Source organism: Deinococcus radiotolerans (assembly GCF_014647435.1).
GTDB classification, from domain to species: domain Bacteria; phylum Deinococcota; class Deinococci; order Deinococcales; family Deinococcaceae; genus Deinococcus; species Deinococcus radiotolerans.
In genome coordinates this window covers 1-52777 of the sequence record NZ_BMPE01000019.1, presented here as the reverse complement: position 1 = coordinate 52777, position 52777 = coordinate 1, and the positions used below count along the sequence as shown (strand labels likewise).

The following is a 52777-nucleotide window of genomic DNA, read 5'->3' as shown; positions in this document are numbered from 1 at the left end:
AGGCCGGGGGGAGCCCCAGGTACTCGCCGGGTGCCAGGCGGTTCGGGCGCAGCAGCACCCACGGCAGCCACGCCCCGGCCAGCATGGGCAGCGCCGTCAGCCACAGGACCAGCCGGACGTCCCGCCGCGCCCCAGCAGCCGGGGCAGGAGCCTGCGCCCCTGCCCCGCCCTCCTGCCGCGCCGTCATGACAGGTGCTTGTTCCAGCGCGGGAAGAGGTTCATTACTTGATCAGCCCCTTGCCCTTCAGGTACTCGCGCGCCACGTCCTGCGCGGTGCGGCCCTCCAGGGCCACCTTCGCGTTCAGGCCCTGCAGGGTCGACTGAGTCAGCGTGGCAAAGGTCTTGTTCAGCAGGGCCGTGATCTGCGGGTTGGCTTTCAGCGTATCTGAGCGGATGATCGGCGCGGGCTGGTAGACCGCCTGCGCGCCCTTGGGGTCTTTCAGGGCGACCAGTTTCAGCGCGGCCAGCGTGCCGTCCGTGCCGTACGCCATGGCGGCGTTCACGCCGTTCGTGCCGTTCGCCGCGGCCTGCTGCGTCTGGGGCGGGGTGGCCCCGGCCAGGACCAGTTTCTGCTCGGCTTTCAGCTTGAAGCCGTACGCGGCCTCGAAGGCGAGCATGGTGTCAGGCCGGTTGAAGAACTCCGGGCTGCCCGCAATCTTGAACTTTCCGCCGCCATTGACGTACTTGGCGAGGTCCGCGACGCTGCTGAGCTTCGCACTCTGCGCCAGTGCCTGCGGTACCGCGATCACCCAGGTGTTGTTCACGTTCGCGGGCTTCAGCCACGTCACGCCGTTCTTGCTGTCCAGCTGCCGCGCCAGGCCGTAGATGGTCCCCGGATTGCCAGCCTGCTTGGCGCTGATCTTCGCCTGCGGGAACAGGTACACGGCATTGCCGGTGTACTCGGGGTACACGTCAATCTCGCCGGCCAGGATCGCCTTGCGGTTCACGCCGGTATCACCCAGGTTCGTCTTGTCGGTCACGTCCAGCCCGGCGTTGCGGAGCGTCAGGACGATCATCTGCCCGAGAATCTGCGCTTCGGGATCGAGTTTGCTGCCCACCACGATCGACTTGGCAGACGCGGCGCTGATCAGCAGGGTCACACCCAGCAGGGCGGCGCGCTTCAGTTGGTTTCGCATGCGGTCAACGTACCCGCCCGCCCTGGGCCCTCAGGTAGGGCAGGTCACAAAACCCACCGGGCACTCCCCGGCATGAAGATTTCTTAAAAGTCGCTCATCCGACCTTCAACGCTGCTGCGCTTCATCCAGGCCCACCCCGAACCCCTGATCAAGCAGCGCCTCGTTGTACGTGCGGAAGGCCAGCATCGTCTGCGTCCGCACGATGCCCTCCACCTTGCGCAGACCGCCCGTCACCACGTCATCCAGATCCTCATAGCGCGTGAGTTTCAGGATCGCCACGATGTCCCACTCTCCGGTCACCGAGTACACCTCACGCACGCTGGGCACCCCGGCCAGCGCCTCGGCCGTCTCCTGCACCCGCTGCCGCTCGGCCTGCACCATCACGATCGCTGTCACCATGCCCGCCATTGTGCGCCCTGCGCCCCGGCCCGCGCCAGCACAACAAAGGAAGGCCCGCGCCGCCCCCCGGAGGGAACGGCGCGGGCCATAAAGCCGGGCTTACAGCACCAGCAGGATCGGCTGTTCCAGCGTCCCGGCCACCTGCGCCAGGAACTGCGCGGCCCGCGCGGCGTCCACGTCCCCGTTCAGGGTCAGCGCGGCGCGCCCATCCTGCACGCGGCCCACGCTGAGCGTCGTCGTGTGCGGGAAGTGCAGGTCATCCAGATCCATCGCGCCGGCGTCCACGACCAGCAGGTCTGGCGTGCCCGCGAACGCGCCGGCGTCCAGCGCGTCGCGCAGGCTGCCGCTGCCCGCTGCGCGGGCGCCGTCCTGGGTGTGCATCGCCACGCCGCTGAGGCCCAGCGTGTCCGCGTGCCGCGCGGCCGCGCGCGCCACCAGCAGCGCCACCGGCAGGTCGCGTTCCAGCGCGGCCGTCACCTGATCACGCAGGTCGTGCAGGGCCGCCACGTTCGCGTCGCGGCGCAGGTAGGCGCCGAACCACACCGCGTTGCCGCTCGGTGCAGGCGTGACGGCTGCGGGCGCCTGCTCGGGCTCGGCGGCGGGTATTGCCGCCGCGGCAGGCTGTTCAGCCGGCTCCTCAGCGACCGGCTCAGCCGCAGTGACCTCTGCGGCCGCGGGTTCGGTCTGGCCGGATTCGGTTTCCGCGGCCACCACGTCGGCCGCTTCGGGCTCGCTGACTTCGGGCGCCTCGGTGGTGGGCGCCGCTTCCGGCATGACGTGCTGCGCGGCCGGTTCGCTCACCTCGGGTTCCGTGACCGGCTCCACGGCGGGCAGTTCGGTCGTCGATCCGGCGGGCGCCTCGTGCGCCTCGGCCACGGCGGCCTCCGGCTCGGCCGGCTGGCTCCACGCGGCGTCGTCCGCCTGACGGCCATCGCTCCAGGCGGGGGCGTCCTGCGGGGCAGGTTCCGGCTCGGTGGGTGCCTGTACGGGCACCGCGACTGGCTCCGTGACCTGAGGCTCGGGCGCGGCGCTGCTCACCGGTTCCGGCTGGGCAGGAGCCGTCTCGGCGGGTTTCTGGTACAGGCGCGACAGCAGGCTGCCCAGTCCGGCGGCCAGACCACCGGCCGCGGCGGGAGCAGCGGCCGGAGTCGGCTCGGCGGCCGCTACCTCTGCTGCGGGCTGCGCGGGCGTGGGGATCTCGGGGGTGGACAGGCTGGGCGCCTCCACCACTGCGGGCGAGGCCGGAGGTGCCTCGTGGGCAGCAGCCTCAGGGGCCGCCGCGGGGGTGGCGGCCGGGGTCCCCCAGTTCCAGCCGGCGGCTGGGGCGGGGGTGGGTTCGGGCGCCGCGACGGGTTCCGGCGTGGCGGTCTCGGCGACCGGGGTGACCGGTGCCGTCACCTCGGAGGTAGGGGCGCTGAAGCTCGGCGTGGCGGCCACTGGGGCCGGGGCCGCGTCGGGCTCGTCTTCCAGCTCGAACTCCATGGCGTCGTCGTCCAGGCTCGCGGTGGGTTGAGCAGGCACGCTGGGCGCCGCGGCGCGCGTCTGTTCCACGAAGGCCGTCAGGTCGGTGTCCACCCCGGCGCGGCTGAGCATGTCGGCGCTCATGCCGGCGCGGCCGAGCATGTCGGCCGTGGGGACTTCCTCGCCGTTCCAGTCAGGCGGGGGCAGATCCACGGGTGTGCTGGGCGGGTCTTCCTCACCACTCATGACGCGCGACAGGTAGTTCAGGATGTCCTGTTCCACGATCAGGCCACCTGCACCCGAACCCTGCAGTCTCTGCCAGTCAATCCCGTTCGCTTCCGCCAGAATCTTGGCGAGCGGAGCAATCCGATCCATTCAATTCCCCCTTTGTGCGCCACATTGTAAGCGACTTCCTGTTGGCGTGACGCGGTGTTCTTCCCACGGCCACCGCGGACCGTAAGCATGCGAGCTCGGCGCACATGTGGGCATGACAGCAAGCGTGCCCCGGCGCGTCTGACAGCGTTCTTTCAGGGCAGGCCACCTGCCCCGGTAAAGGGGTGCTACCCTGCGGGGCGACCCCGCGCTGAGGGCGGCCCCACCCGCCAGGCTCAGCGCCACAACAGGAGTGATATGCAGATACTTGAGGAGATGCAGTCGCGCGGCCACGAGGCCCTGACGCTGCTTCATCACGCACCCAGCGGCCTGCGGGCCGCGCTGGCCGTGCATTCCACCGTGCTGGGCCCCGCCATCGCGGGCGTGCGCCTGCGCGAGCAGGACGAGGACCTCGCCATTCGCGGCGCCCTGGCCCTGTCCGAGAGCCTGACCCTGAAGGCCGCGCTGGCCGGCCTGAACTACGGCGGCGGCGCCTGCGTCCTGATGACCCCCGAGTGCGGCATGGACGATCCCCACGCGCGCGAGGCGCTGTTCCGCGCGCTGGGCCGCCAGATCCGCCCCATGGAAGCCCGCGTGGTCCTGACCGAGGATATCGGCGTGAGCGCCGGTGACATCGCCTTCGTGGCGCAGGAGACCCGCTCCACGCTGGGCATGCACACCGACACGAGCGCCGTCACCGGCTACGGCGTGTACCGCGGCATGAAGGCCGCTGCGCGCTTCGCCCTGGGCTCCGAGAGCATGCGCGGCGTGCGCGTCGCCATCCTGGGCGTGGGCGCGGTGGGCCGCGCGCTGGCCACGCACCTGCACCGCGAGGGCGCCCGCCTGACCATCGCCGACGACCGCCCCGAACGCGCCGAGGCGCTCGCCGAGGACCTCGACGGCGTGACCGTGGTGAGCTGCGAGCAGATCCTGGACGCACCCTGCGACATCCTGGCCCCCTGCGGGTATGGGCACTCCATCCGCAGCACCGACGTACCCCGGTTGCAGTGCCGCCTGATTGCGGGCGGCGAACACCACCCCCTGACCCGCCGCGGCGAGGACGCCGTGAAGGAAGCCGGGATCGTGTATATGCCGGACTTCGCCATCAACGCCGCCGGGCTGATCGCTGCCGCCACCACCCTCGACATGAATCAGGCAGCCGAGCGCGTGTACCAGACGGTCGGGCGCATCACGGCCGCCGCGGAGCAGTACGGCAAGGCGCCCCACGTGGTCGCGCGCCGCATGGCCGAGCGCCGCATTCAACTGATCGGCAGCCTGGGCGGCGCCGGCACCTGGAGGTCCGCGTGAGTATCCCCTTCGTGATTGGCGTGGCCGGCGGCTCCGGCAGTGGCAAGACCACCGTCACCCGCCGCGTCGTGGACACCGTCGGGCAGGGCGGCGTGGCCGTCCTGAACCAGGACAACTACTACCGCAATCAGGACGACATTCCCTTCGAGGCGCGCCTCAAGACCAACTACGATCACCCGGCCGCGTTCGACTGGACGCTGCTGCGCCAGCACATCGACGCGCTGCTCTCGGGCGTGCCCATCGACATGCCCGAGTACGACTTCACGCGCCACACCCGCGCCCCGCACACGACCACCGTGCTGCCCGCCCCGGTCGTGGTGCTGGAGGGCTTCTTCGCGCTGTACGACGAAGCGCTGCGCGAGCGGATGCACCTGAAGGTCTTCGTGGACGCCGACGCGGACGTGCGCTTCATCCGCCGCCTGCTGCGCGACACGCAGGAGCGCGGCCGCACGCCCGAGAGCGTCATCGAGCAGTACCTGGAGTACGTGCGCCCCATGCACCTGAGCTTCGTGGAACCCACCAAGCGCTACGCCGACGTCATCATCCCGCACGGCGGCATGAACGAACCCGCGCTGGACATGCTCGCCGCGCGCATCCGCACCACCATCTGAGCCGGGTCCCCCACCTGCACTTTCGAATGACGCCACAGGCCCCGCCCGGCGTCATGCTCAGCTGTTCCGACCGCGCCCGCACCCGGTCAATTCCCTGCAATTAGGATGTGCCCTGTGACCCAGCCCGCTGACCCCACCCCGCCCACCGCGACCGGCATGACCGTCCCGGCCCCCACCCGGCACCCCCTGACGCCGCTGCTGCTGGGCCTGATCTTCCTGAGCGCCATTCCCGCCCTGATCCTCGCGTTCGGGCGCGTCAGCTACGAGCAGTCGCAGAAGACGGCCGCGCTCGTCATGGACTACCCGGCGGTCGTCACGCAGGCCCGCCGCTTCGGCCGCGACCCGCAGGAACTCCTCGCACACTACCAAAGCCTCGGCGTCAACGGTGTCGGCATGTACGAGGACGTCATCGGGAACCTCGCGCAGCGCGGCGAACTGTACCTGAAATCCGGCGCGGACCTGCGCGCCGAGACGGGCGACGCGGCCGTCAGTCCCCGCAACTTCTACCTGCGGTCCCTGAAACCGGGCGTGGCCGAGTCGCTCCCGGCGCGCTACACCATTCCCACCCGCACCGTGCAGGTGGACGGGCAGACCTGGACCGAGTGGCCCACCGACCCCACCTTCCTGCCGGTCGGGCCGGACGAGCAGCTGCTACAGCAGCTGAAAGCGCGCGGCCTGATGCCCGTCTACCGCCCCTACGCGGACGACGCCGTGCGCGAGCCCGGCGCGGACTGGCCCGACGTGCCCTTCGTCCTGTTCAACGGCGAGGAAGTCATCGGCGCGCGCACCCCCGAACTGCTCGCGCAGATCAACGAGCGCCTGGGCCAGCGCGTCCCCGCCCTGATCGAGGCCACCCCGCAGCGCGGCCTGGACACCCTGGTCGCCACGCACGGCGGCGCGCGCACCTTCAGCGTGAACGCCGCCTGGCAAAACCGCCTGGACCCCATCACGCTGGCCAGCAAGTACAACCTCGCCGCGCGCGAGCGCAGCATGCGCCTACTGTACGTCCGCCCCTACCCCACCATCAACGAGACCGACGACCTGCTCCGGCGCACCACCGAACTGCTCGGCAAGTCCGGTGTGAAGATCACGCAGCCCGTCATCGAACCCTTCCACGAGAACACCCTGCTGCGCACCCTGAGCCTCATCGGCCCCGTCGCCGCGCTGCTGCTGCTGGGCCTGAGCTTCCCGCTGCTGCGACTGGGCCTGATCGCCGCGGCCGCCAGCGGCCTCCTGGCGCTCGTGATGAACAAATTCAACCCCTACGCCGGCGTCGCCCTGATCGCCGCCGTGACCTTCCCCGCGCTGGGCCTCGTGCTGCGCCGCGCGCGCATGAGTGACTGGTTCATCGCCACCGGCCTGAGCCTGACCGGCGTGCTGTTCGTCTCCGCGCTGGGCGCCACGAAAGACAGCGTGCTGGGCCTCGAACCCTTCCGCGGCGTGGGCCTGACCCTGCTCCTGCCGCTGCTGCTGGTCGCCGCGAGCTTCCTGCCCCGCCAGGACCTGCGCAAGACCATCAGTGACGTGTACGGCGCCCCTATCAAGCTGGGGGACATCCTGATCATGGCCATCGCCGCGGGCGTGTTCGCCCTGGTGTTCCTGCGGCGCGGCAACACCACCGGCGCGGGCGTCAGCGACACCGAGGCCAAGATCCGCCAGGACCTGCAAGACACCCTGGTCCGCCCCCGCTTCAAGGAAATGGCCGGACACCCCCTGGGCCTCCTGGGCCTGAGTGGCGTGCTCCCCGGATACTTCGGGGCGCTGCTGATCCTGGGCGGCGTGGTCGGGCAGTCCAGCATCCTGAACACCTTCAGTCACTTCCACACGCCGCTGCTGATCAGCGCCCAGCGCTGCTTCCTGGGGCTGGGCGTCGGCCTGATCGCCGGCCTGATCATGGTGCAGCTCGTCCGGGCGGCGCTGCACCTGTGGCGCACCTACGGCCACGCCCCCACCCCCGAGGCGCGCGCGTGAAGGTCACCGTCAGCGGCTACTACGGCTTCGGCAACACCGGCGACGAGGCCATCGCGCTGGCCATCACCCGCGAGCTGCGCAAGTACGGCGCGCGCCCCCTGCTGCTCTCCAACACCCCCGAGGAGACCGCCCGCACCTACGACTGCGACAGCGAGGCCCGCATGCAGCCCGCCGCGCTGATCGGGGCGCTGCTGCGCTCACAGGTGGTGCTCTCCGGCGGCGGCGGCCTGCTGCAGGACAGGACCAGCGCCCGCAACCTCACGTACTACCTGAGTGTCATCCGCCTGGCGAAACTGCTGCGCCGCCGCGTGGTCGTGTTCAACCAGAGCATCGGCCCCCTGACGCCCGAAGGTGGCCGCCGCGTGGCCCGCTCGCTACGCGGCGTGCCCGTCATCGTCCGCGATCGCGGCAGCCTGGACACCCTGGACGCCCTGGGCATCCGCGCGGAACTGGGCGGCGACCCCGCGCTGCTCCTGGCGCCTACGCCCGGCGTGCAGCGCGACCTGCAGCGCGTGATCATCGCCCCGCGCGGCGACGTCACCGAGGCCACCGAGGCCCTGAAAGACGTCGTGCGTCAGCTGCAGGCCGAGGGCCGCCGCGTGACCACCCTGAGCTTCATGCCCGACCATGACGACGCGGCCGCCCACAGCCTCGGCGCGGACGACGTGCTCAGCACCCGCGACCCGCAGGTCGCGCTCGACGCCATCGCCGGGAGTGGCTACGTGATCGGCGTGCGCCTGCACGCCGTCATCCTGGCCGCCGCCAGCGACACGCCCTTCAGTGGCGTCGCGTACGACCCCAAGGTGCAGGGCTTCTGCGACGACGCGGGCGCCCCCGCCCACCCCATCCACCTGAACGCCCAGCGGGTCGCGGAGGAAGCCCTGAGCCGCCGCCTGCCCGACTGGACCGCCATTGAGGACATGCGCCTGCGCGCCGCGCAGAGCTTCAGCCGCGCCCTGAATCGCTGAGCGCCCCGCCCATACCGCCCCCCGCGTGTTGCGGGGGGCGGTTCTTACGCGCCCGTGGCGATCACGTTGCAGGTGCAGCGCGCCATGCTCGTCACGCGGCCCCGCTCGTCACGGATCTCGATACTCCAGACCAGCACTGTCCGGCCCCGGTACGCCAGGGTGCCCTCACCCGTCACCCAGCCGCCGGTCACGCCACGCACATGCGTGCCGCTCAGGTCCACGCCCACCGCCACCTGCCGCGCCGGGTCCAGGTTCATCCACGACCCCACGCTGGCCAGTTCCTCCGCCAGCGCCAGGTTCGCCCCGCCGTGCAGCCGCCCCGCCGGTTGCCGGTTGCCCTCCACCGGCATGCGCGCCACCACCCGCTCGCGCGACACGGCCGTGAACTCAATCCCCAGCCTCGCGCCCAGCGTGCCCGACAGGGCGTTCATGCGCGCCGCCAGCACCTCCGGGCTCAGGGTGTCCAGCTCATGCGCGGTCGGGAAGTTCAGGTCCGGGTGCAGCGTCATGCGCGCATGCTAGCGCGGCCCCACGTGCCCAGTGTGCGCGGTCAACCCTGCCGGTGCGCCAGGGTGCGCCCCACCCCCAGCCCATGCCGGTACACCAGCTCCCCACCCAGGAACCCACCCGCAACCGCCAGCCCCAGGCCCGCGCCCGACAGCAGCTTCCCCAGCCCCCGCCGACCCCGGCGCCGCGCCAGCAGCGAGCCCACGTTCAGGAAGAACGCCACCTCATTCAGCGCGCCGTGCACCAGCCCAGTCCGCCGCGCCTCGCCGCGCGTGTTCGACCAGTCCAGCCACCCGGTCCCGATGGTCCCCACCGCGCCCAGCGTCGAGAGAAGCAGCGCCGCGTCCGCCGCGCGGTCATACGCACCCGGCTCCGGGGCCGGCAGGTGATCCAGGGCCGCCGCCACCACCCACCCGCCCAGCGGCAGGTGCACCAGAATCGGATGCAGCGGGTGCCCCACCCCCTCACCATGTAGGGCGTCCAGCAGCGCGGGCGGCAGCGACCCCTCCGCCGCCTTCAACAGCCCCTGAAGGGTCTCGGCGGCCACCTCCAGCGCATCGTGATCACTGACAGCGTCCTCCAGGACGTGCGCGGGCGGGCGGTGCGACTTGAGCATGATCAACGCCTCCTGTGACGCTCACCGTCGCATCCACGCCCCCGGCCCGCGTGGGAGGCAGCTTCAGACGCATTCATCCCCGCCCAGTTCAGGACAGCGCGCAGTGATACGTGACGTTCTCCCAGCTGAACTTCAACCCGAACAGCCGCCACGTGCCCAGCAGCGCCGCGAACGTCAGCCGCCCCACCGGCTGCCCCTGCGCCACGTACCGCTGATAATGCGGCGCGATCTGCGGCAGGCTCCGCCCCACCCCCAGCACCTCGGCCCCCGCGTCATTCGTGGCCAGCTGCGTCACCTGCCACGCCATCGGCCCCGCGTCCTCCAGCGTCAACGCCGCCGCCAACGCCGGCCGGTCCGGCGCCAGGCACGCCACCCGCTGCACCACCACCGGCCGACCCTTCGCGGCGCGCACCTGCTCCACGTGCGTCAGCGCCGGGAAATCCCCCGCCACCGCCAGCGACCCCAGCCCAATCAGCGCCCACACCCGCAGGTGACCCATACCCCAGCGTACGCCCGCCCGCCCACCGTCCGCGCCACCTCCCCCTGACCGGGGGCGCGCTACCCTGACCCGCATGACCACCCCGCGCCCCCGCGTGCTCGTCGCGAACGACGACGGCATCTTCAGTCCCGGCATCAAGGCCCTCGCGCAGGCCATGAGCACCTTCGCGGACGTGATCGTCAGCGCCCCCGACGTGGAACAGAGCGCCGTCGGGCACGGCATCACCATCCGCCGCCCGCTGCGCTTCAAGCACACCGCCAGCGCCGGCTTCGGCGACATCCCCGCCTACCGCGTGGACGGCACGCCCGCCGACTGCGTGGTGCTGGGCATCCACCTGACCGGCACGCCAGACCTGATTGTCAGCGGCATCAACCTCGGCCCGAACCTCGGCGACGACCTGACGCACTCCGGCACCGTCGCCGCCGCCATCGAAGGCATGAGTTTCGGCGTGCCCGCCATCGCGTTCAGTCAGCGCGCCACGCCCGCCGGAGAGTACGACTTCACGGCGGGCGCTGCGTACGCCGCGCAACTCGCGCAGACCATCCTGGCGCGCGGCCTGCCGCCCCGCACGCTCCTGAACGTGAACTTCCCCGCATCCGCCCCCCGCGGCGTGCGCGTCACCCGCGTCGGCGAGCACCGCTGGGAGGACACCATCGTCACCCGCCAGGACCCCGAAGGCCGCGAGTACCACTGGGTCGCCGGCATGAGCACTGCCCCAGACGCGCACGATCCCGCCACCGACTACGGCGCGGTCGAGGCGGGCCTCATCAGCGTCACGCCCGTCCGCATCGACCTGACCGCCCGCGACCTCATGAACGACCTGGAAACCGCGCTGCCCACCCTGTAATCAACGCGCGGCCAGCACACCTGGCAGCCGCGCGAACGTCCGCTCATGCGCCGATCGCGCCTGCCCCGCCGCGTAGCCCAGCGTCACCGCGGGCGCGGTCACGGTCGTCACCTCGACCAGCCGCGACCCGCTCCCCGGCAGATCCAGCACCTGCCAGTGCACGCTCAGGTGCGTGCCCAGCGCCGCGCGCACCTCCGACCACACCTCCCCGTCCCCCGCTGTCAGTCGCGCCGGGTACCGCATCGGCACCCGCCACGGCCCCAGCGGCAGCGCGTCCGTCACCACCCAGTCCGTCCACGAGCGGCCCCGCGCGTCCACACCCGAACCCACCACCTCGGCCGACACCATCAGCGCATGCAGCCCCACGTGACGCCGCAGATCCACCAGGAACGCCAGCACCACCGCCCCCGACACGGGCAGATCCACACTCAGCTCAAACGAACGGGACGGCACGCCCGCAGCGTACCGCCCCCCAAGCAAGCAGGTCGTCAGGGCCGCACCACCCGCACCTGCACCGCCGGAACAGCCGTCAACACCGGGCGCTGGAGGTTCGTGGTATTCACGCGATACACGACGGCCGCCTTCACGCCCCGTGCAGTCGCCTGATCAAGTTCCACCTGGGAGTTCACCACCCGGACGTTCGGAGTGACTTCATCCGTGAAAGCGATATGCCCGTTCTGCCGGGCGCGCACCCACAGCGTCTCCGATTCATCCCCACCATTGAAGGCCTTCTGGTTCAGGCGCCGGATGTTCTGCACCACCGCGAAAATCTCACCATCTTTCCCAGGCACGGCCAGCTGCGGGACGGCCGGATCGAACAGGAACGTCGAGTCAATGGGCATCACATTCACGGGCAGGGGCAGCGAAGTGTCTGTCCGGCGCGCGTCGGCCAGACCTGCACCCAGGATGTCCACCGTGCGTACCGGAGCCTGCGCGGTACCGATGGGAATGCGGGCCGCGCCAATAGTCAATACCGGGTTGGTCAGGCCGGTCAGGGTGAACGGCTGGCCCGTCACGGACCGCACGAACCCCATCAGCACACGACTGGGCACATACGGCTGTCCATCCACCAGTTCCGTGACGTAGGAGATCTGAGGATTACCGGTCTGGCTTCCCTTGAGGACGAGCGCACTGGTCGTCGAGGTTTCGGCATACACAGGTACCTTCGCGGTTTTCATGGCGGCCAGCAGATCCTTGACGCTCAGGAGTGGGAAGAGAAACGCTCCTTTGCGGCACTGTGTGTTCAGGCCTTCTGGCCCGCCGTACTGCGCATAGAGGCGTTGCAGGCGGGCTCGTGCAGGGGGCGTCATGCTGGCCACCTCCTCTGGACTGAGTACATGACACTCCTGAAGATCCTTAGCCCGGAACGCTGACCCGACTGCCGGGATCTGCGCGACCGCCTGCACGCCCAGCAACCCGACCACACCCAGCAGGAGCGTGACACGGATAGCAGCGGGTGCGGTATGCACGCGGTTCAGGTCGCGGGCGATGACGTGGGGGCTGCCCAGGTCACGCAGCGCGGCCCGTTCAGCGTCAGCGGCATTCATGCCGCAGAGCTGGTAGCGGTAGATCTTGTCCTCAATCGCGCCGCGCAGTTCCAGCGCCGCGTCGCGTTTCTTCTGGCCCCACAGGCCGCGCGTGGCGTGGCGGATGAACTGATCGCTGGCGGTCATCGTTTCCCCCTGGGCAGCAGGCGGAGCTGGCCAGCGGGCACCTGCGCGAAGGAGAGGCGCTGCAGGTCGGTGGCGTTTACGCGGTATACCATCACGGCGTTCTCGCGCTTAGCGGTGGCGGCATTCAATTCCGCGAGACTTGTGACGGTGCGCGGGGCTGGTGAGACGCTCTCAAAGGCAATGGAGATCGCGCCGGCCTTGCGGGCCCGAACCAATAGCATCTCGCCGGCATGTCCCTTGAGGCGTTCGAAGTTCTGGATCACGGCGTACAGGTCGCCGTCCTGTCCAGGTACAGCGAGGCGCGGTGCGTCAGGGGGGAGCCGGTCTGAGTCGAGCATGTCACCGGGACGAGGCAGGTCGAAGGGGCCGCCCCGCATGATGACGCCAGCAACGAGGTTGGTCGTCAGCAGTGGCACGGCTGGCGTGCCCAGCTGGAGTTTGACCGTGCCGATCTGTAGGACGGGATTGCGCAGGCCAGTCAGGCGAAGCGGCAGATCAGTCGAGAGGCGCAGGAAGGCAATGAGGTCGCTGCCGCCGATGTACCGTTCGCCGCCGATGTCCGTTGTGGAGTAGAGCGGCCCAGGGGTGTGATCGATGTAGGCGATCAGCGGGGCCGTGAACGAAGCGGTACTGGTGTCGGTCTGATCGCCGATGTCGACGCCGCCAGCCTTGAGGGCGTCCAAGACGTCCTTGACGCGGAGTAGGGCAAACCCGCCGGACTGGGTGATGTCCTTTTGGCACGCGGCGAGATAGCCGGCCGGGCCGCCTTGTTCCGCAATGGCCTGGCGCATCCGGGCCTGATCAGTTGTGCTCATGGCCCGGATCTCGGTCTCGCTGGGCAGGATGCAACTGGTCTGGAGTGATTCCGGACTGACGGCCGTCCGGATGGAGGCAACCTGCGCGACTGCCTGCATTCCCAGCAGGCCTGCCACACCCAGCAGGAGGGTGGCCCGGATGGCGGCGGGTGCGGTATGGACGCGGTTCAGGTCGCGGGCGATGGCGTGGGGACTGCCCAGGTCGCGCAGCGCGGCCCGTTCAGCGTCAGCGGCATTCATGCCGCAGAGCTGGTGGCGGTAGATCTTGTCCTCAATGGCGCCGCGCAGTTCCAGGGCCGTGGCGCGTTTCTTCTGGCCCCACAGGCCGCGCGTGGCGCGGCGGATGAACTGGTCGCGGGTCATGCCTGCCCGCCGATGACGCCGCGGACGGCGCGGGTGAAGCGGTCGTATTTCTCGCGTTGGGCGTTCAGTTCAGTTTTGCCGGTGGGGGTGAGGGTGTAGACCTTGACGGGGCTGCCGCCGCGGGGGAGGGTCTGGAATTCGCCGTGGATGAAGCCCTGTTTTTCGAGGCGGTGGAGGGCGGGGTAGAGGGTGCCTTCGCGCATGGTGAAGTAGCCGTCGGTGCTGGCCTGGACGTCGGCGATGATCTGGCCGCCGTAGCGGGGGCCGCGTTCGAGGGTGGCGAGGAGGAGGAGGTCGAGGTGGCCTTTGAGCTGCTGGGCGTCCATGGGGCTCCTTGCGGGGTCACGGGGGTGACCTCGGCTGGCGATGCTGAGTTAATTGCATCGTAATCCGAGGTCCATCGGAATGCAAGGTGAGATGACCACGGCCTCTGCCCCTCGTCTCGCGGGCTGCTACCGGTTGGCCTGCACCTGGAACGTCCAGGCCCGCGCACCCGGCGGCACCGGCAGCGGCGGCACCTCGCCCGCCCAGCGGCTCGCCACCAGCGTCAGCTCCGGCTGCTCGGGGGAGAGGAGCAATTCCGCGCCCAGGAACCCCGGGCGTCCCGGCAGGGCGTTCAGGAAAGCGTGCAGGGCGGCGCGGGCGGCTGCGCCCTTCCCCTCGGCGTAGTGCACGTTCATCTGCGGGGCCTGTGCATCAGGTGCGCCCGGGCCTCAGTACAGGCTCAGCGGGTCGCGCGGATCCCAGCGGAGGTACGTGCCGAAGTGCAGGTGCGTGCCCGTGCTGCGGCCTGTGTTCCCGACCCGCCCCACCGGCTGACCCTGCACGACCAGTTCCCCGGCCTTCACGAGCGTGGCGCTGAGGTGCGCGTAGCGGGTGATCCAGCCGTCCGGGTGTTCCAGCACGACCGTCCAGCCCCAGCCGCGCTCGTAGTCCGCGCGGGATTCCAGCACGCGGCCCGAACGCGCGGCGCGCACCGGGGTGCCCTCGGGCGCGACGATGTCCACGCCGTAATGCATCTCGGGGTCACCGTCGAGCACGCGCTCGCCGTAATCGCTGCTGATGGCGTGGTACCCGGGCAGCGGCCACGCCCAGCGGCCCGGACGGCTCCCGGTCGCCCGGACTGTCACCGGGGTGCGCGCCGTGGCGGACGCGGTGCGCGGCGGAATGATCAGTTTCGCGCCCGCCCACACGGCCTTCCCACCCCGGTACTGGGGGTTGGCGTTCACGAGTTGCGTCAGGCTCAGCCCGAATCTCTGCGCGATCACCGTGAGGTTCTCACCGGCCTTCACGGTGTACGTACCGGTCCTGACCGGCGCGTTGGTCGCGGTCGCGCGGGCCGCCTGCGGTACGGTTAGCACCCACCCGGCCTGCACCACGTCCGCGTTCTTCAGGCGGGGATTCGCGGCGCGCAGCTGCGCCACGCTCACGCCCGCGCGCGCGGCGATACCGCTCAGGGTCTCCCCGGCCTTCACCCGGTACGATCCGGCCAGCCCGGCGCCCGTCCAGCCTGCTGCCAGCGCCGCGCCCAGCAGCGCTCCCCTCATCCACATCCGCACGCCCATTGCCGCGCAGCATACCGACCCGCTCCCGTCCGGGCCGTGAGAAAGCCCGCCCGGACCTTCCCGGTGCCCCCGCCGGGGGCCGCCGGGCCAGCCGGGCCGGGCGCGCGTTGCATCCGCCCCGCCCCGCTCCTTACCCTGTAAAGGCATGACCGAGCGCCCCGACCACCCAGACCCGCGCCCGGACTACCAGCCGCCCGCCGGGCACCGCCGCCTGCGCCTGAGCGTCGCGTGGGACGGCGCACCGTTCGCCGGGTGGCAGTCCCAGCCGGGCGTGCCGAGCGTGCAGGACACCCTGCATGACGCCTTCGCGCGGCTGGGTGCCACGGCGTTCCGCCCGGTCGCGGCTGGACGCACCGACGCGGGCGTGCACGCCGAAGCGATGCCCGCGCACGTGGACGTCCCGGACACCTTTCGCGTGCCCACCCCGAAACTGGCCCGCGCGCTGAACGCCCACCTGCCGCCCACGGTGGCCGTCCTGCAGGCTGAGGACGCCCCGGCAGGCTTCCACGCGCGCTTCTCCTGCACCGAGCGGCAGTACGTGTACCGCCTGCTGGCCCACCCGCAGCGGCACCCGCTGTGGCATGGGCGCGCACTGCACGTTCCGCACCCGCTGGACCCAGGTGGCATGAATGCCGCCGCCGCTGCGCTGACCGGCACGCACGACTTCGCGGCGTTCGCCACGCAGGAGGACCGTCAGACCGTGCGGGACCTGCGGGTGCTGCGCGTGCAGCCCGGGCCCATGATCTGGGAGGTTCACGTGCACGGCGAGAGTTTCCTGCGGCACATGGTGCGCGGCTTGGTGGGCACGCTCCTGCTGGCCGGGCAGGGCCGCCTGAGCCCCGAGCAGGCGGCCGACATCCTGCACTCGCGGCAGCGGTCGCAGGCGGGCGCGAATGTCCCCGCGCACGGCCTGTCCTTCACGGGCACGCGCTACGACCGCTTTGACGCCAGCACCACGTACCGTTCCTCCCGGTAGGGGAGACCATCTGCCCGGGCGTGCGCGTCCCACTCGGGCACCCGCTCCGGCTCGTTCGTCCATTCGCAGCGGGTCGCCCAGTCCGCGCGGCTCGGCACGCGCGCCCGCACGCTGACCCGCCACTCGCCCCGCACCTCCCAGCCCACCGCCGAGAGCCGTGCGGGCACCTGCGGCACGTCCAGGCGCGGCCCCACGTATAGAAACTCCGCACCGGGCGCCGCGAGTTCCGGCAGGCGCAGGATCACCGACGTCGGCCCGCGCCGCGACACGATCAGGTCGAAGGGGCCCAGCAGCGGCTCTGGTACCTCACCCTTCGCGTTCCACTCGTGCACGTCCGCATGCGGGGCGTTCACGCGGACCTGCGCCACCAGTTCCGGCACCGCGTCGAACGCCGCCCAGCGCGCGGCCCCGGAGCCGAAGCGCGCCGCGTCCGGCCCGTGCCCGCACCCGGCCTCCAGCACCCGCACGTCCGGCCCCAGCCGCTCGGCGAGCAGCGCGTCAAACGTCAGCTCCGGGTCCGGGCCGTCCAGCACCCGCGCCCAGGCGTGCCGGTACCCACCCAGCCCGCGGGCCAGCTGCGCGTACCACGCGCGGGAATGCGGCGCGTTCACGCGAGGTTCCCCACGGGCCGCGCCTCATCCATGCCGTCCAGCCACAGGCCCACCCAGCCGGGCACCGCGTCCGCCTCCGCCGCCCGCACCTCCAGCGGGAGGTCCCGCAGCGCGTCCGCCCAGGTCAGCGCCCGCAGGGCCCGCCCCACCCGCTGCGCGAGATCCGCCGCCCGCCGCAGGTCCGTCCCGCCCAGCCGCACGCGGAAGGGTTCCAGGTACGCGTCCGTCACGCGGGTCAGGCGCGGGTCGCCGTCCGGCAGGTTCAGGCGGTACTGCAGGCCACGCAGGCCCACCGTCAGCGTGCACAGCGGACTGGTCACGGCACTCTCGGCCCAGTCGGCCAGCCGGGCCGCGCCGCCGCGCATGAAGACGTTCCCGTCATGAAAGTCATCGTGGTGCAGCGTGTGCGGCAGCCCGAACGCGTCAAGTTCCGCCGCCAGTGCGTTCAGGCGCGGCAGCAGCGTGTGCGCGCGTTCCACGTCCTGCGCGGTCAGCGAATCCGGCTGGTCCACCAGGAGGGCTGCCCGGTCGGCCAGCAGCGTCCCGAACCGCGCCGCCAGCGTGCCGGGGCGGCGGTCCGGCACGCCCACCGCCAGCAGCGTCTGCACGTGCGCGGCGCAGGCCAGTTGCAGCTCCGCCAGCTGCGGCCAGATGCCCTCCCAGGCGCGCAGCAGCGCCGCGCCGCCATCCGCGTCGGCCGGGTGGGCGTGGCGCAGGGCGGTACCCGCGTCCTCCAGCAGCAGCGCCCGCCGCTCCGGGTCGCTGCCCAGCACGCCCGGCACCTGCCCCGGGAACTGCGCCGCCAGGAACGCCGTGAGGGGCACCTCATGCGCGAAGACCGGCACGGTCCGCTTCAGGAACGCCGCGCCGCCCGCCGTGTCAAAGCGCCACACCGTGGACCACGGCCGCTCGTGAATGACCTCCGGGTTAGGCAGGGGCGTGCGGTTCAGGGTCAGCAGCTGCTGGGCAGCCCAGTGCGTCATGGCCTGATCGGTGGACAGGGCAGGGGTCATGCCCGCACGCTACGGGGCGCCGCGTGGCTCACGCATGACGCGACTGGCCTACCGTTACCCTGACGGCATGACCCCTGACTGGCGCGCGTTCCCCGGACCCCTCCCGCAGCGGGACGGGAACCAGGCCCAGTGGCGCGGCGGACTGGTCGGCTGCGGCGCACTGAGTGCCGCGTGCCTGCTGCGCTTCCACGCCGAGCGGCTGGGCGTGCCCATGCCCGACCGGGACGCGCTGGCCGAACAGCTTGCCGCCGCGCAGGGCGCCTTCCGTGTGCCCGGGCCGCAGGGGCCGCGCGCCACGTGGCCCTGGGCGTGGCTGACCGGCCTGAACGCCCACCTGCACGCCCAGCACCTGCCGCTGCGCGCCCGGGGCCGCTGGGGCCCGCACCTGCACGTCCCCATGACCGCGCACCTGGACCGCCTGTTCAGCGCGGGCCTGCCGGTCATCGGCTTTGAATTCAGTGCCCAGGAGCAGCACTACGGCCTCCTGAGCGCCTACGCCCCCGGTCCGGGCCTGCCCGCGCGGCTGCACGTGGACGGCAGCACCCTGCACCTCGCGCCCCGGCTGGGCCTGGGCGGCGTGTTCTGGATCGAGCCGGTCAACCCGCCCTGACCCCGGCCCCCAGCAGGTGCGGGCTGACGCCCAGCAGCGCCGGGTCGCGCTCGGTGAGGCGCAGCGCGCGCAGGATGCCTTCACGCCGCTGCGGGTCCCGCATGGCCCCGTCCGGGTCGCGCAGCAGCGCGGCCACGCCCTCGACGGCGTACACGCTGACGTCCCGGAAGCCCGCGCCGCTCAGCTCGCCCGCCAGTTCGTGCGGGTGGTGACAGTACGCGTCCGTGAAGTGCCCACGCTGACCCTCCGGGTTGCGGTGCACGCCGGTGCGGTACGTGTGCTCGCGGATGGGCCGGGCATACGCTTCATCCAGCTCGGCGCCGCCCCGGACGAAGTCCCCGGCGATATCGGCGGCGCGGGTGATCGCGGCGGCCAGCAGCACCCCGCCGGGCCGCAGGACGCGCGCCGCCTCCGCCAGCGCGCGGGCCCGGTCACGCGGGTCGGTCAGGTGGTACAGCGGCCCCAGCAGCAGCGCCGCGTCCACGCTGGCGTCCGGGTAGGGCAGCGCGCGGGCGTCCCCCAGCGTCACGGAACTCAGGCGCTCCAGGGTGGGATCCACCCGCAGCCGCGCCACGTGGCCGGGCGTGGCGTCCAGCGCGTGCACCTCGTACCCGGCGGTCAGGAGTTCACGGGCGTACACGCCGGTGCCCGCCCCGATATCCGCGAGCACGGCGGGCCCGGGGGGCAGCAGCAGGCCCAGCAGCTCCAGCGTCCGGGTGAACTCGATCAGGCCCAGCCCGCGCGTCAGGCGGTCATGTTCGCGGTCCTGCGCGTTATACATGCCGATGCCCGCGTGCGCGCCGCCCTGACCGCTGCCGTCCCGTGCGTCCGTCATGCCCCAGCGTACGGGCGGCCGGTCAGGGGAACATCCGCCGAATAACGCAGCCCTGCGGCCGGTTCAGCCCAGCTGCACGCGCAGTTCGCGCGGCCCGCGCAGGATCAGGTTCGCCTTGAAGGGCGGATTCGGGTCGGTCACGCGCAGGTTCGGGAAGCGAGTGGCCAGCGCGCGGAACACCTCCGCGATCTCCAGGCGGGCCAGCGGCGCACCCAGGCAGTAGTGCGGGCCCGCCGCGAAGGCGAGGTGCCGGGCGCTGTTCGGACGGTCCCAGTCGATCCGGTCAGGCTGGGGGAAGACCTCCGGGTCGCGGTTCGCGGCGGCCAGCATGGTCTGCACGTGCGTGCCCGCACCCAGCGTGACCGTGCCGCCCCCGCCCGCGGGCAGCGTGACCGCGTCGGCCAGCGTGCGCCCGTCGAGCTGCACGGGGGACACCACGCGCAGCAGCTCGTCGGGGACATTCGGGTGGTCGGGGCGGGCCACCAGCGCCGCCCACGCGCCGGGCTGCCGCGCGAGCTCCAGCAGCGCCCCGGGAATCAGGTTGCTGGTCGTCTCGTGTCCTGCGGCGAGGAGCAGGACTGCGTTCGCCAGCAGCTCCTCGCTGCTCAGGCGCTCCCCGCCGTCCTCGGCGGCGGCCAGGGCGCTCAGCAGGCCCGGCTGCGGGTGGGCGCGCAGGTCATCCGCCAGCGTGCGGAAGTACGCGCGCATCTCGCGAGCGTCGGCCTCCAGGCGGGCCATCAGTTCGGGGCTGCTCGTCTCCCCGGCCAGCAGGTCCGCGACGCTCTGCGTCCAGCGGATGAATTTCGCCTCGTCCTCGCCGCGCAGGCCCAGCATGTGCATGATCACCCGCGCGGGCAGCGGTGCGGCCAGCCCCGCCACCAGATCCACCTCCCGGTCCGTGGGCAGCGCGTCCAGCAGCGCGTGTACCTGCGCGCGGATCAGGTCGCGCTGCCCCTCGACCACGCGCGGCGTGAACGCCGCCTGCACCAGTCCGCGCAGCCGCGCGTGCGACCCGCCGTTGTGGAACAGCATCATGGGTTGCAGCAGCTGAATGCTGGCCGTGTCGGCCGGCACCTGCGAGATGATCGCCCCGCTGCGCGCCGCCGGGGAGCGCAGCACCGCGCTGTTCAGCGCGTGCGACGTGGCGAACGCCGCCCCCCACCCGGCCGGGTGCACCACGCCGCTGGCGTCCAGGGCGCGCACCGCCTCGTACGCGGGGTACGGGTCCCGCGGGGTGTCCGGGTGCCACAGGGCCTGCACGGTCGCCTGCACACGCTGCTGCTCGGGGCTCAGGGTCGGCACGGGGCTGGTCATGCCCCAGGGTGCCCACACCTCAACTCGACCCGCAAGACAGAACGTCGAGTAGACGCCCCGCGGCCGCGGTACGCTGCGCGCATGCCGCGAGCCTGGACGCGCCTGGAAGACCCGCACGCCGCCCGGCTGGCGCTGCACCCCGACTACGCGCACCTGCTGGGCCTGCTGATGACCCGCGAGTGGACCGCCGCCGAACTGGCCCGGCACCTGCACCGCCCCCTGAACGCCACGCACCACCGCCTCACCCGCCTGAACCGCGCCGGGCTGGCCGTCACGCGCGCCGAACCCCGCCGGGGCCGGCCCGTGCAGCACTACCGCGCCGTCTCAGACGCGTTCCTGATCCCGTACCACCGCACGGCGCTGGGCAGCCTGGAGGACCTGATCGGCCTGCACGAGGACACCTTCGGCACCCTGTTCCACCGCGCGGTCGTGCAGGCGGGCCTGCCGCTCGTGCAGCGCGAGGAGGACATCGCCGTGCGCCTGTACACCACCCCGGGCGGCACCCGCATGGACATCACCCCCCGCGCCGGCAGCTTCGACCTGCTCGACCTCCTGCATGACGACGCCCCGGCCCTGACCGCCAACTGGGGCACCCTGCACCTGACCCGCGAGGACGCCAAGGCCCTGCAACGCGACCTCCAGGCCCTCCTGATCCGCTACGGCGCCCGCAGCGGCCCCGACGCGTACCTGTACCGCCTGAACCTCGCCCCGGCGGGCGGCGCGGAGGAGCGCTAGAAGCGGTCGATGACGCTCACGCCCGTCCCGGCAAAGCGGTCCATGGTCACCAGCGCGTCAATCCCGCCTTCCAGCGTGAGGCGCTCGCCGATCAGCGCGGCGGGGTTCAGCAGGCCCGATTCGATCATGCCCAGCATCTCCGGGTACGTGTGGGCGGCCATGCCGTGACTGCCGTAAATCTCCAGTTCCCGGGCGATCACGGCGTCCATCGGCAGGGCCGGGCGGCTCTGGTCGCCCAGCAGCAGCCCCACCTGCACGTGCCGCCCGCGCCGCCGCAGGTTCGCCACCGAGTTGAACGCCGTCTGCGGGTGCCCCAGCGCGTCCAGCGACACGTGCGCGCCCCCGCCCGTGACGTCCCGCACGGCCTGCACGGTGTCGGGCACCTGACGGCTGTTCACGGTGACCTCCGCGCCCAGCTCCCGGGCGCGCGCCAGTTTCGCGTCGTCAATGTCCACGGCTACCACGCGCGCGCCCAGCGCCCGGCCGATCATGACCGCCGACAGGCCCACGCCGCCGCAGCCGTGCACGGCCAGCCACTCGCCGCCCCGCACCCGGCCCTGCTGCGCCACCGCCCGGAACGACGTGGCGAAGCGGCAACCCAGGCTGGCCGCCGTCACGAAATCCAGGCTGTCGGGCAGGCGCACCAAGTTCTGCTCGGCGTAGTGAATGCCCACGAACTGCGCGAACGAACCCCAGTGCGTGAAACCCGGCTGGAACTGCTGCTCGCACACCTGCTGGTGCCCCGCCTGACACTCCGCGCAGCGGCCGCAGCCCGCCACGAACGGCAGCGTCACGCGGTCACCGGGCCGCCAGCGGCGCACGTCCGCACCGACCGCCACGACCGTCCCTGCGATCTCATGCCCGGGCACGTGCGGCAGGCGGATGTCCGGGTCGTGCCCCATCCAGCCGTGCCAGTCGCTGCGGCACACGCCGGTCGCGCCGACCTCCAGGACCACGCCCTCCCGGGTGGGGACCGGGTCGGGCACAGTGCGGATCTCGGGGCGGTGCTGGAACTGCTCGTAGACGGCGGCGCGCATGCCGGTCAGCGTACCAGCGCGCCGCGCGGCCACGGCAGGGGTGAATGGACAGCGGGACGCGGCCCCCAACTCTTGGCCGCGCCCCGCCTCCCCGCGTGCCTTACCCGCGCCGGGTGACGCCGTCGGTCGTCAGGAGCGCGCCGTACAGTTCGGGGCGACGGTCTCGGAAGAAGCCCATGCCCGCGCGGAACTTCCGGGCCTCTTTCAGGTTCAGGGTGTGCAGGAGGGGCCCTTCCTCGGTGTCGCCGAACTCCGCGACCATCTCGCCGGTGTAGTCGCTGATGAACGTGTGCCCGTAGTACGTCTGCTCCAGGTCCCCGACCCGTTCGGTGCCGATGCGGTTCGCGGCCGCCACGTACGTGCTGTTGCTCACGGCGTGGCCGATCATGGCGCGCTGCCACATGTGATGGCTGTTCGGGGACTCGACCTCGGCCGGCTCACTGCCAATCGCGGTGGGGTACAGCAGGAAGTCCGCGCCCTGCAGCATCATCACGCGCGCCGTCTCCGGATACCACTGGTCCCAGCAGATGCCCACGCCCACGCGCCCGAAGCGGGTGTCCCACACCTTGAAGCCGGTGTCGCCTGGGTTGAAGTAGTACTTCTCCTCGTAGCCGGGCCCGTCGGGAATGTGCGTCTTGCGGTAGTTGCCCAGCAGGGTGCCGTCCGCGTCGATGCACACGAGGCTGTTGTAGTGCGCCTGCCCGGCCCGCTCGAAGTACGACAGGGGCAGCACCACCCCCAGTTCCCGCGCCAGGTCCTGAAAGCGGCCCACGAACGGGTGCCCCTCCAGCGGGTGGGCGAGGTCGAAGTAGTCCTCGCGTTCCACCTGGCAGAAGTACAGGTTCTCGAACAGTTCGGGCAGCAGGATCACCTGCGCGCCCTGCGCGGCCGCCGCACGCACATGAGTGATGGCGCGGCTGACGTTGTCTTCGAGCTGATCGGTGACGTGCATCTGCACGACGGCCAACTTCACGGTCTCGGGGCTCATGGGGGACACGCTACCGGATGCACGCCGTGGGAATGGTGCGCGCGGGCTTCAGAACCCCTGACCGAACGCCCCCGCCGCGCAGGAGCGGGCGGAGGCGGCCCTGTGGGTCAGTTCAGGCGGCTGAACTCGATGATCAGGACGCCGTCCGCGTCGGACTCCCCGCGCCGGCGGATCTCGCGGCGGACCGTGGTGCGGCCTGGGTTGGCGCGGAACTCGGCCGCCACCCCGTTCAGGTCGATCAGGTCGTTGAAGTTGCCCACCACGTCGTTCGCGCTGAGCGAGTCGTAGTCCATGACGCTGCCACTGACGCGCGCGGTGCGCGGCTCGTCGTAGTTCAGGGTCAGCGGCATGGGCTGCGCGTTCACCGTGAACGTCTGGCCCTTGTACAGGTCGAAGTGCTGCCCGGACCCCACGTTCCACAGGCTCTGCCCGTCCCAGCTGAGGCTGCCGTAGATGTCGTCGTACTTGCTGTCCTCGGGCTCGATGGACTGGTAGTACATCCGCATGCTGACCTTCACGCTGGCCGGGTTGCACACCGTCACGGCGTACCTGCCGGTCGTGCTGAACGCCGCGTACAGGCCGCTGTCCACGTCGCGGGCGGTGTAGCTGATGGGCACGAGCGTGGTGGGCGTCGCGGGCCGCTGGAAGTACGACCCGAGTTTCTGCGTGTGGATCAGGTCCACGACCGCCTGCTCATCGCCGCCGCTGGCGTACACCTTGAACGAACTGCCCTGGATGACCTTCTTCACGTCCACGTTCAGGTTGCCGCTCGCACCGTACGTGACGCCCTCGTACGCGGCCTGGAGGGCCAGTTTCATCTCCTGACTGCTGTAACTGCCCGTCATGGTAACCATCAGCAGGCGCCCGTACGTGATGCTGTCGATGTACGCCGCGCCGCCGACTGCCTGCAGGTCCTCGGGCGTGGGGTTCTGCAGGAAGGCCTCGCGCGCGGGGCGGCCCCCCAGGTCGGCGTTCACGGTGAACGCGTTCTGCACGAACGCCGCCGTGACCGTGTTGCTCAGGGCGCTGCTGCTGCTCGACAGGTTCATGGACACCTTGCCGGTTAGGTAGTGGGCGTTCAGGCCCAGGTTCAGGGCGCTGGTCTCGGCGGTGCTCTGCTCGGTCACCTCGTAGCGGGTGCTCGACCCGTACGGCGTGCCGCTCAGCGCCTGCCGGATGCCGGCCAGGGCGCCGTTGTACGCGCTGAGGTTCGGCTGGATGGTCGCGCTGCCGTTCGCGATGGGCAGCGCCGTCGTAACCCGGTACGGCGCGCGGCGGGACTCGGGCACGTTGATGGCCCGCAGGGACCCCAGGCCGTTCTGGACCGTGCTGGCGTCCACCAGGGACCCCACCCACATCTTGTCCCCGTCGAGGTTGTACATGGCGTACTCGATGGGGGCCGTCGCCACATTGAAGGTTTCGCGGGAGCACACCAGCGGACCTGAGCTGCCCTGCGCCGCGTAGGAGTCCTTCGCCACGCTGGACTTCTTCACAGGCTGCTTGCCCGGCACGAGCTGCGGCCGCGTGAGGACCCGGACGACATTCGGGTTCACCGGCGTGACGACCGGCACCCGGATGGGCGTCACGGTGCCCTGGGCGGCGGCGCCCGGGATGAGCAGGGCGGTCAGCAGCAGTGAGCACAGGCGGCGGGCGGAGGAAACGTGGGGGAACTGGCGCATGGAGCACTCCTGGGAACCACCGGGGTTTTCAGGCGCGCACTCGCGGCCCGGGGGGTGGTGACACCCGCAGCATGCGCGGCGCCCCATGATCAACCCGTGATCGGGCCCCCGCGTTACAGCCAGCCCTTCTCCCGGGCAGCGCGGGCGGCCTCCACGCGGTTCTCGGCGCCCAGCTTCCCGATCGCCTCGGACAGGTAGTTGCGCACCGTGCCCTCCGACAGGCCCAGCGCGGCGGCAATCGCGGCGGTGCTGGCACCCCCCTCGGCCTCGCGCAGCACCTGCCGTTCCCGCTCGGTCAGCGGGTCACGGTCTCCCCAGGCTTCCGCGGCCAGCTGCGGGTCCACGGCGCGGCCCCCGGCGTGCACCTGCCGGATCGCGGCGGCCAGTTCGGCCGCCGGGGCGTCCTTGAGGAGGTACCCGCGCGCGCCCACGTCCAGCGCGCGGCGCAGGTACCCGCCGCGCGCGAACGTCGTGACAATCACCACCCGCGTGCCCGGCGCGGCGCGCGAGACCCGCGCCGCGAGGTCCAGCCCGCTCAGGCGCGGCATCTCGATGTCCGTGACCAGCACGTCCGGCCGCAGGCTCAGCACGCCCTCCCAGGCGGCCTCGCCGTCGGCAGCGGCGCCCACCACGTCCAGGTCGCCCTCCAGCGACAGCAGCGCGGACAGAGCGCCGCGCACCAGCGCCTGATCCTCGGCCAGCAGCACGCGGATCACGCGCGCCCCCGCGCCCCGGCCGGGACGGTCAGGGCCGCGCGCTCGTCCTCGCCGGGCAGCGTGGCCGTCAGGGTGGTGCCGCCCCGCCCGTCGCGCGTCAGGGTGCCCCCGATGGCCCGCAGCCGCTCGCGCATGCCGGTCAGGCCGCTTCCCTCGGGGCCCAGGCCGCCCACGCCGTCGTCGCGGACGGTCAGCTGCCAGCCGCGCCCCTGCGGCACCAGGGTCACGTCCACCGTACGGGCGCGGGCGTGCCTGACGACGTTCGTGACCGCCTCGCGCAGCAGCATCGCGGCGGCCGCCTCGGTCGCGGGCGGCAGGGCGCACAGGGCGCTGCCCACCGTCAGGCGCACCCCGGCGGCGTCCAGCGCCACCTTGGCGCGGGCCAGTTCGGCACTGAGGCCGCTGCCGCGGTAGCCGCTCACGGCGGCGCGCACCTCGCCCAGCGCCTCGCGGCTGATGCGTTCCACCTCGCGGATCTCCTCGGCGGCCCGCGCCGGGTCGCGCCCGGCGAGTTTCCCGGCCAGCTCGCTTTTCAGCACGATCACGCTCAGGGTGTGGCCCAGCAGGTCGTGCAGGTCCCGCGCGATCCGCTCCCGCTCGGCTTCGGCCGCCAGCCGCTCCTGCTCGGCGTGCGCGGCGGTCAGCTGCGCGTCCGCCACCCGCCGCCGGAACGACGCGTGATTCCCGTACGCGGCCACCAGCGTGAACAGCATGTTCGGGGCCAGCCACGCCAGATCCCCCGGCGCGTACGTGCCGTTCCAGAAGGGCAGGATCATCAGCGCGACGTTCAGGATCGCCAGCCACGCGGCCAGTCCCGTGCTGGCCTGGAAGCCGATCATGCTGCCGCCGTAGATCAGGTACGCGCTCGCCCCGCCCGGCGCGAGCGGCAGCAGCAGCGCGTACGTCACGACGCTCAGCGCCCAGCCACCCACGCTCCAGCGCGGGTCCGGGCGGCCCCAGAAGCTGCGCAGGAACACGCCCACGAACACGGTGTTCAGGCCCCAGAACAGCGCCGCCGCGCCCGGCCCGTGCGGCGCGTCCAGGAACGCCTGCACCGGGTAGTACAGGAACGCCAGCCACAGCAGCGGAAACACCTGCCAGAACAGCAGCGTGCGCCCCGATCGGCGCACCTCGTGCGGCACCTGCTGCGCGAAGGGAATGCGGTTCATGAAGCCTCCAGAAGCGGACGGGTGAAGAGTCAGGGGACAGGGGACAGCAGGACGAGGCCGGTCCCCCCCAGGATGCCTGAAACGGGGGGTGCGGGTACCGCTCCTGGCGGCCCGCCTCCCCCCGGTGCTCAGCCCTCGCGGCTCTCGTCGCGTTTCAGGCCCCACGCGGCCAGCGCGCCGAACAAGGCGGCGAAGCCCAGCAGCGCCAGCCAGTGCCCGGCCTCGCCCGCCGTCTGCCCGGCCACCGTGCCGCGCGCCACGGCCCCCAGGTGGTACGCGGGCAGGTACGGCGCGACCTTCTGCACGAACGCGGGCATCTGGTCCAGCGGGGTGAACAGGCCCGACGCGAAGGACATCAGGACACTCACGAGGTTCGCGGTGATCTGCGCGCCGGTCGGCGTGACCAGGAAGCCGATGCTCAGGCCCAGCGCGATCAGCGGCACCATGCCCAGCAGCAGCTTCGCCAGCAGCAGCAGCGCCGTGCCCGCCGGGATGCTCACGCCGCCCGCCACGTGCGCGAAGGTGTACAGCACGCCCAGGCTCAGCGCGCTGAACAGCAGCGCCGCGCCCACCTTCGCCGCGAAGTACACGCCCGCCGGGAGGGGCGACGCCCGCAGCAGCCGCAGCCACCCGCCGGTGCGTTCCAGCGCCACCGCCGACCCGAACGAGAACATGGCCAGGGACAGCAGCGAGTACGCCCCGAAATTCACCAGGATCAGCGGCCCCACCTTCAGGCCCTCCGCCGTGGTCTCGTTCACGGCGCTCAGGCCGAACAGCGCGAAGAACATCACCGGGAAGCCGATGGTGCCCACCGCGAACATCGGGTTGCGCAGCATGCGGCGCAGCTCGGCCAGCACCAGCCCCCCCAGCGCGCGCAGGCGCGGTGCGCGGCGCGCGCCCGTTACCGGGGCGGGCAGGTCGGTGGGCCGGGCAGAGGTCAGGTGGGTCATGCGGTCACGTCCTTCCCGGCGGGTCCGGCCGGGGCGGTCAGCGAGAGGAAGGCGTCTTCGAGGCTGGCGCGCGTGACCTCCAGGTTCGAGAAGGGCACGTCCCGCGCGATCAGAGCGCGCAGCAGCGCCTCGGGGGCGCCCGTGCGCAGCTGCGCGTGCCCCTGGGCGTCCACGCGGACGTCCTCGGCGCCCGGCAGGTGCCGCAGCTCGGCCAGTACCAGATCGGACGTGAAGCTCACGCGCGCCCCGCCCGCCTGCGAGCGCAGCGCCTCTGGGCTACCGTCCGCCAGCACCGCCCCGGCGTTCATGACGACCACCCGGTCCGCGGCGCGTTCGGCCTCCTCCAGGTAGTGCGTGGTGAGCAGGATCGTGCGCCCCGCCGCCTTCAGGGCAGTCACAGCCTCCCAGAACGCCAGTCGGCTCTGGGCGTCCATGCCGGTGGTGGGCTCGTCGATCAGCAGCACCTCGGGATTCCCGACCGCCGCCAGCGCGAACGCCAGGCGCCGCTTCTGCCCACCGGACAGCGCGCCCGAACGGCGGTGCGCCACGCCCTCTAGGTCAGCCAGGGCTAGTGCCTGCGCCACCGGCAGCGGCGCCGGGTAGAACGACGCCAGCAGCGTGACCGCCTCGCGCACGGTCAGCGCGGGTGGCAGCGCGCTCTCCTGCGGCATCGACCCGATCCGGGCGCGTACCACGTCATCGCGGGGGTTGCCGCCCAGCACGCGCACCTGACCCGCGCTGGGCGCCGCCAGCCCCAGCATCAGGTTGATGGCGGTGGTCTTGCCCGCCCCGTTCGGCCCCAGCAGCGCCGTGAGTTCCCCGGCGCGCACACTCAGGTTCAGGTCGCGCAGCGCCGTCACCCGCCCGAAGGTCTTGTTCACACCGCTCAGTTCGATCGCGTTCATGCCCCCAGCGTGCCAGGGCCGCGCGGCGCGCCCCAGTGCCGCCTGTCAGGCGCGCCGGGTGACAGGTGTCATACCGGACGGCGTGGCCAGGGCCGAATCAGGACCAGCGGGTCCGGGCCGCCTTACTGCCCGATGCGGACGTTGAAGTTCTGGGTCTGCTCGGTGACGTTCTGCGCGAGGTCGTACACGCGGACGGTCACGGTGTGCTCGCCGTTGCTGCCCGCCTCGAAGTACTTCGCGTAGGAGTTGTACGCGGTCGGGTCGTCCACGAAAGTCTGCCCGTCGATGATCAGCACCACGCGGGACACGGCGACGTTGTCCTGGGTGGACAGGCGGAAGAACACGTTGCCCTTTTCCCGCAGCGTCTGGGGGTTCATCACCATGGTGACCTTGGGGGCCGTCACGTCGATGTGGCTGTCGGTGGACTGGGAGGTGGTGCTGGGCGTGGCGGGGCCACCGCAGCTGGTGGCCAGCACCGCGATCAGTGCAGACAGAAGAAATGCGCGCATGGGGTACTCCTCCTGCGAGGGGTCGCAGTTGGTGGGTCCAGCGTCCAGCCGGGCTGGAACACTGGTCGAAAAGCCGGTCGCACCACTGGCTCCACGTGTCCCAGGTGCCCGCATACAGGACCACGCTTCGTCGCCTCTTCTCGCCCGTTGTCTCCGTAGCGAGTGAGGTCATGATGGCGGCCGCTGCCCTTCGCACCTGTCACACGTCCCCGCATGAACCGTTCCTGAGTGACCCACACGCACAGCCCCGCGCGGACCTCCACCGTCTGGCCCGGGGGCCTGCGGGGATGGACCGGCGTGCCCTGCGTCTGGGACGGCTTCCGCCTGGGCTGGCCAGGCCGCCAGCGCCGGCCGGACAGGGCCCCGACCCGCCGGACGTGGGCGCCCGGTCAGGACGGAGGCGCCCAGTAACAGTTCTGTCAGAATCCGCCGCCCCGCCAGATGAAGACCGCGTGGACGGGGTGGTCAGTGCCCTAGTGCGCGCGCGGCGGTGCAGCGGGCGCCGCCGCTAGAGTGACGGCACGCAAGTCGCCCACCGCGTGGGCGCGGGAGGATGCATGAAGTACGTTTCCACGCGCGGCGCGCGCGACCTCGGGTCCTTCTCGGACGTGCTGCTCTCGGGCCTCGCCCCGGACGGCGGGCTGGCGATGCCCGAGTCGATTCCCACAGTCACGCCTGAGCAGCTGGCCGCGTGGCGGGACCTCAGCTACGCGGACCTCGCCTACGAGGTGATGCGCCCCTTCATCACGGACATCCCCGAAGCGGACCTGCGCGCCCTGCTGCGGAGCACGTACACGCAAGAGGTCTTCCACAGCCCCGAGATCACGCCCCTGACCCCGCTGGGCGAGACGGGTCCGGACGGGGGCGGCCTGTACCTGCTGGAACTGTCAAACGGGCCGTCCCTGGCGTTCAAGGACATGGCCATGCAGTTCCTGGGGCAGGTGTTCGAGTACGTTCTGGAACGCCGCGACGAGCGGCTGAACATCCTGGGCGCCACCAGCGGCGACACCGGCTCGGCGGCCGAGTACGCCATGCTCGGCAAGGCGCGCGTGAACGTCGTGATGCTCTCCCCGCACGGCCGCATGAGTGCCTTTCAGCAGGCGCAGATGTTCAGCCTCCAGGAGCCGAACATCTTCAACCTGGCCGTGGAGGGCGTCTTCGACGACTGTCAGGACCTCGTGAAGGCCGTGAACGCCGACGCGGACTTCAAGGCCCGCTACGACATCGGCGCGGTGAACAGCATCAACTGGGCGCGGGTGCTCGCGCAGGCCGTGTACTACTTCAAGGCGTACCTCGCCCTGAACCTCCCCGCCGGGGCAGAGGCCGACTTCAGCGTGCCGTCCGGGAACTTCGGGAACGTGTTCGCCGGGTACCTCGCCAAATCCATGGGCCTGCCCATCGGGCAGCTGCTCGTCGCCAGCAACGAGAACGACGTCCTGCACGACTTCTTCAGCGGCGGCACCTACCACGTCCGCCCCGCCGACCGGGTCGCGGTGACCAGCAGCCCCAGCATGGACATCGGCAAGGCCAGCAACTTCGAACGCTACCTGTACCTGATCGCCGGAGCGGACGCCGTGCAGACGCGCAGTTGGTGGGACGAGGTCGGCCAGAGCCGCCCCGTCGCCCTGAGTGGCACCCCTCACTGGGACGCCGTGCAGGCCAGCGGCTTCCGCAGCGGACGCAGCACCCACGCCGACCGCCTGCGCACCATCCGCACCGTCTTCGAGACGTATGGCCGCCTGATCGACCCGCACACCGCCGACGGTGTCCTCGTCGGGCAGGCCTACCAGCGGCCCGGCGTGCCCATGATCTGCCTGGAAACCGCCCTGCCCGCCAAGTTCGAGGAGACCGTACAGGCGGCCGTGGGGCAGACCCCAGGGCGCCCCGCCCGCTTCGACGGCATCGAGCAGGCCCCCAAACGCTTCCAGGTGATCCCCAACGACGTGCAGACCCTCAAGGACTTCATCGCGGCGAACCTCACCCCGAAAGAACCCGCCTGACGGGAACCCCGCGCACCGCACCGCGTACCCTGAGGCGTGCCGCGATTTCTGCTGCGTGACCTGAAGGGCCTGGGCTTCATCCTGCTGGTGGTGTACGGCGCGCTGAGTCGGGACCTGCTGCCCCGAGCCGTGTGGCTTTCACTGAACATTCCCGGTGGGGTGGCGATGGTCGCGGCAGGCCTGTGGCTGATTTGGATGGGCCTGCGCGCCCGCCCGGAGCAGTGGACCGGCACCTGGCCGCTGGAGGACGGTGTCGTGACCGGCCACCGGGTGGTGCAGGGGTTCGGGCTGGGCTGGTGGCTCAGTGGGAACAGTTCGGCGCGGGTCGCCGTGACCCTGGACCTGCCCGGTGGCCGCGTGGCGGAGGTGCAGCCCCGGGCCCTGAACGCCGTGATGCTGCCCCGTCCGCAGCCCCGTCCGCCCCTGTGCGACCTGGATGACCAGGGGGACCGCGCGGCGCTGCGGGCGGCGCAGGCGCTCGTGCCGATCGGGACGCCGCTGACCGTGCGCATGGATCCTGGTAGGAAATTGAACCGGCGCGGCCTCCTTGAAGCCCGACTGGACGTGCCGCCATACCGGTCCTGGATGCGCTGGCTGCTGGGGGCTTTCGGGGCGGTGCTGAGCGCCGGCACGGCCTATCTCATGTTCAGCGCGATCACCCGCTGACCGGACCGCTGCGCGCCTACACTTGAGGCATGACCCGCCGCCCCGCCGTGCTGCTGGCCCTGATCGCGGGGCTGGTGGTGTCGGGCACGGTGGGCTACCGGGTGCTGGAGGGCTGGTCGTGGCTGGACTGCCTGTTCATGACGGCCATGACCCTGACGACCGTGGGGTACGGCACGCCGGGCGACCTGCACGCGGACGGCAAGGTGTTCAGCGTGGTGCTGATGCTGGTGGGGATCGGGTTGATGCTGTACCTGCTGACGCTGCTGGCCGAGACGATGCTGCGGACCGTGACGGACCCGGGCGCGGCGCGGCGGCGGCGGGAGAGGAGGATCATGGGTTTGAAGGATCACACGATCGTGTGCGGGTACGGGCAGGTGGGCGAGGCGGTCAGCGTGGCGCTGCGGGGCGCGCGGCGCGAGGTGGTCGTGATTGACCACCGCCCGGAGCACCTGGAGTGGGCGCAGACGCAGGGGCTGCACACCCTGGTCGGGGACGCGACCGACGAGGACGTGCTGCGCCGCGCGGGCATCGAGCGGGCGGCGTCGCTGGTCACGGTGATCAACAGCGATCCCAGCAACCTGTACGTGGTGCTGTCCGCCAGGGGATTGAACCCGGGCGTGCGGGTGATCGCGCGGGCCAGTGACGAGTCCGCAGCCCGCAAGATGCGCCGCGCCGGGGCGGACGAGGTCGTGAATCCGTACCAGCTGAGCGGGAACCGGATCGCGGCGATGATGCTCGCGCCGCGCCTGAGCCGCCTGCTGAGCGGGGACGTGATCAGCGAGCACTTCACGATCCGCGAGCTGAGTGTGCCGCCCGCCCTGGTGGGCCGCACGGTGGCGGACCTGGGCCGTGAGACGGGCGCGCTGGTCGTGGCGATCTGGCGGGACGGGCAGCCGCTGCGCAGCCGCGCCGAGGACGTCCTGCGCGCCGGGGACGCGGTGCTGGTCGCCGGGGCGGTCGCCGAGGTGGAGGCCGTGGAGGCTGGCCCGCTGGGTGGAGTGCAGCCCGCGTGACGTTTGCCGGGCGGTGCGCGGGTGTACGGTGCCCCGCATGACCCAAGCGACCGAGCTGTACTTCGATTTCCTGTGCCCCTACGCCTGGCGTGGCGTGGAACTCGCCGCGGTGTTGCGCGCGGAGGGCGAGGACTTCACCCTGCGGCACTTCTCGCTGGTGGAGGGCAACCACGCGGACAACGCCAGGGACCTGACGTGGCGGATCACGGAGCAGACGCTGGACGCCCCGGAGGGCGAGGGGTATATGAAGTACCAGACGCCCAGCCTGCGCGCGTTCCTGGCGTCCCACGCGGCGGCCCTTCAGGGCGAGGCGGCACACTGGGCGTTCACGCTGGCCCTGTTCCGCGCGCACCACGAGCGCAGGGAGCCCCTGAGTGACGCCGCCATTCACGTCGCCGCGCAGGAGGCGGGTCTGGATCAGGCAGCCTTCGCGGCCGCCCTGGCCGAGGAGGACGCCCGCCGCGCCGAGCTGCGCGCCGAGCTGGACGCCGCGCGCGAGGTGGGCGTGTTCGGCACGCCCACGTTCGTCCTCCCGACCGGCGAGGCCGCGTATTACCGCTTCGAGACCCTCACCCGCGAGGCGGACAAGGCGCGCGAGTGGTGGACGCTGTACCGCACTGTGCTGACCAGCGAGGCGGGGATCGGCACGATCAAACGCGCGAAGAACCGCCCACCCCGCCGCGCCTGATCACCGTCACGGCGCGGCTTCCCCGCGCAGGATCACCTCGATCCGGTCCAGTTCGTCCGCGCGGAGCGGCCCGGCGTTCAGCGCGCCCAGCGCGTCCGTGATCTGCGCGGGCCGGCTGGCGCCGATCAGGGCGCTCGTCATCTCGGGGTGGCGCAGCACCCACGCCAGCGCCAGCTGCGCCAGCGTCTGCCCCCGCGCGGCGGCCAGATCGTTCAGGGCGCGCACCCGGGTCAGGCGTTCCTCGGTGACGTGCTCGGGCTTCAGGAAGCCGCCGCCCGCCGCGCGGGAATCCCCGGGAATGCCGCCCAGGTACTTGCCGGTCAGCAGGCCCTGCGCCAGCGGGCTGAACGCGATCACGCCGATCCCCTCGTCCCGCGCGGCGTCCAGCAGGCCGCCCTCCACACCCCGCTCGAACAGGCTGTATTTGGGCTGGTGCAGCACGCAGGGCGTACCCAGCGCCCGCAGGATCTGCGCCGCCTGCCGGGTCAGGTCCGCCGGGTAGTTGCTCAGGCCCACGTACAGCGCCCGCCCGCTGCGCACCGCGTGATCAAGGGCGCCCATCGTCTCCTCCAGCGGCGTGTTCGGGTCGGGCCGGTGGTGGTAGAAGACGTCCACGTACGGCAGGCCCAGCCTCCTGAGGCTGGCGTCCAGGCTGCTCAGCAGGTACTTGCGGCTGCCCCAGTCGCCGTACGGGCCGGGCCACATGGTGTACCCGGCCTTCGTGGAGATGATCAGCTCGTCCCGGTACGGCGCGAAGTCCTGCCGCAGCAGCTGTCCCAGGTTGCTTTCGGCGCTGCCGGGGGGCGGGCCGTAGTTGTTCGCCAGGTCGAAGTGCGTGACGCCGCCGTCGAACGCGGTCCTCAGCATCTCGCGCATGGTTTCCAGGCGGTCCACGCCACCGAAGTTGTGCCACAGGCCCAGCGACACCACCGGGAGCTGCAGGCCGCTGCGGCCCGCGCGGCGGTAGGGCAGGCGCGCGTACCGGTCCGGATCAGGAAAGGTCATACCGGCAGTACACCACCCCGGCCTCTGCCGGTGCTGCGCGCCGTCTACCGCGGCCCCTCAGCGGGTCAGGCCACTGCGGCGGTCCATGTACGCCGCGTACCCCTGGTCGAAGCTGAGGAGCAGCACTGCCATCACGCCGTGCTCGTCGATCTGCACGCCCTGAAAGCGGAAGCCTGCGCGCAGCTTCGGGATGATCACGGCGTTGTTCGTCAGGTGGTGGTGGCTGCGCACCAGCGCGTAGCCCTCGGCGCGCAGGGCCTCCAGGATCACGGGCAGCAGGCGGGTGTACACGCCCCGGCCCCGGTGCGCGGGCAGCAGCGCGGTGTTCACCATGTACGCCGTGCGCGGGTCCCACGCTCGGCTGGCCTGCCACCCGGCCACCTGACCCTCGTAACCGATCAGCCAGCTCCACAGCGGGCCGCGCGGCGCAGGGGCGGATTCACGGTCGCCCCAGTCGAACGAGTCCGTCCCGTACGCGGCGGCCTCCAGTTGCGCGTACACCTCGCGGTACGTGGCGGTGGGCACGCGGTGCAGGCTGTACCCGCCCCCCAGGTCCACGCCGCTCTCCGCTTCCGGCGGGAGGGAGAGGCTGGGAGCCGGGACCGGTGCAGGGGCGGGCCGGTCAGGCAGCCCCAGGCGCCGCGCCGCCTCACCGCTGGGCGGCCGGAAGCCGCTGCGGACGTGCATCGCCTCCCCGTACGTGCCGTCCAGGCTGAGGGTCAACGCGGCATTCACGCCGCCCTCGTACGCGTTCAGGCCCTGAAGGTGAAACCCGGCGCGCAGCTTGGGGAGGATCACAGCGTTGTTCGTCGCGCGGTGGTGGCTCTTGACGAGCGCGAACCCCGCCGCGCGGAAGGTGGCCAGCAGGTGCGGCAGCAGCCGCGTGTATACCCCACGTCCCTGATGCTCGGGCAGCAGGCCCGTGTCGGCCATGTACGCGGTCTGCTCGTCCAGCGCGTGCGCGTGATGCCAGCCGATCAGGTCCGCGCCGTGGTACACGCCCCAGTTCCATGAGGGGCCCAGCGGCGGGGCCGTCCGCTGCGGTGGGTCGAACGCGTACAGGGACGTGCCGCCGAAGATCCGGTCCTCCAGCCGCGCACACGCTGCCCGGTACGCCTCCAGCGAGATCGAGCGGGCCGAGTACCCGCCGCCAAGGTCAAGGTCGGTCACGCCGTCAATCTGGCACGCGCGCTCAGCGGGCGCGGCTCATGTGGAGGTTGTAGACCTGCCCCTGCCACTCTGCGTTCCCCTGGAGGGCGTAGTGAACATCCTCCAGCGGCACCTCGCGGCCCTGACTGTCCGCGAAGCGCTCCGCGCCTGTCGGGTGCAGCCCCAGCGCCTGCCCGATCAGATCCAGCAGACGCGGCTCATCCAGCAGGGCGCGGAAAGTGCCGAACGACACCTGCCGCCCACTGCCCGGCGCCACGCTCCCCATGTACCGGGGCCGCGCGCCACCGCAGGCCGGGCAGGAGCCCAGCAGGCCCAGCTGCTGCTCGTACACCAGCCAGCGGTGCCCGCACGCGGGGCACGCCACGGTGCAGCTCGGCTGATCCTCCGGCAGCGGCTGGAACGGCACGCCTCAGGCGTCCTGCATCCAGGGCGTCCCGGCGGGCTGCTGCTGCGTCACGCAGTGGAAGCTGCCGCCGCCCTCGATGATCGCGCGGCTGCTCAGGCCAATCACTTCGCGCCCGGGGAACAGCGGTGTCAGGACCTCCAGGGCGCGGGCGTCGTTCGGGTCGCCGTACTGCGGGACGACCACGAACCCATTCCCCATGTAGAAGTTCGCGTACGTGGGCGGCAGGCGCCCCTCCGCGCCCTCCAGGTAGGTGGCGGGCAGGGGCAGCTCCACGATACGGAAGGGCTGGCCGTCCTGGTCGGTCATGGCCCGCAGGTCCGCGAGGTTCTTCGCCATGACCGCGTGGTTGGGATCCTCGGGGTTCGGCTCGACGCTGGTGACGATGGTCCGCTCGTCCGTGAAGCGGGTGATGGTGTCGATGTGCCCGTCGGTGTGGTCGTTCTCCAGCCCGCCGTCCAGCCACAGCAGTTTGCGTACGCCCAGCGTGTCGGCCAGCAGGAACGCATAGCCTTCCTCGGTCAGGCCGGGGTTGCGGGTGTCGGTCAGGAAGCACGACCGGGTGGTCAGGCCCACGCCGCGGCCGTTCACCTCCAGCCCGCCGCCTTCGAGCACGAACGGCTGCGCCCAGCGGTGCGTGCCCAGCTGCCCGGCGATGTACTCGGGCACGCGGTCGTCGTTCGACCAGTTGAACTTCCCGCCCCAGGAGTTGAATTTCCAGTCCACCAGCGCCAGATCCCCGCCACGTTTGACGAAGATGGGGCCGTTGTCGCGCATCCACACGTCGTCCAGCGGCACGTCGTGGAAGGTCACGTCCGCGCCGCCCAGCCGCGCGCGGGCGTCGGCGCTGCTCTCCTCGTCCCGCACGAGCAGCTGCACCGGCTCGAAGCGGGCGATGGTGCGTACCAGCTCGGCGAACTCGGCGCGCACGCCCTCCAGGTGCCCGAACCACAGGTCGTCGTCGGCGGGCCAGCTCATCCAGGTGGCGGCGTGCTCGGCCCACTCGGCGGGCATGGCGAAGCCCAGGTCACGGGGCAGGTCGGCGGGGGTCACGTCAGACATGGGGGTCATTAAAACAGACCCGGCCTCCCTGAAACGGAAGGCCGGGAACACCGGATGTGGTGCGGCTCAGCCGTTCAGTGCGGCCTGGAGGGCGGCGTTCAGCGTGGCGGGGTCGGCCTTGCCGCCGGTGGCGCGCATGACCTGCCCAGTGAAGAAGCCCAGCAGCGCGGTGCGGCCGCCCCGGTAGGCGTCCACCTTGTCGGCGTTGTCGGCCAGGACCTGCGCGATGGCGGCGTTCAGGGCGTCCTCGCTGAGGCCCCCGGCGAGGTTCTCGCGCTCGATGATCGCGGCGGGGGCCTCGCCGGTCTGCGCGGCGCGGGTCAGGACGTCGCGGGCGACGCGGGTGGTGACCTTCTTCCCGGCCAGCAGCGCGGCCAGCGGGGCGAGGTCGGCGGCCTGCACGCGGACTTCCCCGGCGCGCAGGCCCGGCGCGAGGTCGTTCGCGGCCCAGCTGGCGACCTGCGCGAAGGTGCTGTCCTGCGCGGCCCCACCGAGGAAGGCCAGCAGCGCGGCGTCACGCGCGAGGGTGCGGGCCTCGGCGTCCGGGACGCCCAGACCAGTCAGGCGGATCACCTCGTTCTCCTGTTCGGGGCTCAGGGCGGCGGGCGCGGCCTTCTCGGTCGGCTCGGTCTTCGGGGCCTGCGCCTTGGCGGGCCTGGGGGCCTTGGCGGGCGCCTCGGCCTTCTGCGCAGCTTTCGCCCAGGCGTCCTTCAGGGTGATGATCCGCCCGAACACCAGGGCGTCCTCGCGGCTGTCCACCGGGTCGCGCCAGAAGTAGCCCTGCCGCTCGAACTGGTAGCGGGTGCCTGCGGGGTCGCGCGTGACGCTGGGTTCCACCAGTCCGCGCGTGACGCGCAGGCTGTCGGGGTTCAGGAACGCCATGAACGCATCATCGAGGGGTTTGGTCTCGTCCTCGTGCCCGATCTCCTCAGGGTTGAAGTCGGGGGCGACGGGTTCGGCCTGCGCGTCCTCGGGGTTGGCGGCCTCGGGGTTGGGTACGCGGAACAGACGGTCGTACAGGCGGAACTCGGCGGGCACGCCCTGCTCGGCGCTGACCCAGTGGATCACGCCGCCCGCCTTGGCGTCCTCGCCCAGCAGCGTGGCGTACACGCGCGTGACCTGCCCGCTGTCATTCATGTCGAAGCGGTCGGCGCGGATGATGCCCGCCCCGCGCAGCCGCACCGTGCCGCCCGGCGTGAGGCGTTTGAAGCCTTTGGGCGGCTCGGGGTTGAAGTCGTCGCGTTCGATGACGAGGTCGCGGGTCAGCGGCACGTCGCGTACCGCAGCCTCGGGCGCCACGCGCTCCCCGGTGGGCAGGGCGACCAGCCCGTCGGGCGAGTCACGCACCACGTCGAACGGCCAGTAGGGAAGACTCAGCGTCTGCGCCTCGGTCAGGTTCTCCAGGGTGACGGGCAGCGGTTCCAGGACCGCCATCACGCGCGGCGCGCGGTGGTTCAGGTCGCTGCGCACGGCGTTCTCGTACACGCTGAGGTCCACGGTGCGGTTCGTGCGGCTCACGCCGATCTCCGCCGCGAAGGCCCGCACGGCCTCCGGCGTGACGCCCAGGCGGCGCTGCGCGCGCAGGGTAGGCATGCGCGGGTCATCCCAGCCGTGCACCTTTCCGGCCTCCACGAGCTTGCGCAGCTTGCGCTTACTCGTAATGGTGTACTCCAGGCCGCGTCGCCCGAACTCGTACTGGTGCGGTCGCGGGCTGAAGCCCAGGCGTTCCATCAGCCAGTCGTAGATGGCGCGGTTGTCCACGAACTCCAGGCTGCACATCGAGTGCGTCACGCCCTCAAGCGCGTCCTGCAGCGGGTGCTGGAAGTCGTACATGGGGTAGATGCACCACGCGTCCCCCGCGCGGTAGTGATGCCCGCGCAGGATGCGGTACAGCACCGGGTCACGCAGCTTCATGTTCGGGCTGCTCAGGTCGATCTTCGCGCGTAGCACGTGCGCGCCGTCCGCGAACTCCCCGGCGCGCATGCGGCGCAGCAGGTCCAGATTCTCCTCGGGCGTGCGGTCCCGGTAGGGGCTGGGCGTGCCGGGCGTGCGGGCGTCGCCGCGCAGGCGCTTCATCTCGTCCCCCGTCACGGAATCCACGTACGCGTCGCCCTGCTTTACTAGCTGCTCGGCGTACGCGTAGTACTGCTCGAAGTGGTCGCTGGCGTAGTACAGGTGCTCGCCCCAGTCCCAGCCCAGCCAGCGCAGGTCGTCCGCGATGGCGTCCGCGTACTCCTGCGTCGCGAGTTCCGGGTTGGTGTCGTCCATGCGCAGGTGGTAGCGCCCGCCGTACTGCGCGGCCGTCTGGAAATCCAGGAACGACGCGAAGATGTGCCCCAGGTGCGCGTACCCGCTGGGTTCCGGCGGGAAGCGCGTCACGACCTGCGGGTACTTCCCACTCTGCAGGTCGCGTTCGATGATCTCGGTGATGAAGTTCGGGGCCACGCGCGGCGCGCTGTCACCGGCGGTGGGAGGACTGGAGTCGGGGGCCGTCATGCCGCCCAGCATAGCGGGGTGCGGGGACGGGCCGCCCGACCCTGACGACAGTTCACGCCCCCGGAACCGCCGCTCCGGGGGCGTGGGGCGCAGGGTGATTTACAGCGTGACGTGGTACGTGACGACGGCCGGCACCAGGAACAGCGCGCCCATGATGAACGACAGGGCCAGGTTGTGCTCCTCGCGCATCTCGCGGCGGATGTAACGCAGCACGCCCTCACCCTTACGGCGGGCGAGGCTGCCGAACACGGCCAGGACGCCCAGCGTGAACAGCAGCAGCGTCACGATGATGGCCACGGCCAGCCACGTGAACGCCTCGGTCCAGGTGCCGCCGTCGGGGACGGGGCTGGCGATGGTGCGGCTCAGGAGCAGGCTGAAGCCCAGCGACACCCAGAAGAACACCGCGCCGATCGCGGCCGTCTGGTGCTCCTCGATCTCGGTGATCAGTTCGCGGACCCGCACGCCCAGCACCGCGCGGATGAACAGCAGGCTGATCAGCAGGGTGGGCAGCCACACGGCGAGGTTCCAGCCCAGTTCGGTCACCAGGGTCGTCAGCAGGTCGGTGGGGGTCATGACTTTCAGTTATACAGGCCGCGCCCGGTGGCCCGGCGCGAAGCTGACCAGCAATGCGGGCGGAACTTGCAGTGCCCCGCGCCTCACTCTCCTACCCTGGGCGGCATGACGAGCCTGACCTTCACGCTGCGGCACGTGACCGACCCCGATGACCCGGCCATTGCCGCGTTCGGGCGGGTGCAGGAGGCCAGCTACTACGCGCCGGACATGCTGATTCCCCCGGAGGTCTTCTCGCACCTGATCACGCGCCGCAGCCCGCAGCGCGAGGACCGGCTGCTGGTCGCGCAGACCCCGGGTGGCGAGGTGCTGGGCGGCACCCTGTACGCCCTGCTGCCCCTGCCCGGCGAGCTGCGCGGGGCGGGCTTCAACTCGTTCATGGCGGTCACGCGCGCCGCGCGGGGCATGGGTGTGGGCCGCGCCCTGCACGGCGAGACCCTGTGCGTGGTTCAGGCGGCGGGCCTGGCGGGCATGTTCGCCGACAGCGTTCACCCGGGCCGCCAGAGTGCCGAGGACCGCGCGGTGGAGGCCGCGACCGGCGTGGACCCTGCGCAGCGGCGCGCGGCGCTGCACGCGCTGGGCCTGCGGACCGTGGATGTGCCGTACTGGCAGCCGGTGGGTGGCCCGGATGGCGGCCCGCTGACGGACCTGGACCTGCTGTACCAGCCGGTGCAGCCGGCCGGGCGTGTACCGCTGGCCCTGGTGACTGGTGTGCTGCGCGCGTACTGGAGCGGCTGGCTGGGTGAGGGCCGCGCGCAGGCGGAAGCGCAGGCGCTGGCAGAGCGCGCTGGACACGCGCTGGACGTGCCCCTGTTGCCCGGCACCCGCGCGGCGACGTGGTGGGACCGGCGCTGAGGATCGTTATTAGCGCTTCACTCAGGCTTCCGCTTATGGTTTCAGGCTGTCCAGAACGCGTTTTGCCTGGGCCTGAAGGTCGCGGGTCAGGGCGGTGGGCGCGTCCAGGTTGACGGCGCGGTTCAGGAGGGGCCGGGCCTGCGGGTCCCTGATCAGGCTCAGGGCAATGCCGGCGTGGGCCTGCACGAACACGCTGTCCGGGGCGCGGCGGGCGGCGGCGGTGGCCAGGCTGCGGGCGCGCTCCTGGTTGCCGCCGCTGAAGATGCCGGCTTTGGCCCAGGCGCCGGCGTGCCATTCGGCCAGCACCGCCTGGATGTCGGCCCGGTCCGGCGCGAGGTTCAGGGCGCGGTCCAGGGCGGCGCGGGCCTGCTGCGCGGTGCTCAGGGCGCCCAGGGTGTAGCCGCCGGCGCGGGCCTGGAGGCCCAGGGCGCTGCCCAGCGCAAGCTGCGCGTCCGGGTCGCTGGGGTGGGCGGCGGTGGCCTGACGGGCGGCCTGCACGGCGCGGGTGGTCCAGTCTCGGCTTCCGGCGCGGTATTCGGTCATGGCGGCGGCGGCGCGGCTGGCGGTCACGGCGTCCCCGGCCGCCTGCGCGGCCGCGTAGGCCTGCGCGTAGTCTCCGCCGCTCAGGGGGTCCGGGGTGGGCTGCGCGTGGGCGGTGCTCAGGACGAGCAGGGTGGGGAGCAGGAGGCCGCGCTTCACGGGGGTCAGGCTAGCGGGTGTGGGTGAAGCTCAGCTGATGAGGCCCGCAGCGCCGTCCTGGGCGGCGGGTGCGGGCCGTGAAACACCCTGCCGCGCGTGAGCGGGCAGGGTGGGCGCGTCTGTGTGGTGTGGGGGTTCAGGCGGCGGGTTGTTCGGTGGGGGCGGCCTCGGCGTCGGGGGCGCGGCGGGTGCGGGTGGGGCGCTCGGCCGTGTCGGTGGGGGCGCTGATGCGGGCCAGGGTGGCGTCGAAGGCGCGCAGGGCGTCGCTGCTTTCAAGTTCGGTGACGGCGCGGGCGTTCAGCGCGGCGAGCTCCTCGCGGGTGACGGCGTACTCGGGAGCCTCGTGGCCCTTGAGGCTGTGCAGGACGCGGTAGGCGGTGGGGGCCTGGATGGTGGCGCCCTTGCTGGTGGTAACGGTGGCGTCGCTGTGCATGTCCTGTCCGATCAGGGTGATGGTCTGGGGGCTGATCAGGGTGACGCGGTCGCCGCGTTCCTCCATGTGGGCGGCGAGTTGCAGCAGGCCGCGCAGGTCGAGCATCTGGTGGAAGAGGTCGAGGTGGGCCAGCATGGCTCCGGCTTTTTTCAGGGTGTCCATAATCCGCATTATTCTGTTAAAAGCAGAATTGTCAAGACCTATTACGACAATATGAAGGCCGGGGCACATCACCCCGGCCGTCTCGTCTCCCCGGAACGCTCAGTTGCTCAGGGTGCTGCGCCCCACCAGGGTCAGTTTCACTTCCAGCGGTTTGCCGTCCCGCAGGACGCTCAGGGTTACGGTGTCGCCCGGCTGGAAGGCGCGCACGGCGTACTGGAACTCCGCGAAGTTCACGATGCGCTTGCCGTTCACCGCCGTCACGATGTCCCCGGACACCCGCTTGGAGGCGGCATTCAGGATGAGGGGCTTCAGGCCCGCCTGCGCGGCGGGACTGCCCCGCCGCACACTGGTGAAGAACGCGCCCGGCGTCTCACCCAGCGACAGCAGTTTCGTCAGCTCCTTGAAGCCCTCGCTGGGCAGGTAGAACAGGTCCGAGAACACGCCGTCCAGCCCAATCCCGATGATGGGCGCGTCCCGCTTCTCACCACGCTTCAGGGCCGCCACGCGCGGGTCGCTGAGCGTCACGGGCACTGCGTACGAGCGTGGGCCGCTGCCGGGCGCCAGGCTGATGTAACTCACGATGCCGGTCACCTCGCCCCTGGTGTTCACAACCGGGCCGCCACTGTCCCCGGGGATCAGGGGCGCGTTCAGTTCCAGGGTGCCCGGGGGGAAGTCCGCGCGGCCCGGGTCACTGTCCAGGCCCAGCAGGCGCCCGGTCTTGGAGGTCAGGAACGCCCCGTTCCCGTTCCCGATGGCCAGGGCCGTGTCGCCCACGGCGGGCTTCGCGGCGGCCAGCGGCAGGAAGGGCGTGCCGGCCGGGACATTCACGCGCAGCAGCGCCAAGTCGTCCTGGTCGTTGTACCCGATCACCTGCGCGGGGTAGCGGGTCTTGCTGAGCAGCTGCACGCTCAGGTCGCGCGCGCCGTTGATCACGTGGTACGCGGTGAGGATCAGGCCGTCCGCGCTGATCAGCACGCCGGACCCGATGCCGTCCGGGTTGTCACAGCGGGTAGGGACGCACTGCTCAATGCGTACGGTCGCGGGCCGCACGCGGCTGACCAGGGCCTGCAGGGTGGCCTGCTCGGCGGCGCTCAGGGGCGCGGCGCTCTTGACCCGGCGCTCCTGCGGGGTGGCCGGTGGGGCCGCGCTGGGGGCCGTCTGGGCCTGCGTGACCGGCAGGGTGCCCAGCAGCAGCGTGAGCAGCGGGGCGAACAGGGCAGGGCGGGCGTGGTCGCCCGGCGCGCGCTTGAGGTTCATGCGTCATTGTGCGGGTGGGCGTGCGGGGCGGCTGTGGCGGAACTCTCCATTGGTCCGTCCGGTCAGTCGTGGGGCCAGGAGGCGAAACTTCAGAGGGTTTCAGGACCGTTGGCGGGGGCTGTCCGGAGGACTCCTGGGTCAGCGGTCAGGCGGGTGGCTAGGGGCTGTGGCGGGGTCGTGCAGGCCCAGTTGACGCTCGACCAGGCCGCCCAGGCGGGCCAGGATGCCGGGGCCGCTCCAGCCGGTCACGCAGGCCAGGGCGAGCAGCAGGGCCGGTGCGGGGTGTGGGAGTGCGGCGCAGGTGAGGGCGCTGACCGTCAGCGCCGCGATGCCGGCGGCGGTAGCCAGGGCCAGGGTGGGACGCAGGCGGGGCCGGCCGGGTCGGGCGAGCAGCCGCGTGAGCTGGGTCAGGCTACCGGCGCTGAAACTCAGGAGGAGCAGGGGCAGCAGGTCACGCAGCGTGGGGGTGAGGGGGGACGGGTCGGGCATGACGGGACCTCCAGCCGGGCCGGGGAACGTACGAACCGGAGACCATGTGGTCTGTCCTGAGCATAATATGTCTGTAGACATAAAGCAAGTCATGGAGCCTCAATCCAGGCATCACTCACCCGGTACACTCGCCACATGACCCCCCCCTCCGCTACGGACTCCAGCGACCTCTCGGGATGGTTGCGGCAGCAGCGTCAGGCGCTGGGCCTCGGCCAGCACGAACTCAGTGACCGCACCGGGGCGCTCGGCGGGCCGCAGGGCCGGATCACGCAGCCCTACCTCAGCCGCCTGGAACGCGGGGAACGGGCCCTGGGCGCCCTGACCGCCGTGCGGCAGGACGCGCTGCGCCGCGCCCTGAACATCACCCTCAGCGAATGGACTGCCCGCACCGGCCTGCGCCCCCTCGCGCCCGAACCGCGCGAGGACCTACTGGGCAGCATGGAACTCATCCGCGTGCCCGTCCGCGCGCTCGCCAGCGCCGGCCTGCCCACGGCAGAAGATCACGCCAGCGTCATCGACTACGAACTCGTGCCGCTGCGCGACCACCGCCCCGGCATGCTGGTGCTCCAGGTGCAGGGAGACTCCATGACCACCGACTCCGGCGGCCTGCGCCCCGGCGACCGCGTGTACGTCGACCCCGGCGACCTCGACCTGCGCGAGGGCCGCGTGTACGTCCTGCACGTGCCGGGCCTGGGCCTGACCGTCAAGCGCCTGCGCCGCTACAGCGATCAGCTGTGGCTGTCCAGCGACAACCCCGACCACCCGCCCGTGCGGCCGGAGGAGGCCAGCGTGATCGGCCGCGTGTACTACCACCAGCCGCAGGGTCAGCGGCTGTAGGCGGCGCCGCAGACAGGGCCTGTCCGGGGCCCGCCGCGCCCCGCTACAGTCCGGACATGACCGATCCTGCCGACGTGTCCGTGACCCGAGTGTTCGTGTACGGCACCCTGCTCCCCGGCGAGCGCAACGCCCACGTCGCCGCGCGCGGCTTCACCGCCCAGGCAGCCACGCTGCGCGGGTTCACGCTGCATCACCTGCACCCGGAAGGGTACCCGGCCCTGACGCGCGGCCCGGCGCACGGCGCGGTGCGCGGCGCCGTCCTGAGCTACACCCCCCAGGCGTGGGCGGCGGCCCTGCCCGGCCTGGACGACCTGGAGGGCCTGCACGACACGCCGCCCCTCTACACCCGCGAGCTCGCGCCGCTCACCCTGGACGGGGGAGAGGACGTGACGGCCTGGGTGTACGTGTACGCCCGCCCGGACCGCCTGCGGCAGCCTGGCGCGAGCGTGGTGCCCAGCGGTGACTGGCGCGACGTGCCGGACCGCGGCCAGCCCGGCACGGACGGGCGGTAACAGAAAACCGCCGCCCATCCCGTTCGGGGGGCGGCGGTCTGCGGGGCGCGTCTTAGCGGACGATGCGCTGGCCGCGGCGGATCTTCAGCTGATCCGTCAGGGCGATGTACTCGTCGTAGCTGGTGCGCTCCAGGTACTTCAGCAGGCGGCGGCGCTGACCGTTCAGCAGCTGCAGGCCGCGCTGACCGTGCTTGTCCTTCTTGTTGGCGGTCAGGTGGACCGACAGGTTGTTGATGCGCTCGGTCAGCAGGGCGATCTGGACGGCAGTGCTGCCGGTGTCGGCGCCGTGCTTGGCGTGGCTCTGGATGGTCTGTTTCTTGTCGATCATGTGTGAAACCTCTCTTGTTGTGGTGTCCCGTGCGTGTCAGCCAGGAAAAAACCGGTGTGCCCGGGGCCTGACCGCGTCACGACGGCAAACGCGAGCATAGCACGTCCGCGCCCCCACGCAAGGGATCAGCTTGACACGGCCGGGCTTCACCCCTAGTATTGCTTTCGCCTCTCACCCAATGCTCGGGTGGCGGAATTGGTAGACGCGCACGTTTGAGGGGCGTGTAGCTTAGCTGTGTGGGTTCAAGTCCCATCCCGAGCACCAGACAGCGCCGGATCTTCGGATTCCGGCGCTTCTTCTTTGTGCCTGCGTGGGGCCACGCAGCGGCCCAGCGGGTGTGCTATGGTCTGGGACGCATTGCTGGCGCAGCGCAGCGTGAACGCCTGAACCTGGTCAGGGCCGGAAGGCAGCAGCCATAAGGGATGATTCGCGGGTGCCGCTGCTCACCGGCAATGCTTTTTTCATGACCGTCACAGGGCGGCTCCGGTTTCAGGACCGGGGTCGCCCTTGTTCGCTCTGGTGCTACCGCGTCAGGCGGTCCAGTGCGCTCTGGGCGCCACTCAGGCGGGCCTGCCGCACCTCCCGTTCCGTCCAGATGTGCGCGGTGGGCGTGAAGGCCTCCCCGCGCCCCAGCCACAGGCCCGCGCCCGTCCAGATGAACGCGTCGCTGGGCACCTGCCGGTGAGGAGGCAGGTCCGGATTCAGCAGCGGATGCAGGGCAGGCAGCGTCATGCACCCAGCCTGCGGCGCGCCTGTCAGGTCCGCGTCCCCGGCCGGTCAGGCGCGTGTCACCGCCGGGCCCGGCGCCGCTCAGCGGGTCTTGGGTTGCAGCACCAGCGCCTGCGTCTCCTTCACGACCGCCAGTTCACGCAGCTGCTCGCCGTCCAGATCCCCGGCCTTCGCCAGGGCATCGGCGCGCCTGCGGTCAATAGAGGCGACCTCCAGCGCGGCGGCGTCCCCGAATACCTCCCGGAAACGGTCCAGGGGGTATTCCACGCGCCGCGAGGCTTTCAGGGTTGCGCGGTACAGGTCGGTCTCGGCGTGTTCCCCGTCCAGCAGCGCTGCCTTGATCTGCGCGCCCAGTTCATCGCGCTCGGCTTCCAGGCCCAGGATCGTGTCGCGCAGGGTCGCGTAGCGTTCGAGCAGCTCGGTCAGCGTATCCACCTGGACAGCATAGCCACAGAGGCCGCGGCGCCGCCCCTAGCGGCCGGGCGGGGTGACTGGACGGGGTTCAGCGGCCGCCGCGGGCCGGGCGCTAGCATGCCGCGCATGGACGACGCCGCCCCGCCGATCGCTGCCGACCTCGAGCGCCGCATCCTGGACGCCATTCGCCGTGGGGCCAGCATGGCCGACATTGCCGACATCAAGCAGTCGGACGTCGCCACGCCCGACGCGGCCATCCAGGCCCTCAAGGACGGGAACGCCCGCTTCTTCGGCGGGCAGGCCACCCGGCCCGAGATGAGCGCCAACGAACGCCGCGCGCAGATCATGGGGCAGACGCCCTACGCCGCGATCCTCGCGTGCAGCGACAGCCGCGTGCCGGTCGAACTGGTGTTCGATCAGGGCCTGGGGCAGCTGTTCGTGGTGCGCGTCGCCGGGAACGTAGTCGGTGAGGCCGGGCTGGGCACCCTGGAGTACGCCATCCGCCACCTGGACGTGCACCTGGTGGTCGTGATGGGCCACGAGGCCTGCGGGGCGGTCGCGGCGGCCCTGCTGCCGGAAGCCCAGGTGCAGGAGGAACCGCATCACCTCCAGAACCTGATCCGCCGCATCCAGCCCAGCCTGCAGGACATGCCGACCATCCGCGACAAGAAGGCCCGCATGCGCGAGGCGGTGCTAAACAACGTCCGTTATCAGGTGAGCCTGCTGCGCGACGAGCCGGTCATCCGCGAGGCAGAGGCGGCCGGGAAGATCCGCGTGATCGGCGCGTACTACGAGATCGGTAGTGGCGCCGTGGACTTCTTGGTGGACGAGGACGACCTGCGGCCCTGAACCGGGACAACAGGCGGAGCGGAGGCGCCAGGTAGCCTCCGCCCCGCCTGCTGCCTGCGCTCAGATCACGAACTCGCCCGCGCGCATCACGGCCTCGCGCTGGCCGTCCTTCGTGATGCCGTCCACGTCAATGCGGTCACTGCCGATCATCCAGTCCACGTGCGTGAGGCTGTCGTTGCCGCCCTTGGCGTTGAAGTCCTCTAGGCTCATGTCCACGCCGCCTTTCACGTTGAAGCGGTACGCGCTGCCGATGGCGATGTGCGAGGCGGCGTTCTCGTCGTACAGGGTGTTGAAGAAGAACAGGCCCGAGCGGCTGATGGGGCTGGAGTGCGGCACCAGGGCCACCTCGCCCAGGCGGTGGCTGCCCTCGTCCGTCTCGATCATCTTCAGCAGCGCCCCCTCGCCCTTCTCGGCGCTCGCGCCGCTGATCCGGCCGTCCTTGAACTCGATGCGGATGCCGTCGATCAGCGTGCCGTTGTACGACAGCGGCTTGGTGCTGACCACTGTGCCGTTCACCCGCTCGCGGTGCGGGGCCGTCCAGACCTCCTCGGTGGGGATGTTCGCCGTGAAGGTGATCCCGCCGGGCGTGTCGGCCGCGCCGCCGCCCCACACGTGATCGTCCGCGAGGCCCACCGTCAGGTCCGTCCCGCCGCCCTGGAAGTGCAGCGCGGCGTACTGCTTGCCGGTCAGCAGGTCGCGGCGGCGCTTCAGGTCCGCGAGGTGCGCCTCCCAGCGCTCCACCGCGTCGGCCTGATCGGCGCGGGTCGCGGCGAAGATCGCGTCCCACTGCTGAGCGACGGCCTGCTCTGCGCTCGCGTCGGGGAACATCAGCTGCGCCCAGCCGCTCACGGGCGCGCTGATCAGGTTCCAGTTCAGGCGGTTGGTCATGACCTGCGCGGTGTACGGGCGGCGGTACGCGGCCACGGTCCGCTGATGGGTCGCCACGCGCTCGGGGTCCACGCTGCCCAGCAGGTTCGGGTTCGTCGCGCGGATAGCGATCACCGCGCCGCCGGCCTCGGCCGTCTCGATCTCGGCGTCCACGCGCCAGCGGCTGATCTGCTCGAACGTCCCGTCCGGCGCCAGCTCGAAGCGCGCCAGCTGCACGTCGTCATCGTCCCAGCGCACGTCCACGAAGCTCGCGCCCGCCGCGTACGCCTCGCGCACCACCAGCCGCGCCAGCTGCGCCGTCTCCACCGGGGCCTGCACCAGCACGCGCTGCCCAGGCTTCACGCCCAGGCCCACCCGCACCGCCAGACGCGCGTAGGTGCGCAGCTTCTCGTCAAAAGTCAGGGTCATGTCCGGCAGGATAGCTACCCCGCACCGGTAGATACAAAGCGCGTCCCGACAGCCCGGCATGGCCTTGACGGAATCCGGAACGCCCCCTATAGTTTTGGGGCTGGATGTCGAGGCGTAGCGCAGCCTGGTAGCGCACTACCTTGGGGTGGTAGGGGTCGTGAGTTCAAATCTCGCCGCCTCGACCAGCAGAAGCGCCGGAGTGAGAGATCACTCCGGCGCTGTTCTTTTGTGCTGTCGGTGGCCTGCGCGCGCCGCTTCAGAGACAGGCGGCGGCGCGCGTGCTGATGAGTGACCTACGCCCGTTCGATCAGTGTGCCCGCCGCGTCAATAGGGAAGTCCAGCACGCGGCCTTCCAGGCCGTTGCGTTTCATGACGCTGTGCAGGTACGTGTGCAGGGGTGCGGTGGGCTCGCGGGTGTCGTGGAAGCACAGCACGGTGGGCCCCGCGCCACTGAGGGCCGCGCCCAGGGCGCCGTGCTTCCAGGCTTCTTCCAGAATGTCACTCAGGCCGGGGACCAGGGGCGCACGCCAGATCTGGTGAATGTAGTCCTGCATGGCGTGCCGCAGCAGGTCCAGGCGGCCCTGCGAGAGTGCCGCGGCCAGCAGCGCCGCGTGTGAGAGGGCGTGCACGGCGTCCGCGCGGCTGTACTCCTTGGGCAGCACGGCGCGGGCCTTGCTGGTGCTCAGCTCGAAGTCCGGGATCAGCACGGTCACGCCCAGGTGCGCGGGTGGGTCCAGGCGGACGTAGTGGGTGCCCAGCTTATCCAGCGTCGCCACGACGATCCCGCCGAACAGGGCCGGGGCGACGTTGTCCGGATGGCCTTCCTCGCGCGCGGCGACGTCCAGCACCGTTTCATCGTCCAGGGGGCGGCCCAGCAGTTCGTTCCCGGCGACGATCCCGGCGACCAGCGCCGCGGCGCTGCTGCCCAGCCCGCGGGCCAGGGGCACCTCCGTCTCAATGTCAATCCGGGCGGGGGGCAGGGGCCGTCCGGCACGCTTCGCCGCGAGCTGCATGGCGCGGTACACGTAATTGCTCTCGTCGGCGGGCGTGCCTTCCAGTTCGGCGCCCAGTGGCACGACCTGCGTGGTTGCCTGCGGCGTGACGCGCAGCGTGGTGTAGAGGGGCACGCTCAGGCCCAGGCTGTCAAAGCCGGGCCCCAGGTTGGCGCTGCTGGCCGGGGCGCGCACCGTGAATGGACGCGGTGTAGATGGGGATGGGGTTGCGGGCATGGGATGAAGGCCTCCGTGTGCCCGCCATGCTACCCAGCCGGGCCGCCAAAGGCGGCAGTGAGGTAAGACAATTTGAGCCGTGAAGGGCTGAACTGTCTTGCGGGTCAGGTCAGATATGAGTGCCAAACAGTGTGTCCAGGCCTGCTTTCCTTAGGCCGGGTTTGCGGGACATCCATCCCATCTTCAACCGCTCTTGAGAAAGTACGAGTCTCCACAATCGGGCTTTTGGACGGGTCGCATGCTGCGTTCACAACGAACGGTTCACCGCGAACGCAAGAATCGTTGAATCCCCGCAAGTAGCAAATAAATGGAGGTAGAAATCATGGGTTGGATCATTACTATTCTGGTTGGTGCACTGTGCGGCTGGCTCGCGAGCCTGATCATGAAAACCGACGCTCAGCAGGGCGCCATCGCCAACATCCTGATCGGTATCGTGGGCAGCCTCCTCGCCCAGGCGATCTTCGGCAGCTGGCTGAACATCGGCGGCGCAGACGTGGCAGGCAACGGCTTCAGCTTCTGGAGCATCGTGTGGGGCGTGCTGGGCAGTGTGGTGCTGATCGCCATCCTGAAGGCGCTGCGCGTTCTTCGCTAACAACAGCTATTCCTCTCCGGACGGGTCGCGTGCCCGTCCGGTTTCTCATGTCTGGCGCCTGGGCAGGGGGACGTCGGTGGAGGGCTTTGCCTCCAGCGCTCCCGGTGTGCTACATTCGGACGGCTTGTCTGATATGGACCGGCGCGGCACGGCACCCAGAACGGGTACCCCCCCGGCCCAGAAGTAAAAATCAGGCTCAAGAAGGAGAGTCATCATGGCGAAAGTGTGCGAAGTGTGCGGGAAGGGGCCGATCGTGGTGAACTCGGTCATCCGCCGCGGTAAGGCCCGCGCTGCGGGCGGTGTGGGTCGTAAGGTCACGGGTGTCACCAAGCGTGTTCAGAAGCCCAACCTGCAGCCCCTGACGGTCACCCGCGGTGGCGTCAGCCTCCGCCTGCGCGTGTGCAGCAAGTGCCGTAAGGCCGTTGCCTGATCCCCGATCAGGACCCTCTGCCGCCCCCAGCCTGACCGGTCGGGGGCGGCAGGCTTTTTACGTCCCTCTGGACATTCGGCATGACAGCCGCCGCCCCGAGATGAGGCGGCGGCTGTCATAGGGGCGGCGTTCAGGTCAGATGCGGGGCTTGCGGCGATCCCCGATGAAGCTGGCGACGACCAGCAGAATGGTGCCCAGCACCACGCAGGAATCCGCCAGGTTGAAGATCGGGAAGCTTCCCGCGTTCAGGGCCTGCGTGACGCTGCTCAGCACGGGCGAGTGGATCATGTCTGTCACCCGGCCCTGCCGCAGACCATCAATGGCGTTCCCGATGGCTCCGGCGGCGATCATGCTCAGCGTCACGCTCAGCAGGCGAGGCTGAGGCCGCACAAAGAGGTACACCAGGATGCCCAGCCCGATCAGCAGTCGGCCCAGTGCGAGTGGCGCAGCGCTGCCACTGAACATGCTCCACGCGGCGCCGGTGTTGAAGACCAGGACCCAGTCGATCAGTCCGGGGATGAACGGCTGCGCGGGCGCGTTCTCCTGGAGGTTCGCCAGTGCCCAGGCTTTTAGGGCCTGATCCGCAACGATCAGCAGCGCGGCAAGCAGAAGGGGAAGCCACGCGGGCACGCGGCGCGGGTGATCAGACAGGGTGGGCACGACGCGCAGTATATGAAGGTGTCCCGGGCGGTGCGAAGGCGACGTGCCTTCGCGCAGTCCTTGGGGCGTGTGCTCTCTATCTATAGGAGTGCGCTGCGCATCCCGGTTGCGCCCAGCAGAAAGCGGCACAATCAGGGGTATGGCGAACGTCGAATCCTTCGATCTGGATCACACCAAGGTCCGCGCTCCTTACATCCGTCTGGCCGGTGTGAAGACCACTCCGCGCGGCGACTCGATCAGCAAGTACGACCTCCGGCTTCTTCAGCCCAACCAGGCTGAGATTGAACCGGCGGCCCTGCACACCCTGGAGCACCTGCTGGCCGGGTACCTGCGCGACCACCTGAGTGATGTCGTTGACGTCTCGCCAATGGGTTGCCGTACGGGCATGTACATGGCCGTGATCGGCGAGCCGGACGAGCAGGGCGTGCTGCGTGCTTTCGAGGCGGCGCTGCGGGACACAGCGGCTCATGACCGGTCCATTCCCGGCGTCAGCGAACTGGAGTGTGGAAATTACCGTAACCATGACCTTCAGGGCGCGCGGCAGCACGCGGCGGACGCACTGGCGCAGGGGTTGAAGGTGCAGGAGACGGTCCTGATTCAGCGCTGAGGGTCCGCAGCGGCAGAAAGTGGAGAGGCCGCGCCTCTCCATTTTTGCTGTCTGGAGACTGGTGTGGGGGCCTTCTGCGCATTGATCAAGTGAGACTCTGGGCAGGGGAGTTGACAGATTCAGGTAGGACCTGTATCTTTTCTGAGCCTCAAGCGAGGCGGGCAGCAT

The 52777-nt window shown here is 71.1% G+C and carries 60 protein-coding genes, 2 tRNA genes, 1 other RNA gene and 1 riboswitch (1 of these 64 cut by a window edge); of the genes, 22 read left to right on the top strand and 41 right to left on the bottom strand.

Features of this window, described 5'->3' with window-relative positions; translation table 11 throughout:
* From IEY63_RS18595 to IEY63_RS18580, 4 genes are all read right to left on the bottom strand, one after another.
* Positions 1-187, bottom strand: the start of a protein-coding gene (locus IEY63_RS18595; protein WP_189070489.1) for an ABC transporter permease. It extends 998 nt beyond the left edge of the window; 187 of the gene's 1185 nt are visible here — the first part of the coding sequence; the start codon lies at positions 185-187; its stop codon lies beyond the left edge, outside the window.
* Between the two features lie 34 nt (positions 188-221).
* Positions 222-1136: a glycine betaine ABC transporter substrate-binding protein gene (locus IEY63_RS18590; RefSeq protein WP_189070488.1), complete on the bottom strand. Its 915-nt coding sequence runs from the start codon at positions 1134-1136 to the stop codon at positions 222-224.
* Between the two features lie 105 nt (positions 1137-1241).
* A complete protein-coding gene (locus IEY63_RS18585; protein ID WP_189070487.1) occupies positions 1242-1535 on the bottom strand; it encodes an Lrp/AsnC ligand binding domain-containing protein in 294 nt (97 codons plus the stop codon).
* A 99-nt stretch (positions 1536-1634) separates the two neighbouring features.
* Entirely contained in the window at positions 1635-3371 is a 1737-nt protein-coding gene (locus tag IEY63_RS18580; protein WP_189070486.1) for an E3 binding domain-containing protein, read from the bottom strand.
* Positions 3372-3626: 255 nt separating this feature from the next.
* Here IEY63_RS18580 and IEY63_RS18575 point away from each other — a divergent pair, with 255 nt between their 5' ends.
* The 4 genes from IEY63_RS18575 (at position 3627) to csaB (ending at position 8226) form a co-directional block, all read left to right on the top strand.
* Complete coding sequence (locus tag IEY63_RS18575; protein WP_189070485.1) at positions 3627-4676, top strand: Glu/Leu/Phe/Val dehydrogenase family protein; 1050 nt, start codon at positions 3627-3629, stop codon at positions 4674-4676.
* Positions 4673-5287, top strand: coding sequence for a uridine kinase (udk, locus tag IEY63_RS18570; RefSeq protein WP_189070484.1), 615 nt, complete (start codon positions 4673-4675; stop codon positions 5285-5287). The genes IEY63_RS18575 and udk overlap by 4 nt, the downstream gene beginning before the upstream one ends.
* A gap of 105 nt (positions 5288-5392) precedes the next feature.
* Entirely contained in the window at positions 5393-7258 is a 1866-nt protein-coding gene (locus tag IEY63_RS18565; RefSeq protein ID WP_373290934.1) for a DUF5693 family protein, read from the top strand.
* Positions 7255-8226, top strand: a complete 972-nt coding sequence (gene csaB, locus IEY63_RS18560; RefSeq protein ID WP_189070483.1) for a polysaccharide pyruvyl transferase CsaB — start codon at positions 7255-7257, stop codon at positions 8224-8226. Before IEY63_RS18565 ends, csaB begins: the two co-directional genes overlap by 4 nt.
* Positions 8227-8270: 44 nt before the next feature.
* Here csaB and IEY63_RS18555 read toward each other — a convergent pair whose 3' ends face one another.
* The 3 genes from IEY63_RS18555 to IEY63_RS18545 all read right to left on the bottom strand — a co-directional run bounded on the left by IEY63_RS18555 (position 8271) and on the right by IEY63_RS18545 (position 9848).
* Entirely contained in the window at positions 8271-8735 is a 465-nt protein-coding gene (locus IEY63_RS18555; protein WP_189070482.1) for a PaaI family thioesterase, read from the bottom strand.
* Positions 8736-8776: 41 nt separating this feature from the next.
* Positions 8777-9349 (bottom strand): DUF2231 domain-containing protein, encoded by a 573-nt coding sequence (locus tag IEY63_RS18550; protein WP_189070481.1) that lies wholly within the window; start codon positions 9347-9349, stop codon positions 8777-8779.
* A gap of 88 nt (positions 9350-9437) precedes the next feature.
* Positions 9438-9848 (bottom strand): hypothetical protein, encoded by a 411-nt coding sequence (locus IEY63_RS18545; protein WP_189070480.1) that lies wholly within the window; start codon positions 9846-9848, stop codon positions 9438-9440.
* 73 nt (positions 9849-9921) lie between these two features.
* On the opposite strand from IEY63_RS18545, the gene surE reads away from it, so the two are divergent.
* Positions 9922-10695 (top strand): 5'/3'-nucleotidase SurE, encoded by a 774-nt coding sequence (gene surE / locus IEY63_RS18540; RefSeq protein WP_189070479.1) that lies wholly within the window; start codon positions 9922-9924, stop codon positions 10693-10695.
* Here the strand turns inward: surE and IEY63_RS18535 are convergent, their stop codons facing one another.
* From IEY63_RS18535 to IEY63_RS18510, 6 genes are all read right to left on the bottom strand, one after another.
* On the bottom strand, positions 10696-11148 hold the full coding sequence (locus IEY63_RS18535) for a hypothetical protein (protein ID WP_189070478.1): 453 nt from the start codon (positions 11146-11148) through the stop codon (positions 10696-10698).
* A 35-nt stretch (positions 11149-11183) separates the two neighbouring features.
* Complete coding sequence (locus tag IEY63_RS18530) at positions 11184-12368, bottom strand: permease prefix domain 1-containing protein (RefSeq protein WP_189070477.1); 1185 nt, start codon at positions 12366-12368, stop codon at positions 11184-11186.
* Positions 12365-13546, bottom strand: a complete 1182-nt coding sequence (locus IEY63_RS18525; RefSeq protein ID WP_189070476.1) for a hypothetical protein — start codon at positions 13544-13546, stop codon at positions 12365-12367. Before IEY63_RS18525 ends, IEY63_RS18530 begins: the two co-directional genes overlap by 4 nt.
* Positions 13543-13872 (bottom strand): PadR family transcriptional regulator, encoded by a 330-nt coding sequence (locus IEY63_RS18520; RefSeq protein WP_189070475.1) that lies wholly within the window; start codon positions 13870-13872, stop codon positions 13543-13545. The genes IEY63_RS18525 and IEY63_RS18520 overlap by 4 nt, the downstream gene beginning before the upstream one ends.
* Before the next feature lie 126 nt (positions 13873-13998).
* Positions 13999-14226 (bottom strand): antibiotic biosynthesis monooxygenase, encoded by a 228-nt coding sequence (locus IEY63_RS18515; RefSeq protein ID WP_189070474.1) that lies wholly within the window; start codon positions 14224-14226, stop codon positions 13999-14001.
* A 33-nt stretch (positions 14227-14259) separates the two neighbouring features.
* On the bottom strand, positions 14260-15111 hold the full coding sequence (locus IEY63_RS18510; RefSeq protein WP_189070473.1) for a LysM peptidoglycan-binding domain-containing M23 family metallopeptidase: 852 nt from the start codon (positions 15109-15111) through the stop codon (positions 14260-14262).
* Between the two features lie 145 nt (positions 15112-15256).
* Here IEY63_RS18510 and truA point away from each other — a divergent pair, with 145 nt between their 5' ends.
* On the top strand, positions 15257-16087 hold the full coding sequence (gene truA / locus IEY63_RS18505; protein WP_189070472.1) for a tRNA pseudouridine(38-40) synthase TruA: 831 nt from the start codon (positions 15257-15259) through the stop codon (positions 16085-16087).
* Here truA and IEY63_RS18500 read toward each other — a convergent pair.
* Positions 16042-16698 (bottom strand): class I SAM-dependent methyltransferase, encoded by a 657-nt coding sequence (locus tag IEY63_RS18500; protein WP_189070471.1) that lies wholly within the window; start codon positions 16696-16698, stop codon positions 16042-16044. The two genes, truA and IEY63_RS18500, sit on opposite strands and share 46 nt — an antisense overlap.
* Entirely contained in the window at positions 16695-17711 is a 1017-nt protein-coding gene (locus IEY63_RS18495) for a hypothetical protein (protein WP_189070470.1), read from the bottom strand. The genes IEY63_RS18500 and IEY63_RS18495 overlap by 4 nt, the downstream gene beginning before the upstream one ends.
* A gap of 67 nt (positions 17712-17778) precedes the next feature.
* Here IEY63_RS18495 and IEY63_RS18490 point away from each other — a divergent pair, with 67 nt between their 5' ends.
* On the top strand, positions 17779-18321 hold the full coding sequence (locus IEY63_RS18490; protein WP_189070469.1) for a hypothetical protein: 543 nt from the start codon (positions 17779-17781) through the stop codon (positions 18319-18321).
* Here the strand turns inward: IEY63_RS18490 and IEY63_RS18485 are convergent.
* On the bottom strand, positions 18308-19156 hold the full coding sequence (locus tag IEY63_RS18485; protein WP_189070468.1) for a class I SAM-dependent methyltransferase: 849 nt from the start codon (positions 19154-19156) through the stop codon (positions 18308-18310). The genes IEY63_RS18490 and IEY63_RS18485 overlap by 14 nt on opposite strands.
* A 63-nt stretch (positions 19157-19219) precedes the next feature.
* The gene (locus IEY63_RS18480; RefSeq protein ID WP_189070467.1) at positions 19220-20470 is read right to left on the bottom strand and encodes a cytochrome P450; all 1251 of its coding nucleotides are present in this window, start codon (positions 20468-20470) and stop codon (positions 19220-19222) included.
* A gap of 81 nt (positions 20471-20551) precedes the next feature.
* Between IEY63_RS18480 and IEY63_RS18475 the strand changes: the two genes are divergently transcribed.
* On the top strand, positions 20552-21205 hold the full coding sequence (locus IEY63_RS18475) for a helix-turn-helix domain-containing protein (protein ID WP_189070466.1): 654 nt from the start codon (positions 20552-20554) through the stop codon (positions 21203-21205).
* On the opposite strand, the gene IEY63_RS18470 is transcribed toward IEY63_RS18475, so the two are convergent.
* The 8 genes from IEY63_RS18470 to IEY63_RS18435 all read right to left on the bottom strand — a co-directional run bounded on the left by IEY63_RS18470 (position 21202) and on the right by IEY63_RS18435 (position 29158).
* Positions 21202-22242 carry a zinc-dependent alcohol dehydrogenase family protein gene (locus IEY63_RS18470; RefSeq protein WP_189070465.1) on the bottom strand — a complete coding sequence of 347 codons (1041 nt, stop codon included), beginning with the start codon at positions 22240-22242 and terminating at the stop codon, positions 21202-21204. The two genes, IEY63_RS18475 and IEY63_RS18470, sit on opposite strands and share 4 nt — an antisense overlap.
* A 100-nt stretch (positions 22243-22342) precedes the next feature.
* Positions 22343-23230, bottom strand: a complete 888-nt coding sequence (aguB, locus tag IEY63_RS18465; RefSeq protein ID WP_189070464.1) for an N-carbamoylputrescine amidase — start codon at positions 23228-23230, stop codon at positions 22343-22345.
* A gap of 107 nt (positions 23231-23337) precedes the next feature.
* Positions 23338-24909: a thiol-activated cytolysin family protein gene (locus IEY63_RS18460; protein ID WP_189070463.1), complete on the bottom strand. Its 1572-nt coding sequence runs from the start codon at positions 24907-24909 to the stop codon at positions 23338-23340.
* A gap of 113 nt (positions 24910-25022) precedes the next feature.
* Positions 25023-25625 (bottom strand): response regulator transcription factor, encoded by a 603-nt coding sequence (locus IEY63_RS18455; RefSeq protein ID WP_189070462.1) that lies wholly within the window; start codon positions 25623-25625, stop codon positions 25023-25025.
* Positions 25622-26794, bottom strand: coding sequence for a sensor histidine kinase (locus IEY63_RS18450; protein WP_189070461.1), 1173 nt, complete (start codon positions 26792-26794; stop codon positions 25622-25624). The genes IEY63_RS18455 and IEY63_RS18450 overlap by 4 nt, the downstream gene beginning before the upstream one ends.
* A gap of 128 nt (positions 26795-26922) precedes the next feature.
* Positions 26923-27744, bottom strand: coding sequence for an ABC transporter permease (locus IEY63_RS18445; RefSeq protein WP_189070460.1), 822 nt, complete (start codon positions 27742-27744; stop codon positions 26923-26925).
* A complete protein-coding gene (locus IEY63_RS18440) occupies positions 27741-28649 on the bottom strand; it encodes an ABC transporter ATP-binding protein (RefSeq protein ID WP_189070459.1) in 909 nt (302 codons plus the stop codon). Before IEY63_RS18440 ends, IEY63_RS18445 begins: the two co-directional genes overlap by 4 nt.
* A 122-nt stretch (positions 28650-28771) precedes the next feature.
* A complete protein-coding gene (locus IEY63_RS18435; protein WP_189070458.1) occupies positions 28772-29158 on the bottom strand; it encodes an Ig-like domain-containing protein in 387 nt (128 codons plus the stop codon).
* A gap of 62 nt (positions 29159-29220) precedes the next feature.
* Positions 29221-29305, bottom strand: a riboswitch (cyclic di-GMP riboswitch).
* Between the two features lie 410 nt (positions 29306-29715).
* Here IEY63_RS18435 and thrC point away from each other — a divergent pair.
* From thrC to IEY63_RS18415, 4 genes are read left to right on the top strand one after another with little or no spacing between them, the layout of a single operon-like run.
* Positions 29716-31158 carry a threonine synthase gene (gene thrC / locus IEY63_RS18430; protein ID WP_189070457.1) on the top strand — a complete coding sequence of 481 codons (1443 nt, stop codon included), beginning with the start codon at positions 29716-29718 and terminating at the stop codon, positions 31156-31158.
* 36 nt (positions 31159-31194) lie between these two features.
* A complete protein-coding gene (locus IEY63_RS18425) occupies positions 31195-31824 on the top strand; it encodes a hypothetical protein (RefSeq protein WP_189070456.1) in 630 nt (209 codons plus the stop codon).
* 29 nt (positions 31825-31853) lie between these two features.
* A complete protein-coding gene (locus IEY63_RS18420) occupies positions 31854-32837 on the top strand; it encodes a potassium channel family protein (RefSeq protein ID WP_189070455.1) in 984 nt (327 codons plus the stop codon).
* Positions 32838-32874: 37 nt separating this feature from the next.
* A complete protein-coding gene (locus IEY63_RS18415; RefSeq protein ID WP_189070454.1) occupies positions 32875-33525 on the top strand; it encodes a DsbA family oxidoreductase in 651 nt (216 codons plus the stop codon).
* Between the two features lie 6 nt (positions 33526-33531).
* Here the strand turns inward: IEY63_RS18415 and IEY63_RS18410 are convergent, their stop codons facing one another.
* From IEY63_RS18410 to IEY63_RS18385, 6 genes are all read right to left on the bottom strand, one after another.
* Positions 33532-34530: an aldo/keto reductase gene (locus tag IEY63_RS18410; RefSeq protein ID WP_189070453.1), complete on the bottom strand. Its 999-nt coding sequence runs from the start codon at positions 34528-34530 to the stop codon at positions 33532-33534.
* Positions 34531-34587: 57 nt separating this feature from the next.
* Entirely contained in the window at positions 34588-35700 is a 1113-nt protein-coding gene (locus tag IEY63_RS18405) for a GNAT family N-acetyltransferase (protein WP_229784808.1), read from the bottom strand.
* 22 nt (positions 35701-35722) lie between these two features.
* Positions 35723-36106: a hypothetical protein gene (locus tag IEY63_RS18400; RefSeq protein WP_189070452.1), complete on the bottom strand. Its 384-nt coding sequence runs from the start codon at positions 36104-36106 to the stop codon at positions 35723-35725.
* 3 nt (positions 36107-36109) lie between these two features.
* Positions 36110-37165 carry an agmatine deiminase family protein gene (locus IEY63_RS18395; protein ID WP_189070451.1) on the bottom strand — a complete coding sequence of 352 codons (1056 nt, stop codon included), beginning with the start codon at positions 37163-37165 and terminating at the stop codon, positions 36110-36112.
* A gap of 66 nt (positions 37166-37231) precedes the next feature.
* On the bottom strand, positions 37232-39661 hold the full coding sequence (locus tag IEY63_RS18390; RefSeq protein ID WP_189070450.1) for a glutamine--tRNA ligase/YqeY domain fusion protein: 2430 nt from the start codon (positions 39659-39661) through the stop codon (positions 37232-37234).
* A 99-nt stretch (positions 39662-39760) separates the two neighbouring features.
* Positions 39761-40234: a DUF350 domain-containing protein gene (locus IEY63_RS18385; RefSeq protein ID WP_189070449.1), complete on the bottom strand. Its 474-nt coding sequence runs from the start codon at positions 40232-40234 to the stop codon at positions 39761-39763.
* A 105-nt stretch (positions 40235-40339) separates the two neighbouring features.
* On the opposite strand from IEY63_RS18385, the gene IEY63_RS18380 reads away from it, so the two are divergent.
* A complete protein-coding gene (locus tag IEY63_RS18380) occupies positions 40340-41086 on the top strand; it encodes a GNAT family N-acetyltransferase (protein WP_189070448.1) in 747 nt (248 codons plus the stop codon).
* A 33-nt stretch (positions 41087-41119) separates the two neighbouring features.
* Here IEY63_RS18380 and IEY63_RS18375 read toward each other — a convergent pair whose 3' ends face one another.
* The 4 genes from IEY63_RS18375 to IEY63_RS18360 form a co-directional block, all read right to left on the bottom strand.
* Positions 41120-41785 (bottom strand): hypothetical protein, encoded by a 666-nt coding sequence (locus tag IEY63_RS18375; protein WP_189070447.1) that lies wholly within the window; start codon positions 41783-41785, stop codon positions 41120-41122.
* Between the two features lie 136 nt (positions 41786-41921).
* The gene (locus IEY63_RS18370) at positions 41922-42380 is read right to left on the bottom strand and encodes a multidrug DMT transporter (RefSeq protein WP_189070446.1); all 459 of its coding nucleotides are present in this window, start codon (positions 42378-42380) and stop codon (positions 41922-41924) included.
* 99 nt (positions 42381-42479) lie between these two features.
* Positions 42480-43637: a S1C family serine protease gene (locus IEY63_RS18365; protein ID WP_189070445.1), complete on the bottom strand. Its 1158-nt coding sequence runs from the start codon at positions 43635-43637 to the stop codon at positions 42480-42482.
* A 138-nt stretch (positions 43638-43775) separates the two neighbouring features.
* Positions 43776-44126 (bottom strand): hypothetical protein, encoded by a 351-nt coding sequence (locus tag IEY63_RS18360; RefSeq protein WP_189070444.1) that lies wholly within the window; start codon positions 44124-44126, stop codon positions 43776-43778.
* A gap of 135 nt (positions 44127-44261) precedes the next feature.
* Here IEY63_RS18360 and IEY63_RS18355 point away from each other — a divergent pair, with 135 nt between their 5' ends.
* A complete protein-coding gene (locus tag IEY63_RS18355; protein WP_189070443.1) occupies positions 44262-44963 on the top strand; it encodes a LexA family transcriptional regulator in 702 nt (233 codons plus the stop codon).
* A 56-nt stretch (positions 44964-45019) separates the two neighbouring features.
* Entirely contained in the window at positions 45020-45475 is a 456-nt protein-coding gene (locus tag IEY63_RS18350) for a gamma-glutamylcyclotransferase family protein (protein ID WP_189070442.1), read from the top strand.
* A gap of 52 nt (positions 45476-45527) precedes the next feature.
* On the opposite strand, the gene rpsO is transcribed toward IEY63_RS18350, so the two are convergent.
* On the bottom strand, positions 45528-45803 hold the full coding sequence (gene rpsO, locus IEY63_RS18345) for a 30S ribosomal protein S15 (protein ID WP_189070441.1): 276 nt from the start codon (positions 45801-45803) through the stop codon (positions 45528-45530).
* A 180-nt stretch (positions 45804-45983) separates the two neighbouring features.
* Here rpsO and IEY63_RS18340 point away from each other — a divergent pair.
* Positions 45984-46067: transfer RNA gene (locus IEY63_RS18340), tRNA-Leu, on the top strand.
* A 93-nt stretch (positions 46068-46160) separates the two neighbouring features.
* An RNA gene (gene ffs / locus IEY63_RS18335) (signal recognition particle sRNA small type) lies at positions 46161-46259 on the top strand.
* 66 nt (positions 46260-46325) lie between these two features.
* On the opposite strand, the gene IEY63_RS18330 is transcribed toward ffs, so the two are convergent.
* Positions 46326-46535 carry a hypothetical protein gene (locus tag IEY63_RS18330; RefSeq protein ID WP_189070440.1) on the bottom strand — a complete coding sequence of 70 codons (210 nt, stop codon included), beginning with the start codon at positions 46533-46535 and terminating at the stop codon, positions 46326-46328.
* Positions 46536-46613: 78 nt separating this feature from the next.
* Positions 46614-46967 carry a hypothetical protein gene (locus IEY63_RS18325; protein ID WP_189070439.1) on the bottom strand — a complete coding sequence of 118 codons (354 nt, stop codon included), beginning with the start codon at positions 46965-46967 and terminating at the stop codon, positions 46614-46616.
* A gap of 105 nt (positions 46968-47072) precedes the next feature.
* Here IEY63_RS18325 and IEY63_RS18320 point away from each other — a divergent pair, with 105 nt between their 5' ends.
* On the top strand, positions 47073-47795 hold the full coding sequence (locus IEY63_RS18320; protein ID WP_229784807.1) for a carbonic anhydrase: 723 nt from the start codon (positions 47073-47075) through the stop codon (positions 47793-47795).
* Positions 47796-47855: 60 nt separating this feature from the next.
* On the opposite strand, the gene IEY63_RS18315 is transcribed toward IEY63_RS18320, so the two are convergent.
* Positions 47856-49091, bottom strand: a complete 1236-nt coding sequence (locus tag IEY63_RS18315; protein WP_189070437.1) for an aminopeptidase — start codon at positions 49089-49091, stop codon at positions 47856-47858.
* Between the two features lie 108 nt (positions 49092-49199).
* On the opposite strand from IEY63_RS18315, the gene IEY63_RS18310 reads away from it, so the two are divergent.
* Positions 49200-49276 (top strand) — tRNA-Pro (locus IEY63_RS18310).
* A gap of 108 nt (positions 49277-49384) precedes the next feature.
* Here the strand turns inward: IEY63_RS18310 and thrB are convergent.
* Positions 49385-50320: a homoserine kinase gene (thrB, locus tag IEY63_RS18305; RefSeq protein WP_189070436.1), complete on the bottom strand. Its 936-nt coding sequence runs from the start codon at positions 50318-50320 to the stop codon at positions 49385-49387.
* 322 nt (positions 50321-50642) lie between these two features.
* Between thrB and IEY63_RS18300 the strand changes: the two genes are divergently transcribed.
* Positions 50643-50912: a GlsB/YeaQ/YmgE family stress response membrane protein gene (locus tag IEY63_RS18300; protein ID WP_189070435.1), complete on the top strand. Its 270-nt coding sequence runs from the start codon at positions 50643-50645 to the stop codon at positions 50910-50912.
* Between the two features lie 214 nt (positions 50913-51126).
* On the top strand, positions 51127-51342 hold the full coding sequence (gene rpmB, locus IEY63_RS18295) for a 50S ribosomal protein L28 (RefSeq protein ID WP_046843794.1): 216 nt from the start codon (positions 51127-51129) through the stop codon (positions 51340-51342).
* Between the two features lie 135 nt (positions 51343-51477).
* Here rpmB and lspA read toward each other — a convergent pair whose 3' ends face one another.
* The gene (lspA, locus tag IEY63_RS18290; RefSeq protein ID WP_373290936.1) at positions 51478-52011 is read right to left on the bottom strand and encodes a signal peptidase II; all 534 of its coding nucleotides are present in this window, start codon (positions 52009-52011) and stop codon (positions 51478-51480) included.
* A gap of 130 nt (positions 52012-52141) precedes the next feature.
* Between lspA and IEY63_RS18285 the strand changes: the two genes are divergently transcribed.
* Entirely contained in the window at positions 52142-52609 is a 468-nt protein-coding gene (locus tag IEY63_RS18285) for an S-ribosylhomocysteine lyase (protein ID WP_189070434.1), read from the top strand.
* Positions 52610-52777: the final 168 nt, after the last annotated feature.

What these genes read in the sequence shown, in the direction of transcription:
- IEY63_RS18590 (WP_189070488.1), bottom strand. Translation starts at nt 1,136, where the DNA reads ATGCGAAACCAACTGAAGCGCGCCGCCCTGCTGGGTGTGACCCTGCTG.
- IEY63_RS18585 (WP_189070487.1), bottom strand. Translation starts at nt 1,535, where the DNA reads ATGGTGACAGCGATCGTGATGGTGCAGGCCGAGCGGCAGCGGGTGCAG.
- IEY63_RS18580 (WP_189070486.1), bottom strand. Translation starts at nt 3,371, where the DNA reads ATGGATCGGATTGCTCCGCTCGCCAAGATTCTGGCGGAAGCGAACGGG.
- IEY63_RS18575 (WP_189070485.1), top strand. Translation starts at nt 3,627, where the DNA reads ATGCAGATACTTGAGGAGATGCAGTCGCGCGGCCACGAGGCCCTGACG.
- IEY63_RS18565 (WP_373290934.1), top strand. Translation starts at nt 5,393, where the DNA reads ATGTGCCCTGTGACCCAGCCCGCTGACCCCACCCCGCCCACCGCGACC.
- IEY63_RS18555 (WP_189070482.1), bottom strand. Translation starts at nt 8,735, where the DNA reads ATGACGCTGCACCCGGACCTGAACTTCCCGACCGCGCATGAGCTGGAC.
- IEY63_RS18550 (WP_189070481.1), bottom strand. Translation starts at nt 9,349, where the DNA reads ATGCTCAAGTCGCACCGCCCGCCCGCGCACGTCCTGGAGGACGCTGTC.
- IEY63_RS18545 (WP_189070480.1), bottom strand. Translation starts at nt 9,848, where the DNA reads ATGGGTCACCTGCGGGTGTGGGCGCTGATTGGGCTGGGGTCGCTGGCG.
- surE (WP_189070479.1), top strand. Translation starts at nt 9,922, where the DNA reads ATGACCACCCCGCGCCCCCGCGTGCTCGTCGCGAACGACGACGGCATC.
- IEY63_RS18530 (WP_189070477.1), bottom strand. Translation starts at nt 12,368, where the DNA reads ATGACCGCCAGCGATCAGTTCATCCGCCACGCCACGCGCGGCCTGTGG.
- IEY63_RS18525 (WP_189070476.1), bottom strand. Translation starts at nt 13,546, where the DNA reads ATGACCCGCGACCAGTTCATCCGCCGCGCCACGCGCGGCCTGTGGGGC.
- IEY63_RS18520 (WP_189070475.1), bottom strand. Translation starts at nt 13,872, where the DNA reads ATGGACGCCCAGCAGCTCAAAGGCCACCTCGACCTCCTCCTCCTCGCC.
- IEY63_RS18515 (WP_189070474.1), bottom strand. Translation starts at nt 14,226, where the DNA reads ATGAACGTGCACTACGCCGAGGGGAAGGGCGCAGCCGCCCGCGCCGCC.
- IEY63_RS18510 (WP_189070473.1), bottom strand. Translation starts at nt 15,111, where the DNA reads ATGGGCGTGCGGATGTGGATGAGGGGAGCGCTGCTGGGCGCGGCGCTG.
- truA (WP_189070472.1), top strand. Translation starts at nt 15,257, where the DNA reads ATGACCGAGCGCCCCGACCACCCAGACCCGCGCCCGGACTACCAGCCG.
- IEY63_RS18495 (WP_189070470.1), bottom strand. Translation starts at nt 17,711, where the DNA reads ATGACCCCTGCCCTGTCCACCGATCAGGCCATGACGCACTGGGCTGCC.
- IEY63_RS18490 (WP_189070469.1), top strand. Translation starts at nt 17,779, where the DNA reads ATGACCCCTGACTGGCGCGCGTTCCCCGGACCCCTCCCGCAGCGGGAC.
- IEY63_RS18485 (WP_189070468.1), bottom strand. Translation starts at nt 19,156, where the DNA reads ATGACGGACGCACGGGACGGCAGCGGTCAGGGCGGCGCGCACGCGGGC.
- IEY63_RS18480 (WP_189070467.1), bottom strand. Translation starts at nt 20,470, where the DNA reads ATGACCAGCCCCGTGCCGACCCTGAGCCCCGAGCAGCAGCGTGTGCAG.
- IEY63_RS18475 (WP_189070466.1), top strand. Translation starts at nt 20,552, where the DNA reads ATGCCGCGAGCCTGGACGCGCCTGGAAGACCCGCACGCCGCCCGGCTG.
- IEY63_RS18470 (WP_189070465.1), bottom strand. Translation starts at nt 22,242, where the DNA reads ATGCGCGCCGCCGTCTACGAGCAGTTCCAGCACCGCCCCGAGATCCGC.
- aguB (WP_189070464.1), bottom strand. Translation starts at nt 23,230, where the DNA reads ATGAGCCCCGAGACCGTGAAGTTGGCCGTCGTGCAGATGCACGTCACC.
- IEY63_RS18460 (WP_189070463.1), bottom strand. Translation starts at nt 24,909, where the DNA reads ATGCGCCAGTTCCCCCACGTTTCCTCCGCCCGCCGCCTGTGCTCACTG.
- IEY63_RS18450 (WP_189070461.1), bottom strand. Translation starts at nt 26,794, where the DNA reads ATGAACCGCATTCCCTTCGCGCAGCAGGTGCCGCACGAGGTGCGCCGA.
- IEY63_RS18445 (WP_189070460.1), bottom strand. Translation starts at nt 27,744, where the DNA reads ATGACCCACCTGACCTCTGCCCGGCCCACCGACCTGCCCGCCCCGGTA.
- IEY63_RS18440 (WP_189070459.1), bottom strand. Translation starts at nt 28,649, where the DNA reads ATGAACGCGATCGAACTGAGCGGTGTGAACAAGACCTTCGGGCGGGTG.
- IEY63_RS18435 (WP_189070458.1), bottom strand. Translation starts at nt 29,158, where the DNA reads ATGCGCGCATTTCTTCTGTCTGCACTGATCGCGGTGCTGGCCACCAGC.
- thrC (WP_189070457.1), top strand. Translation starts at nt 29,716, where the DNA reads ATGAAGTACGTTTCCACGCGCGGCGCGCGCGACCTCGGGTCCTTCTCG.
- IEY63_RS18420 (WP_189070455.1), top strand. Translation starts at nt 31,854, where the DNA reads ATGACCCGCCGCCCCGCCGTGCTGCTGGCCCTGATCGCGGGGCTGGTG.
- IEY63_RS18415 (WP_189070454.1), top strand. Translation starts at nt 32,875, where the DNA reads ATGACCCAAGCGACCGAGCTGTACTTCGATTTCCTGTGCCCCTACGCC.
- IEY63_RS18410 (WP_189070453.1), bottom strand. Translation starts at nt 34,530, where the DNA reads ATGACCTTTCCTGATCCGGACCGGTACGCGCGCCTGCCCTACCGCCGC.
- IEY63_RS18395 (WP_189070451.1), bottom strand. Translation starts at nt 37,165, where the DNA reads ATGTCTGACGTGACCCCCGCCGACCTGCCCCGTGACCTGGGCTTCGCC.
- IEY63_RS18390 (WP_189070450.1), bottom strand. Translation starts at nt 39,661, where the DNA reads ATGACGGCCCCCGACTCCAGTCCTCCCACCGCCGGTGACAGCGCGCCG.
- IEY63_RS18385 (WP_189070449.1), bottom strand. Translation starts at nt 40,234, where the DNA reads ATGACCCCCACCGACCTGCTGACGACCCTGGTGACCGAACTGGGCTGG.
- IEY63_RS18380 (WP_189070448.1), top strand. Translation starts at nt 40,340, where the DNA reads ATGACGAGCCTGACCTTCACGCTGCGGCACGTGACCGACCCCGATGAC.
- IEY63_RS18370 (WP_189070446.1), bottom strand. Translation starts at nt 42,380, where the DNA reads ATGGACACCCTGAAAAAAGCCGGAGCCATGCTGGCCCACCTCGACCTC.
- IEY63_RS18365 (WP_189070445.1), bottom strand. Translation starts at nt 43,637, where the DNA reads ATGAACCTCAAGCGCGCGCCGGGCGACCACGCCCGCCCTGCCCTGTTC.
- IEY63_RS18360 (WP_189070444.1), bottom strand. Translation starts at nt 44,126, where the DNA reads ATGCCCGACCCGTCCCCCCTCACCCCCACGCTGCGTGACCTGCTGCCC.
- IEY63_RS18355 (WP_189070443.1), top strand. Translation starts at nt 44,262, where the DNA reads ATGACCCCCCCCTCCGCTACGGACTCCAGCGACCTCTCGGGATGGTTG.
- IEY63_RS18350 (WP_189070442.1), top strand. Translation starts at nt 45,020, where the DNA reads ATGACCGATCCTGCCGACGTGTCCGTGACCCGAGTGTTCGTGTACGGC.
- rpsO (WP_189070441.1), bottom strand. Translation starts at nt 45,803, where the DNA reads ATGATCGACAAGAAACAGACCATCCAGAGCCACGCCAAGCACGGCGCC.
- IEY63_RS18330 (WP_189070440.1), bottom strand. Translation starts at nt 46,535, where the DNA reads ATGACGCTGCCTGCCCTGCATCCGCTGCTGAATCCGGACCTGCCTCCT.
- IEY63_RS18320 (WP_229784807.1), top strand. Translation starts at nt 47,073, where the DNA reads ATGGACGACGCCGCCCCGCCGATCGCTGCCGACCTCGAGCGCCGCATC.
- IEY63_RS18315 (WP_189070437.1), bottom strand. Translation starts at nt 49,091, where the DNA reads ATGACCCTGACTTTTGACGAGAAGCTGCGCACCTACGCGCGTCTGGCG.
- thrB (WP_189070436.1), bottom strand. Translation starts at nt 50,320, where the DNA reads ATGCCCGCAACCCCATCCCCATCTACACCGCGTCCATTCACGGTGCGC.
- IEY63_RS18300 (WP_189070435.1), top strand. Translation starts at nt 50,643, where the DNA reads ATGGGTTGGATCATTACTATTCTGGTTGGTGCACTGTGCGGCTGGCTC.
- rpmB (WP_046843794.1), top strand. Translation starts at nt 51,127, where the DNA reads ATGGCGAAAGTGTGCGAAGTGTGCGGGAAGGGGCCGATCGTGGTGAAC.
- IEY63_RS18285 (WP_189070434.1), top strand. Translation starts at nt 52,142, where the DNA reads ATGGCGAACGTCGAATCCTTCGATCTGGATCACACCAAGGTCCGCGCT.